The organism is Sporosarcina sp. P29 (assembly GCF_002743265.1).
Taxonomy (GTDB): Bacteria; Bacillota; Bacilli; order Bacillales_A; family Planococcaceae; genus Sporosarcina.
The window spans coordinates 57,672-105,131 of record NZ_PDYX01000010.1 but is presented as its reverse complement, the minus strand read 5'-3'; the positions used below and the strand labels follow the sequence as shown (position 1 = coordinate 105,131).

The following is a 47,460-nucleotide window of genomic DNA, read 5'->3' as shown; positions in this document are numbered from 1 at the left end:
GTTAAGCTCTTCAGCGCCGATGGTAGTTGGGGGTTTCCCCCTGTGAGAGTAGGACGTTGCTAGGCACGCGAAGCCATTCCCTTTGGGGAGTGGCTTTTTTGTGCTTTATTATAGTAATTGATTGAATGTAGGATAGAAGAAATCATAGGTGTTGATAGATTTGCTCAATAAGTCATGCTAGCACTATCGCTCTACTTAACCGCTCAATAAATAGAGCACCCGCCTATCGCTCAATTGCCCCGTGCAGGTGCTCTACCACACTGCTCAAACGCTCCATATCCCAAACCAATCATTCACCACTCCCACTCCAACACCTAAGAAACCATTAAATTTATCTAGAAAATTTCATTTAACCTAATAGTCTAGGGTTTGTTGGGGTATATTGATAGTAAGACACGTACGATAGTAGAGGAGGGGATTCTATGATCATGATGATAATCAAACGCTTCTTTAAAGAACGCTTTTTTGATCAGGCTGCGCAGAACGCTTATTACTTGTTGCTTTCCGTGTTACCCTTTTTACTTGTAGTGCTGTCGATTGTGCAATTTCTACCTGTGCAGGAGGCTAGTATTTTAGCGTTGCTACGTCCATTTGTGCCAGACGAATCTTTTCAGCTGATTGAGCAAAGTGTTCAGTCCGTACTCTATAAAAGTCACGGAAATCTGCTTGCACTAAGTGTATTAGCTGCATTGTGGACGACATCGGTTGCGGTACAATCATTTGCACGTTCATTAGACATGGCGAACCGTAGGCTTCACCAACAGCCACTATGGATTAGTATAATTCGTAATCTTGGTGTAACCATTCTTTTTATGCTGATTGTACCGATGTCTCTATTTTTACCATTAATTGAAAAACTTATGCATACCGTCATTGCGTATTATGATGTACTAGATGCCTGGGAAGGCTGGTTGTATATTTGGCCCAATATAAAATGGGGACTTGGTACGTTCTTTTTATTTTTGTTCTTCTTATTATTTTATCAACTCATGCCAACTGGAAAGATGAAATGGAAGGAAGCGTTGCCGGGGGCTTTGCTTTCGGCCTTTGGCTGGCAGTTCGTTTCATTATTATTCGGTGAGTATGTATCACGGGTTGATTATTCTAGGCTGTATGGACAATTAGCAGGGATTATCATGCTTGTGTTATGGTTTTATCTAACAGCAGTCATTATTATTCTTTCTGGGTTATTGAATGCAGAGTGGAAAAGGAAGGGGAGAACTAAATGAAGATCTTAGTAGTAGATGATGATATACATATTTTAGAGTTGGTTAGTATTCATTTGAGACAAGCAGGCTATACCGTTGTGAAGGCAATGAATGGGCTAGAGGCGCTTGAGGTAGTCGATAGGGAGTGGCCTGATTTAGCCATCGTAGATGTAATGATGCCAGGTATGGATGGCTATACGCTGACGAAGAGGCTTCGTGAGGATACGGAAATACCAGTTTTGTTGCTGACGGCTAAAGGTGAGATGGAAGATAAGGAGCGTGGCTTTTTGGCAGGGTCAGATGATTATCTGGTGAAGCCATTTGAGCCGAAAGAATTATTGTTCCGGATTCATGCTATTTTACGGCGTTATGATAAAGCGATAGACCGAGTGATTCAGGTCGGTCCAATAGTTATCAATCGACAGAGTTATGAAGTAGTGCTTGGTAAGAAGTCATTACTGCTTCCATTAAAGGAGTTTGAATTGTTATCGGTGTTGGCTTCTCGTCAAAGTCAGGTATTTACACGAGAAGTGCTAGTAGAGCGTGTATGGGGCTTTGATTATGAAGGGGATGAGCAGACGTTGAGTGTACATATCAAACGTTTACGCGATAAGCTCGAGAAGCTTACGAACCAGGTGAAAATTGTCACGATACGTGGTGTTGGTTATAAGCTTGAGGTTTCAGAATGAAGTCGCTGTATGGGAAGTTTCTCGTGTTAACGGTAGGAATTATGCTAGCGAGTGCAATAGTGGCGTTTCTCTCCGTCAATACATATTATCACCGGTACTTGAAAGGTGAAAACGATGCGAAGAATGTTCAAGTTGCTGAGCAAATTGCGTTGTTCATTGAAGCGAATGACGGGATGGACTTACCTACATACTTCAATATGCTTGCTAGCACGGGTTATAAGTTGCTCGTCAAATCGCCTGCAGGAGACGCAACCGTATATGGCGAAGCGTTTCGGGATGATAACCTTGAGGATGAAGCGATCGAGAAAGTCTATAGTGGTGAAGTCTATCATGGCATGCGAGATCTAAAGGCAGAGACATTCGTGACGGGTTATTTCTCCAATGAGTCAGCTAATACAATAGGTGTACCATTTATATACGATGGAAAGACGTATGCACTATTTTTACGTCCAGATATTAAAATGCTCTTCACGGAAATTCACTATTTGCTTGGTGGCATGGTCATTGTCATGGCGATTATCAGTATTCTCGCCATGCTTGTCGTTGCGCGCAAGCTGATTGCACCGATTGTCGTGTTGACGAAAGCGACGAAGAAGGTAGGCGAGGAGCAGTTCACGAGTGAGCTGTCAATTGATCGACGCGATGAGATTGGGCAACTTGCAAAAAGTTTTCAGCAGATGATTGATCGTTTAAGTGAGAACGATCAGATTCGAAAGGTATTTGTTAGTGATGTGTCGCATGATTTCCAGTCACCGTTATTGAATATTAAAGGCTATGCAGACTTGTTATCGGATGAAGAGCTACCCGCTAATGAGCGCATACGTTATGCAGGAATCATTCAATCGGAAACAGAACGACTCTCGACGTTGACGAAGCAGCTATTATTGCTGACGTCACTAGATCAACTAATCTCTCCACTGCAGAAAAAAGCATTCCGTGTTGATCAGCAAGTGAAGGAAACAGTTCTAAAATTTCAATGGTTATTGCAAGAAAAAGAGATGTCTATCATGCTTGAAATTGATGAAGTTACATATGAGGGAGACCCTGCATTTCTTGAAAAAGTGTGGGAGAATTTATTGTCGAATGCATTGAAATATTCCCCGGACGGAGAAACGATTGATATCCGACTGACTGAGCAGGCAAATGAAGTCTGTTTCTCTATTGAAGATACAGGAATCGGTATGTCATTTGAAACAAAGAATCGTATATTCGACCGTTTTTATCGTGCAGATGACTCAAGAACACGTGAAGTAGAAGGGACGGGCCTCGGATTATCTATTGTTGAACAAGTGGTACGTCTTCACGACGGTCGAGTAGAAGTCGTCAGTGAGCTAGGTAAAGGTACGACATTCATTGTGTATTTGCCTAAATTGTAACAGGCTGTTCATCTTCCGTTCATCTTGGAGTGTTATGATACATGTAGTAGAAAGATGACAGGAGGAAATATAACATGCAAGAAAAGTGGAGTTTACGATTGATTCGCATTGCAGCGATTTTTGGTTTAATTGGAACGGTACTCGGTTCCCATATGGCGGGGGCAGGTTCGTATGCATTTCGTCCGATTCACGCGCATATTTTACTTGTAGGTTGGTTATCAGTGTTTTCATGGGGTGTGTTCTACAAAATTTACCGAGTCCGCGCTAGAAAGCTATTAACATTGCAAGGCTGGACAGGGATCATCGGTGCGATTGGTTTAACAGCGGGTATGTGGTTGCAGTTCATGCAACCCTTCAATATCAATGAAGTATTCGCGCTTATATTCTATATCGTAGGTGGTACCGTGCTATTAGTTAGCTTTGCTTTATTCGTAGTTGTAACCTTTATGATTGAAAAAACACCTGCTACACGTCAATGAATAGTTACCCAAGATTCCGGTTCACTCCGGGGTCTTGGGTTTTTTATTGTCGAATAACAAAGAAAAGTTTTTAACAATAATCAGTTGTTTCAACAAATATTTCAATCTGCCTATGACATACTTGAGCGACTTAACAGATGAAGGAGCGAATGACTATGACTGCTCGCAATCGGTTTCACCTCATTACAATTTGTTTTACTGTCTTGATTGCTGGGACGTTGTTAATTAAACAAACAGCAAGTTCGGAACAACAAAAGATTGAAACGATAGGAATAGACTATGCCCAGATGAATCAATCCGTGGAAAAAGTATTAAAAGATATGCCTGAAATAGCAGGCGAGCTGGCATCTATTCAATCCGGCATTCATAATAACAAGCTAGGCCAATCGTTCTCAACGAATAAGACAGAGTTCCGTTTACGTGTGAAAAATAATCTAACTGAACAGGAACACTCTTCTCCATTTCTAAGAGGAATCGCGGAGAAACAAACCGATCATTATCAAGAAGCCTTAGATATTGCGGAAGAAGCTTATGGGATTACGGTAACAGAAGATGAAATAGATGCATATATTAAAGAGAATGTCTCGACGATTTGGGATGCAGAAAAAAGAAAGTACGCTAAATCGCTACAATTAACGTTAAATGAACTGGACTATCATTTTGATCGAGATGTCTATGTGATGAATGTTCTATGGGAAAGAGTATTACCTATCGTGATGCAAGAGTTTCCTAGGCAACGAGGCGAAAGTGGACAAGCATATGGGAAGCGATTGAAAGAAGAGTTTTTCAGTGGAACAGAGGATTCTGCATAGAAATGCAGGAGTCAGATCAGCTTTAAAGAATGACTGGGTTTATCTACTCATACCTGTGCCAAATTGTTACTACCGAAGATTATTAGTTATTGTCTTATTATTTCTCGGGGAATATATACGCGAAATAAAAAGTAAGAATGAGTATTACTTGATTAAAATACTACATCCCTCTAGTGCTATGTATAAAAAGGCGAATACATCTTTACTATTTACCGTCTTCCATTTTGAAAGTGTGTATGCTGTATGCTGAATTCTCACCTTAATAAAATCACAGAAATAACAGCGAAAATTCATGCTATATGCTATATTAAAGACTACTTTCTAATGAAATGGAGCGGAAAAAAATGATAGAACTTCAAGGGATGTTGCTCGGTATGGAATTTGGTAATATCCTTACACTGCTCTTATCTATCGTCACAATTCTCAATATCCTGCTATTGGCATGGGTTTTATTTATCGAAAGAAGAGATGTAGGAAATACGTGGGCGTGGATTATGGTTCTAGTGTTCCTTCCTATTGTCGGTTTCTTTATTTATCTGTTCTTTGGACGTAGTTTAAAACAGAAAAACTTCTATAATCTTTCAGTTGCAGAAAGAAAGGCTGAAAAAACGGAAGTAGACAAACAATTATTGCCAGAAAACTTGGCTAGGCTAGAAAGTAATCCGTTATTAAAAGATCATACTGAATTAATTCATATGAATTTGAAATCATCTCATGCATTGCTCTCCAAAGATAATCACATTGAAATCTTTGATGACGGACATAAAAAGTTTGCTGCATTGTTTAAGGATATTAGCTCTGCAACTAAAGAGATCAATATCCAGTATTATATTATCCAGTCTGATTCACTTGGGACTAACTTGCGTGATCTGTTAATCCAAAAGGCAAAAGAGGGAGTAAAAGTCCGGCTCTTGTATGATGAAGTCGGCTCGAAGAAAACACCACCCAGATTCTATAATGAATTACGTGCAGTGGGTGGAGGAGTGGAAGTATTCTTTCCGTCGATGTTCCGGCTCGTGAACTTTCGGGTCAATAATAGAAATCATCGCAAGCTTTGTATCATTGATGGAGAAATTGCGTATATTGGTGGTTTCAATGTCGGAGACGAGTATCTCGGACTCGATAAGAAATTTGGTTATTGGCGCGATACGCACTTTAGAATTAGAGGCGGCGCGGTCAATCATATTCAAGGGAAATTCATTTTAGATTGGCATCAGGCCAGTAAAAAGGAGCCGGGTGACTGGGGAGATTACCTATTCCAGACCGAAAAACATATCGGCACAAGTCCAGTGCAAATTGTCTCGAGTGGTCCGAATTCTGAGACAGAACATCTGAAGAATATGTATATCAAGCTATTATTATCTGCTAAAAAAAGTGTCTACATTCAGACGCCATACTTTATTCCAGATACAAGCTTTATGGATGCCTGCAAAATTGCGTTGTTATCAGGAATTGATGTACAGATTATGATTCCATGTAAGCCTGATCATCCTTTCGTCTACTGGGCTACTTGGTCGTATGTAGGTGATTTGCTGGATTATGGCGCGAAGGTATTATTATATGAGAATGGCTTCTTGCACGCGAAGACGATTGTAGTGGATGAAGAAGTATCGGTAGTAGGTACTATGAATATCGATTCACGTAGTTTTCGGTTAAATTTTGAAGTGACTGCGATTGTTTATGATGAAAAAGTAGCAACACAACTGACAGATCTGTTTAACCAAGACGCGAAACTTAGTTCTGAGCTTACGAAAGAACGTTATGGGGAGAGGTCATTACTGATTAAGTTTAAGCAATCGATTTCTCGGTTGTTGTCTCCCGTACTATAAAGGTGTAAGAACTGTACAATACAAGTCTGTATAATAATCTCATGTAAAAAAGAAGCGGCATTGTGCCGCTTCTTTTTTGTATAAGTATTTCAGTTACATAAAGACCAAGTTCAGCTTGCCTTCTTTTAACTCCAATGCAGCGTCGAACTTCTTTCCATCGGCTGCGGTGAAGCCTTTGATGACGTTTGTTTGTCCTTTCGTACAGAGCAATTTTACTTGAGGTACAGTTAGTTTCTTTTTCAGGAAAAGTCCTGGGAAGGTTTGTTTGCAACCATTTTTATAGTTACTACAACCATAGAATTTAGGGTGTTCAATGATGTTGCCTTTGCCGCATTTTGGGCAAGGTGCAACTTCAGTTCTTGAGTACGATCCCTTTCCTGAAGAAGGCCGAGGGGGTAGCACAATATCAATTGTTTGTTTTTCTAGTTGGACGGGTACGTCTTCGATCAGTTTTTGGATAAACTTTGATACGCTACCGAGAAAGTGTTGGCCAGTGCCTTCACCATTACCTATTTTTTTTAAGTAGGTTTCCCATTTTGCTGTCATGGAAGGGCTAGCAAGTAGGCTACCTTCAATGGTCTGGCATAGTACACGTCCTTTATCAGTGATAGATACTATGTTTTTTGTGACGGATATATAGCCGTGTTTTTTAATCGTCTCGATAATACCGCTTCGTGTAGCTTCGGTTCCAAGACCTTCAATTTCTTTTAAAATATTCGTCTCACTTTGATCTTCCACCAATTTCCCGCATGTTTTCATCATCGCAATTAACTGACCTTCAGTATATGGTTTGGGAGGTTGGGTTGCGCCTTCTTTTATGCCGATTTCACTTTGCACGGTTTCCTCACGCTCAAGTGGTGGCAAGGCCGGTTCTTCGGAATCTTTTGCTTTCTTTGGTGTAGCGAAAAGCTCTTTCCAACCTGTATCACGTTCCGTTTTACCCGTCGTAAAGAACGGCAAACCATTGACGTCCGTAGTGACCTTTGTTTCAGTATACAAATAATCACGGTGGAACATAGCAAGCGTCGTTCGAACGACTTCTTCATATAGATTACGTTCGAGTGGTGACAACTTTGTCAGTGCTGCTTGTGTTGGCAGTTTCTTCGTTGGAATGATCGCATAATGTTCTTGTACTTTTGAGCTGTCTACATAGCGTTTTTTCGGTGAACGCGAGGCTATCTCAAATGGATGTTCGATTAACTTTTGATAATCTTCTATGGCTGCTTCTAAGTATGTGAATTCACTCGGTGTAATATGTCTTGTATCGGTCCTTGGGTAAGAGACGAGCTTTTTTTCATACAGAGTCTGCATCGTTTTTAAGACAGTTGCAGGACTCGCTTTCCAACGTCTATTGGCTGTTGCTTGCAAGGTAGAAAGGGAGTGCAACTGTGGCGGCGGCGTTCGTTTATCAGTATTCGTTAACTCTGTAATGACGCCAGGAGTCCGCTTAGTAATATTACGACTGTTTAGCGCTTCTGCAATTAATTCCCGCTTCGGCTCTTTTAATTTAGCTTTTCCTTTATATATTCCTTTTTCTGCTGTGAAAATAGCTTCTGCTTCGAAAAATGGCTCTGACACGAATGTCTCGATCTCGCGTTGTCGCTGGTAAATCAAATATACGGTTGGTGATTGAACGCGACCGATAGGGAATACTTCTTGAACTCCCTTGGCTTTCAAAAGCAATGTATAGAGCCTTGAACCGTTCATCCCTACGAGCCAGTCGCTAATTTGGCGCGCCTTTGCTTCTTCATAAAGTTGTAGATCTTGTCGATTATCTCGTAGATTCTCGAAGCCTTTACGTACTTCATCGGATTCTAGCGAGTTAATCCATAAGCGCTCAATCTTCTGGTTGCGAGCTCCCGTCATGTAGTAGATGGAGTAAAAGATATTGGATCCTTCGCGGTCTACGTCACATGCGTTAATGACATGATCCGTTGCCCGAATGAGCTTTTTAACGACTTGAAATTGCTTATATTTTCCTGGTGCGACTTGAAATTCGTAGCGCTCTGGCAAAATAGGCAAACTACCGAGCGACCAGCGTTTCCAGGCGGGATTGTATGTATGTGGTTCTTTCAATTCTACTAGATGACCGACGCCCCACGTAATGAAGGCACCTTGAGGAAATGTCTGGCATGGTTGGATTTCTGTATAGCCATCATGTTTACGAGTAGTAAATGCATCTGCATAAGCTTTTGCTTGGCTTGGTTTTTCTGCTAGGATGACCGGTTTCATGGGAACACCTCTTTCAATGATAAGATGGAAACGTTAGTTCTTGTATTATCTCATAAGAAGCAAACAAAGACACTCAGATTTAATTAGAATTCCTAAATGGTGAAAGTTTAATATTCATTTCTATAGTGATGCAATAAGTATGACCTTCTATAAGATGCGAATTCCGATGACGCTATAATTATGAGTAGTAATTCAGTCTAGAACAATAGTAGAAAGCCTTATAGTTATATTGAAATATAGATAAGCAGACGTCATAAACTTTACGTAATCAAATGAATAAATAGTTAAAAAACTGAAAAATAAAATATTGACATAGATGAAATCGTCAGTTACAATTTTCATATTAGTAAGTGAATTCCGCAAACGAAAAAAGAGGTGAGTGTATTGAATTCAAAAGCATTGTCAGTAGTTTTATTATTAGGGACTGGTTTGATAGGTATTATATATTATCTTTCAACTAATGGTCTGAGAAGATTGACGGGTTCAGATTCTGGAGAAATAGGAGCAGATTACTTTCCAAGATTATTGGCAATTATTCTTATAGCCTTAACGATCTTAAGTATAATACAAACACTTTTAGAAAAAGAAAGTGAGAAAATAGATTTAGGAAATTGGAAGATGGTTGTAGCTACAATAATATTAACACCTATATATATATTCTTATGGGTGAATGTTGGTTACTTCTATATTATAACTTTTATATTCCTATTCAGTCTGATTTATTTATACCAAGCGGATAGAAAGTCAAAAAGAATGTTGGTTATAAACGCTATTACTACATCTTCTGTTCTTGTCATTATCTATGTGTTTTTCGGTTTACTTTTAGACGTAACTTTTTAGGGAGGGGGGAATACTTTGAGCTTTTTAGATTTTGACTTCATGACTTTGTTAACGCTTTCAAACTTAATAGCGATCTTTGTAGGAACTATTGTAGGATTAATTATTGGCGCATTACCAGGATTAGGTGCAACAATGGCAGTAATTTTTTTACTACCGTTTACTTATACAATGGAACCAGTAGCGGCTGTTTTATTATTACTAGCAGCTTTCCAAGCAGCTGAATACGGTGGATCTATATCTGCAATTACTTTAGGCATACCGGGGACTCCAGCAGCAGTCGCTACTGCTCAAGATGGTATACCCTTAGCAAGAAATGAATCTCCGGGTAAAGCTTTAGGAATTTCCTTAAATGCGAGTGTAATTGGAGGAATTGTAGGAGCGCTATGTTTAATATTTTTCACAGAACCTTTTGCAAATTTTGCGCTAAGACTATCAGATCCAGAGTTTTTCTTGTTAGGTTTGATGGGATTGATTGCAGTAGCGTCAATCAGTCCGAAAGGTGAAATGACTAAAAGCTTAATTTCAGTTGTACTTGGTTTAATGGTAGGTACGATCGGCATGGACATGTTTACCGGTCAACCTCGTTTTATTATGGGGCAATTGGAACTGATGGAAGGCTTGGGAATTGTCGCTTTATTAATCGGTATATTTGCAATACCGGAAATTTTAAAAGTAGTAAAGGATGATCTGCACACTCAATTTGCATCTCAAGCGAGTAATCTTTCTACAAAGTTAACTAGGAAGGATATGAAAAGGATTGCTAAACCAATTGGCGTAGGTTCATCAATTGGAACAATATCAGGTTTGTTACCTGGATTAGGAACTGTTGCGGCTGCGTGGTTCTCTTATATTGCTGCAAAGAAGTTATCCAAAAGTCCAGAAACATTTGGAAAAGGAAATCCAGAAGGTATTGCTGCACCTGAATCAGCGAATAACGCTTCAGTTGGTGGTGCGCTTATCCCTTTATTTGCATTAGGCATTCCGGGCTCAGTAGGGATAGCAGTAGTGATGAGTGCATTTATCGTCCACGGTATTCAGCCCGGACCACGAATCTTTACAAAAGATCCTACATTAACATACGGCATACTATATGGTTTCCTACTAACTACACTCGCATTATACATAATTGGAAGACTTCTTACTCCTTTATTTGCAAGAGTGTTAGTAGTACCGAATTCTTTTCTTATGCCAATTGTTTATGTTATCGCCATAATTGGTGGATTTTCAGCGACTAACAGATATTTTGATATATGGCTATCACTAATCTTAGGACTTATTTCACTTCTCTTTGTTCTATCCCGCTTCTCAATTGCCGCTTTTGTTATGGCCTTTGTATTGAGTCCGGTCATTGAAGTCGGCCTGAGACGGTCTTTATTAATTTCGGGAGGTGGTTACTCTATTTTCCTTACAAGACCAATTTCATTACTATTATTAATAATCATTATTTTAATGTTAATGACACCGGTTTTCAGGAAGTTTGGTGAACGTCGAAAAAGAAAGAAACTAGAGAGTAATTCAAGATGATGAATTTTAGAAATAGATGTACTAAATAATAAGGGGGATACAACATTGAAAAAAATTACAGGAATTATCTTGTCAGCATTATTGCTTTTGATCATCACAGCATGCTCAGGTAAAGGAGATGCCAATTCAAAAGATACAGGATCAGGAAAAGCAGATTTTCCTGAAAAACCAATAACAGTGCTAGTTCCTTATGCTCCAGGGTCGTTTCCTGATAATAGTGCACGTAAACTAACACAACTAGCTGAAAGTAATTTACCAAATGATCAATCCTTTAATATTGAAAATGTTGAAGGTGGCGGCGGAATTATTGCTATGACTCAATTAATGAATGCTAAGCCAGACGGTTATACGATCGCTTACGGCTCAGTTTCTCATGTTAGTGTGCTACCACATATGGGTGACGCATCATTCTCCCATGATAGTTTTCAACCTATTATGAAAGATTTTGCACCTATTCCTTTGCTTATGGTGCGTACTGATGCTCCGTATAATAACTTTGAGGAATGGAAGGAATACGCAGAAGCTAATCCTGGTAAATTCTCATATGCAACAACTGGGCCGGGTAGTATTTCGAATCTAAACATGGTTGCTTTAGCAAAAGAACTTAATCTCGATGTTAAAAACATAACATATGAAGGTGGTTCACAAGGGATTACAGCGTTATTAGGTAAGAATATCGATGGTGCTGTTGTTATGCCAAGCGATGCATTAGAACATATTGAAGCTGGAACACTTAAACCAATATTTGAATTTGGTCAAGATACAGAATATGAAGACGCAGAATCACTTGGAAACTTAGGCCTACATGAAGGCATTCAGGCATTCAGTATGTTATTTGCACCAAAAGAAATTCCGGAAGCGGAGCTAGAAGTATTACATGATGCATTTAAGAAAGCACATGAAAGTGATGAATACAAAGAATACACTGAAAGCATAAATGCGAAGCAATTTTACTTGAATCCTGAAGATTCACAAAAGAATGTCACAGAAACATATGATTTAGTAGGAAAACTTTTGAAAGAACTAGGACTCATCGAGTAAATAGATTGAAATATAGTTAATAAAATTTAAGTAGATGTTGGAAGAATTTTATTCTTACCGACATCTACTTAAATTTTATGTTTTGTATCTTGAATAAAACGTTAGAGTTACTGAAAAGCTTAACTTTAAGTTAATTGAAACAAACTATTATATGTAGTTTGAATTGCATAAGGAGGGGTCTACTCATGGCAAAATATATGAAGTTCGATGAAGACGCACGTAAACTTATGTTACAAGGAGTCGAAAAGGTAGCTAATGTAGTTAAAGTAACACTTGGTCCCAAAGGTAGGAATGTCGTTCTTCAACAAGAAGTCGGTCCACCTTTAATTGTAAATGATGGAGCAACAATAACTAAGGATCTCAAGCTTGAAAATCCTTTTGAGAACATAGGCGCACAGTTACTTATCCAAGTAGCGACAAAAACGAATGTTGTTGCGGGTGATGGAACGACGACATCAATTGTATTGGCTGAAGCGATGATTAAAGAAGGATTGAAAAACATTACTGCGGGAGCAAATCCTGTATATGTTCGAAAAGGAATTGAAAGGGCTTTAACTGTTGCCACTACAAAATTGCAAAAGCTATCAAGAGAAGTCCAAGGTAAAGCATTAATAGCTCAGATTGCCACAATTTCTTCGGGAAACAGTGAAATTGGGGAGATTATTGCTGAGGCAATGGAGCATGTTGGAAAAGACGGTGTAATTACACTTGAAAAATCACATGGATTTACGACTGAGCTTAAAGTGACGGAAGGAACACAGGTTAATACAGGTTATAGTTCTACACGCATGGTAACTGATGAGAGAAAAATGGAAGCGATTTTGAAAAATCCATACATCTTAATTACTGATTATAGTATCGATGAGCTACAAGAGGTTCTGCCAGTAATTGAATATACAAATGAAAAAAATAAGCCGCTTTTAATTATTGCAAAAAGTATTTCAGAAAAAGCTGTTGGGAGTATTATTTTTAATAAAATTAAAGGGAACCTCGATGTTACAACAATTAAAGCTCCTGGCTTTGGTCAAAGACAAAAGGCTATGTTAGAGGATTTAGCGATCCTAACTGGCGGTCAAGTCATTACAAATGATATCGGGCTAGATTTAAAGTCAATGTCTATGGAAAGTCTAGGCCATGCTGAGAAAATTGTGGTTTCTAAGAATAATACTGTGATTATTGGTAGTGGTGGAAAGAAAAGTGACATTGAATCGCATGTGAATTCTATCTATGAGCAACATAATAATTCATCTATGAATCCAGAAGATCAAAAATACTTAAGGGAACGTTTGAGTAAATTGGCTAACGGTATAGCAACTATTCAAGTAGGGGCATATACAGACGCAGCACTACAGGACCAAATGCTTCGTATTCAAGATGCATTAAGTTCAACTCACGCCGCTGTTGAAGAAGGAATTGTACCTGGCGGAGGAGTCGCATACTTAAATGTTTATAAAAAAGTAATCAAGCTTTTAGATACAACTTCTGGAGATGAGCAAGTCGGGGTGAAGCTATTTTTACGTGCACTAGAGGAACCAGTCCGCCAAATCTCTTTAAATGCAGGGTACTATAATTCATCGGTAATTGTAGAGCATTTGAAAACGGAAGTAGATGGAGTAGGGTTTGATGCGCTAAATGGTGAATGGGTAGATATGTGGGAACAAGGAATTGTTGATCCTGCTAAAGTGACACGTACCGCACTTCAAAATGCGGCCTCTGTTGCAGCGATGTTTATTACAACAGAGGCAAGTATTGTAATCAAGCCAGGCGATGAGGATATGTATTCTGATGACTTGAGTGATATGATTCATCATCATTAAAATCAACATATATCTTATTATCAATTATTAATGGACGACTTCATAACAAAAAGCTGTTGCAGATAGAAATTATCTAATTCACTATACGGATTTCCTTGTCAGACTATTTGCGCTTTTGTATTGACTAAACAGTAGAATAAGTTTACAATTTAATTAACACAAAAGATATTTAATTCCACATAGGGAATTATCGTGAAAGCGCAAACATTTAATTAAACTATTTACAAAAATAAATTTAATAGAGAAAGGGAGATACAAATGATTAAAGTTGAAAATGAAGTAAAGTTAACAATTGCCGAGGATGAAACAAATCCATTTTTACTAGGACACTTTGAATCTGTTGGAAAAGAGTACACAGCGACGACTGAAAGTTTAGAAGTCATTGGAGAGATTCCTAAAGACCTAAACGGTGTTTATGTTCGTAACGGACATAACCAAGTTCACGCTCCGATGGGTGTTTATCATCCTTTTGATGGGGATGGTATGCTTCACGCGGTACATTTTGAAGAGGGGAAAGCTACTTATCGTAATCGCTTCGTTCGTACCACTGGATTTTTAGCGGAAGAAGCCGCTCAGAAGTCACTGTGGTCTGGTATTTTAGAACCTCATTTAACGACACGTCAAGGTTGGGGAAGCATGGGGACAATGAAAGATAACGCGGGTACAGATGTTATTGCGCATGGCGGTAAATTATTAGCGTCGATGTCACAATGTAGTGAAATAAATCGTATGGATCCAGTTACGTTAGAAATGCTTGAACCGGATGCATGGAATAACACTGTTGCTCCACAAGGAATTTGTTCACACTTTAAAGTAGATAACGATACTGGAGAATTAATGTTCTTTAACTTCAGCGAAACATACCCATATATGAATTATGGCGTTGTAGGACCTGATAGCAAATTGAAGCATTATGTTCCAATCGACTTACCCGGTATACGTTGGCCACATGATCTTGGAGTCACGAAAAACTATTCAATTCTTCACGACTTGCCATTTATATTTGATCCGAAGTTATTTGAAAAAGGAGAACGTAAAGTAACATTCTTTGATGATATGCCTGCTAGATTTGGTATCATTCCACGTCACGGAACGAACGAAGACATTAAGTGGTTTGAAGCAAAATCTTGTTTTATTTTACATTTATCAAACTGTTACGAAGATGGCGATAATGTGATAATGGAAGGCTGCGTAACATTTAATCCGGGAAAACCTGAAGTAGGTAAACAGGGTAGCAATGCAACTGACAAAATTAAGCAAGCAATGAACAAGACAGCTACACAATATAGAATGTATCGCTGGACATTCAACTTAAAGACAGGGAAAACGAAGGAAGATTTCCTGGATGAGGAAGCTACAGAATTCCCAGTGGTTAGTAATGATTACGTCGGTAAAAAGTATCGTTACAGCTATAACTCAACATTGAACTCGGATATAAATAAACCTTGGTATCTAACAGGGCTTATAAAATATGATTTAAAAGAAGGTACAAGCCAAAAGTATGAATATGGTGAAGATCGTTTAGGAAGTGAACCACATATCGCAAGACGTACAAATGCAATTGAAGAAGACGACGGCTATTTAATTACACTAGTCACGGACTTAAAAAAAAATCAATCTGAATGTCTAATTCTTAATGCAAGTGATTTAACGTTGGGGCCAGTAGCAAGAATTATTCTACCACACAGAATCCCAACTGGAGCACACGGGGCATGGGTTGAAGGCGCACGAATTAAGGGAGAATTAGTTAAATAAAAACACATCAGCCCTCACTTTTATAAAAAAAGTGGGGGTCAAATATAAATGGGGATTACTTTATTCGTCTAACTAGAGAAGGAGTTACAAATATGCCTAAATATGCGGAAAACCTAGTCTTAATTCCTGGTTTAAATAACACAAAGCAAACGTGGGATGGTGTATTAGAAGCGCTACCGAAAACAATTAATGCTTTCCCGGTAGATGTTCCTGCAATCCCAAACATTGATGACATAGCGAAAGATTTGTTGAAAGATTTACCGGAAAAATTCCACTTAGTTGGTCACTCATTTGGTGGTTTTGTAGCTTTAGCCATTCTTGCAAATGCACCGGAAAGAGTATCTGCGCTCTCATTAATAGGAACAAATGCGGAAGCAGATAGTGAAACTGGAAAAGAGTTTCGTAAAAAAGCGATTGCTAGAGTAGAAGCTGGTGAATATGAAGACATGGTGAATGCTGCAGCCCACCGAACATTCCACCCGGATAATTTGGATAATGCTGAACTACAAGAAATTCGCGAACAAATGTTAATAGATTATGGTCCAGATCGCTACATTGCACACGCGAAAGCAATAATGAATAAACCAGATCGAGGATCTTTATTAGCTAATACAGATATTCCATATTTATTCATAGCAAGTAAGGACGATTTAGTTATTCCATTAGAAAGCACAAAAGCCATGTTGGAGTATGCTCCTAACGCTGTATTTAAAACCATTGAAAAAACGGGTCACTTAGCGCCACTTGAACAACCAGAGGCACTTACAGAGATCCTGTTACCGTGGTTAGAGATATAAACAGTACACTTTTACGTCATTACTATAAAGAATAGTTTGTAGCAAGCGGTCATTATTCTAATGAGTTGCCTACAGTTATAATATTAGTGCCGTTAAATATATTTCATTTTGTACGTTATTTGTAAAGTATATCAATATAATTATTGGGGAGCTGTTTTGAATGGAAAAACTAATTATTACTGTTGCACCTACAGGAACCGGTACGACAAGAGAAGACACACCATATCTTCCTCTTACACCAAAGGAAATTGCAGAAGAAGTACATTTAGCTTACAAAGCAGGAGCGGCAATTGCACATATGCACGTTCGTGATGAGGACGGAAAACCTTCAATGGATAAAGAGATCTATCGTGATTTAGTAGAGCGAGTGAAAGAAAAATGCGGCGAGGAACTTATTATTAGTTTAACTTCTGCAGGTAAACATGGAATTACAGACGAAGAACGCTTAGAGTTTTGTGACCTATCACCTGATTTTGGTTCGCTAGACGCAGGTTCACTCAACTTAAAAAACTTTGTGTTTATGAACTCACCTCAGTTTTTAGAAAAGCTTGCTAAAAAAATGCAGGAAAATAATGTTAAGCCGGAAATTGAAGTATTTCACCCCGGCATGATTTCCAATGCTCAAAAATTAATCGATGCAGGTTTAATTACGGGTTCATTACACTACTCGATCGTTTTGGGTGCTGATGGCGGCATGCCGGCAACACCAAAAAGTTTACTATACTTTTTAGATTCACTACCTGAAGGGTCAAGTTGGGGAGTTGTAGCTTTTAAAAACCAATTAGCAATGAATACATTAGCGATAAGCCTTGGAGGACATGTTCGTGTAGGAATGGAAGATTACGCTTATATTAGACCAGGTGTTTTAGCGAAGACAAATGCGGAGTTTGTTGAACAAATTAAAAAAATTGCTCATGAATTTGGACGGGAAATTGCTACACCGGTTGAAGCAAGAGAAATGTTACTTGGAAGCAATAACTAAAGACTCGTTCGTATAGAGTAGGAAGTACTAATAGGAGGGAAACAATGTATATAAATGGAGAATGGTTAAAAACAGAATCTGAATTAGAAATAAAAAATCCTGCAACGGGTGAAATTGTTGATACTGTCTATTTAGTAGGTAAAACGGAAACTAAACGGGCTATTGACGCTGCCAAAGAGGCATTTCCTTTATGGTCAGGACTGACGTCAGAAGAACGTAGCAACCATATCCATAACGTTGTTGCAAAACTGGAAGAGAAAAAAGAACATCTTGCTCAAGTCATTACTAAAGAAATGGGCAAATCAATTCATAATGCAAGATATGAGGTCGGCAGTACAATATCATTCTTTAAATGGTATGCAGAAGAAGCACGTCGTGTCTATGGTGACGTAATGCCAATATCCACAAAAAATAAACGGGCACATGTCATTAAACAACCAGTGGGTGTAGTTGCAGCAATTACTCCCTGGAATTTCCCTTTATCTATGGGTGCTAGAAAGCTTGGCCCTGCATTAGCGGTTGGCTGTACTGTTGTATTAAAACCATCATCTGAGGCACCGTTATCATCACTTGAGCTATTTAAAATATTCGATGAAGCTGGTCTGCCAAAAGGCGTGGTGAACTTAGTAATTGGGAAATCTGAAGAAATTGCTCAAGTAATTATGGATAGTAAAGATGTACGAAAAATAACATTCACTGGATCAACTGAAGTTGGAAAGCATCTAATTCGTCAATCAGCTGATACTGTAAAGCAAGTTTCAATGGAACTAGGTGGTCATGCACCATTTATAGTTTTTGATGATGCAGATCTTGATTTGGCTGTTCAAGGCGTTATAGGTAGTAAATTCGCTTCTAGTGGCCAACAATGTGTATGTACAAATCGGGTGTATGTTCAAGAAGCTGTTTACGAAGAATTTGCAGAGAAATTTAAAACAGCAGTCGGTAAGATGAAAGTTGGAAATGGCTTAGATGAAACAAATCAAATGGGCTCGCTTGTAAATGAAAAAGCAGTGAATAGTGTACATAGCCAAGTAGTCGATGCGGTTGATAAAGGGGCAAAGGTACTGGTTGGCGGAAAAAAACTTAAAGGAAATGAATATTCAAAAGGATACTTTTATGCGCCTACAGTCTTAGGGAATGTAACTGAAGATATGGATATTACTAAGGTAGAAACATTTGGACCTGTAGCACCATTAATTTCATTTGTTACAGAAGCGGAAGCGGTACAAAAGGCAAATGACATTGAATATGGTTTGGCCTCTTATTTTTATACAAATGATTTATCTCGCGTGCACCGTGTCTCAGAGAAACTAGAATACGGTATGGTCGGTGTTAATGATTCTGCACCATTCTCAATGCAAGCACCTTTTGGGGGTATAAAGGAAAGCGGGTTAGGGCGTGAAAGCGGTAAGTATGGATTAGAGGATTATCTAACAACAAAAGCAGTATCTGTTATGTTCAATACAGAAGAAGGGTAATTGCCAATTGGAAGGATGATATAATTAATGTTTGATGTTCATTCACACTTTATTCCAGATAAAGTCCTTCAATGGTTAGAACTAAATAAAGATAAAGTGCATTCTCGCCAGGTTAGCAGGGGAGAAAATCAACCTAAATTGATGATAATTAATGACAAGTGGGCCTTTACTTTATCAGAAGCCTTTATTAATGAGGAATTACATCGATCCGAGCAAATAAGAGCTGGCATTCGACATACACTTATATCACCATTGCCACAACTTTTTTTATATGATTTACCATCTGAGATTACAGCAGAACTATCGTCAATATATAACAGTGAAATTATTGAATTGGTAAAGCGAAATAAAGATGTATATTCTGGACTAGCAACTATTCCACTTAATAATCCCAAACTAGCTGCAGAAGAATTAAGAATGGCAATGGAAGCTGGTTTAAAGGGAGCAATTATCGGTACAGGAATATCAGATTTACTTTTAACAGACAGTTCCTTTTTGCCGGTATGGGAAGAAGCGGATCGATTGGGTGCTATACTCTTTATTCACCCATTACTTAGTGAAGATAGTCGTCTTGAAAAAAGGAGAATGTCTACGCTAAGTGGTGTGCTTTGGGAGACGACTATTTGTAGTACTGACATTTTATTAAGTGATTATTTGGATAAGTATAGAAATGTAAAAATCGTTTTGGCACATGGCGGTGGTTTCTTGCCATATCAAATTGGACGTCTGAACAGGGGTTATGAACAATGGACTGACGTTTCTGAGGTTTTAAAAGCTCCACCAATTGATTATCTAAAACGGTTTTGGTTTGATTCCGTTCTATGGAATAAGGAAGCACATGATTACTTAGTATCTATTGTCGGTATAGATCGAGTACTACCAGGATCTGATTTTCCGTTTGAAATTAGTGAATTTCCGCCTAATCACTTAGATGAAACCGCATGGAAAAAACTGTTTATGTAAAGTTCTCAATGGAAGACTCATTCACTAAGTGAGCAAAATACACGAAGTGAGATTAGAAAATGAGGATTTACTATTTCTTAAATTAGTAAATCCTCATTTGAACGACTTCTTATTTAATTCAATATACTATTTCAACAATAACATATTGGTGTAAATAAGAAATAATTCTAGTTAGTTAGTATTGTAGTAGTTCTTGGTTATTACTGTAAAAATTAAAAGTTGTTACTGAATAGTGGTTCAGAATTATGATAATATATGATACACTAACTAATAATAAAATACTAAAAGTGGAGGGCATGAATTTGAAAATTCTAGAAAGTGAAAGTAAACCAAGTCAAGTACCTGCACTAGATTCTTCAATAAAGATCCTTGAATTATTGGCTACACAAGGTTATCAGCATGCGAAGTTAACTGAGATTTCAGAAGCAACTGGTATTAATGTTAGTACATGCCTAAGAATTTTAAGAACACTTGAGAAAAAAAGTTATGTTGTGTTTTCGAGTAATTCAAAAGAATATTCATTAGGTACACCATTAATTGCATTAGGTAATCGCGCTAGAGAAGTTAATGACTATATCGAAGTAGCTAGTGCGTATTTGAAAGAACTTGCTAAAACAGGTTCAACTTTTGTTTTAGTGAAAAGAGTCCGGAAATCTCATCTTATGTATGTAGCAAAGGAAGAACCTGATTTGAAAGTACGATTAACAGTATCGGCAGGCGATTCATTCCCGATTACTGCTGGCGCACTTGGCAAATGCTTTTATGCATATTTAGACAAAGAAGATGCTGAAAATGTATTAAATGATGTTATGTTGAATGAACATTTAAAAAAGTATACGGAGAAATCGGTTATAACAAAGCAAGATTTAGATGCCCAACGATTAAAGATTCTTGAAGAAGGAATTGCTGAAAGTCACGAAGAATATTCATTAGGTATCTCAGCGTATGCTTGTCCGATATTTGACGGCGATGGTAATATTATTTTAGGTTTAGGTACGTATATACCTACTTCATTAATCAACCAAATTGGTATAGATGAGATTAAGGAAGTAATGAAGTCTTCTGCAGAAAAAATTACACATGCGATCAGAACATTAGTTTAGAACAGAATATATAGTATCAAAGGAAATTGGAAAATACACCCTCGAGTTTAACATTTGGTTAAATTCGAGGGTGTATTTTATTGAAATTTATGATGTTTGTTTATTAGTATTTAAATTTTCTTCTATTGTATTCAAATGTTTTTTAAACCATTCAATGGCTTCACTACTATATGCATCGAATTTTTCTGTATAAGGTGTGAAATGGTGTCCATCAATTACAAGCAGTTTTTTAGGTTCTTTTGCGTCTTCGAAAGCGGTAACTGCTAAATCTGTTGGTGTAACAGTATCATCTCCTGCAACTAGTAGCAATAGTGGCGTAGGTGAAATCAAAGAAATAAAATTACCAGGATTATATGAACGTGAGAGTTCTATAGAGCGAATAGTCACTTCATTTTTCCAATTTGGAGAAAGAGCACCTCCCGATAAATACCAGTCTACTGAATCTTTATCCATATATATACCTTCATCACCCTCAAATTCAGGAACGATCTTACGGCGTGTTGGCTCTCCGCCTTGCATACGTACTTTTCGGTCTTCATAAAAACTATCTAATAATGCAGGTACATCATTAGGTACCACTCTTCTAGCAGATGATTGAGAACCACTAATAGTAGGTACTTGCGAAACGATACAACGTACTCGTTTGTCCATAGCTCCGACCATTAAGACATGTCCACCACTATAACTAGAACCCCAAATACCAATTCTTGAACTATCCACTTCTTCTAACGAACTCATAAAAGTAATGGCATGTTGGTAATCAAGCACTTGTTCATAAGGATTGATTTCTTGTCTTGGATAACCGTCACTATCCCCAAAGTTTCGGTGATCATATAAAAGAACAGCAAATCCATTGACCGCAAATATTTCAGCAAAATTATCTACGTACATTTCTTTTAATGAACCATATCCATGTGCCATTATAATACCAGGAAAACTTGAATCCACATTGTTAGGCAAGTAGAGCCAACCCCTTAGTGTAATACCTTCTGCATTAAATTCTACAGACTTTTTACTGAATGAATGAACGATTTTACTCAAATTATTTTCACCCCATACCGTATAATGTAAGTTTCTCTTATCTATATTTATACACTATAATTCCGCGACTGTAAACAGTTTTCGTATATAAACATATATAAGCATAGTAAATAAACTATATTCTAGCTAACGTTTCCTTATTTAAAAGTATTAAACTTACATGGGACTACTAACAGCTTCTCGAATGTACTATAGAAAATGTATTGGCAATTCGATAGAGCCATAAGGTTGGCTTGTAAAACCAAAAATTACCGTAACCTTTTCAACTCCCATACGAACTACTATATAGAACCTATAGTAAGGAGCGGAAATTTTATGAGATTGAATAAGATTGCATCATTTGCATTGTCGGCATTGCTTATTGGCAGCGTAGCGGTACCTGCAACAGTTAGTGCGAAAGAGGATGTGAAGATCGAAGTGACATCTGATGAAAAAGCTTTTGTTAAAGTAGAGGGAACAATCGATGGTATGGAAAAGAATGATGGGTTAACACTTTACACAATTAAATGGAAAGAAGAGTCTTTTGTATTGGCTATTACAAAAGACACGCTAATTTTCGATAATACGGGTAAGAAGGTAAAAATGAAAAAAGGTGACAAAGTGTCTGCCTATACTCATGCAGAAAAGCCAATGATTATGATTTACCCACCCCAATATACTCCAGATGTTGTTATTGTTGAAAATGATGAAGCAAACACAGCAATAGTTGGTATATTTGATGATGAATTGGTGGACCCGTATTTGAAGCTTCAATTAAATGTAGATGACGGTGCAGACATTTCCAGTGCTTCCGGAGATAAAGTGAAGGCTAACGACTTAAAAGGTAAAGACTTACTAGTATTCTACAAAGAAGCAACTCGAAGTATTCCAGCCCAGACAACGCCGGAGAAAGTAGTAATACTAGACGTAAATGCGGTAGATGAAGATGCCACCATAGAACAGATGATAGAAGACGATCATTATATGGTCGAGGGTGTGAAGATGGTACCACTTCGTTTGCTTGCTGAGAAACTTGGATATGTCGTGGATTCGACTGGTGTGGGGGCGGTCGTTTCAAAAGGTGCTCCATCTTACACGATTACTCGTGGACAGAAGGAATATGGCTATAATAAATCATTGTTGAAATTTGAAGCAGCACCGGAGTTGCTCGAACCGAAGAAGACCTATGTACCCGTAGAGTTTATTGAAGAAATGATGAAGTGATCAAATTATAAAAAAGGCAGGAGTCCACGGACTCTTGCCTTTTTTGCCATTTACATCAAGACTTATTTTTCTTTTGTTTTTTTTCTGTCGGATAGAGGTTTGTAAAGTAATCGTTCGTAATGTCCCGTACTTGTCCGCTTAAGAATAGTACCGCAATCACGTTAGGAATCACTACAATTGCGAGTAATAGATCAAGGAATTTCCAGACGAACTGCAATCCACCAAGTGCCCCGATTATAATAGCCGTGATATATGCGACACGCAGAACGATAGAGAAATTAGGCCCGAATAAGAACTCCGCTTGCTTTTCTCCATAATAAATGATCACTACAATTGTGGTAATAACGAACAAGAATAATACGATGGATATGATAATCCCACCAAGGGAAGCACCAAATACCGTAGCATATGCTTCGGTCACCATGTTCGCTGCGTTATCTGCATCAATGACTTCCCAGACGCCTGTTGTTAGTATGACAAGGGCAGTCATGGTACAAACAATCAATGTGTCCACAACGACTTCAAAGACGCCCCAGAAACCTTGTTTGGCGGGATGACTATTCACTGCAGCTGCATGGGCAATCGGTGCAGTACCGATACCGGCTTCATTGGAATATAATCCACGAGCGAGTCCCCAACGTATGGCCGCGGCAACACCGGCACCTGCGAATCCACCGGCTGCTGAAATTGGTTGGAATGCATGTGTGAAAATCAAGCCAAATGCTGCAGGCACTGCATCCACATGAAAGCCAATAATAATGAGAGCAGTTAACATATAAATCACGACCATAGACGGAATTAGACGTTCCGTTACGCGCCCAATTGCTTTAATTCCACCAAATGAAATGAGGGCAACTAGTAAAGCGACGAAAATACCCGTTATGATTGGAGATAAACCAAATGAACCTTCCAAGGTCGTAGCGATGGAGTTAGATTGCACCATAGTACTCGCCATAACTTCTAACATGAGAGCGAATGCAAAGATATACGCAACCTTTTTCCAACCAAGTCCTTTTTTTATGTAATACATCGGACCACCGACGTAATCGCCGGCAGCATTCTTTTCACGATATTTGATACCGAGCACGACTTCGGAATATTTCGTGCCGATTCCGATCAGTGCGACCACCCACATCCAGAAGATTGCGCCTGGCCCACCTAATGCTATGGCTACAGGAACTCCCACAATGTTTGCTGCACCCATTGTGGAAGCAAGTGCTGAGGTTGTTGCTTGGAAAGGGGTTAGCGTACCGTCCCCAGAGCCTTTAGACATGATTTTTCCAAAAGTTTGACGAAAAATGTGTGGCATATAGCGAAACTGGAAGAACTTGAGACGAATTGTGAGGAATAGTCCGCCTCCTATTAGTAAAATGATGATGGGTAATCCCCATAAAAAATCCGAGACAATTTCTACCCATTTCGTAAACGCATTCATTGGCACCGACTCCTTTTGTAGTTTGAGACTACTCAAACATCTAGTTGTTTTGTTTCGGTTTACGAATTAGTTGTCTACTATACTAGTGAATCGATGGAAGAAATGTCAAATGAAAATAGAAATGTATGGGTTTTTGGTACTTGAGTCATTGCTGACAGATACACATCGAAAAGCATATTTAGAAAATATTGATAAGACGCTTGCTCACCATGTATAGTATATAGAATTATTTGAAAACTATTGACAAAGAGCTTAACACCATGTAGTATTACGTTCAATATTACATTGCAGACTAAGAATGGAACTAGTAAAAATGTTTTGTGTCTTTATAGAGAGCTGATGGTTGGTGAAAATCAGCAGACGCACATTTTGAACTCATCCATGAGTCACTCCCTGAAAGTTCTACAGTAAGGGGCGTCGGTTTCCTCCGTTAACGGGATAGACAGTGATAGCTGTCGATAAGTGGATTGGCCAAGTATGGCGAATCAATTAGAGTGGTACCGCGAGTTTAACCTCGTCTCTATATTTCAATATAGAGACGGGGTTTTTTGTATTTATTTTTTTAAAAAAAGGAGTGCAAAGAGTTGAGCAGAAAAATTTGGGTTTTTGATACAACATTACGTGATGGAGAACAGGTACCTGGTGCTAAATTAAATCTTTATGAAAAAGTAGAGATTGCACAGCAATTAAAGAAGCTTGGTGTCGATATTATCGAAGCTGGTTTTCCTGCTTCATCCCAAGGTGATTTTGAGGCAGTGAAGGCTGTTGCGCAGAAGGTAGGCAATACAAATGACATCATAATCACAGCATTGGCACGCGCGGTGCAGGCAGATATCGATTCGGTTTATCAAGCAGTGAAGTATGCAGAAAATCCAATGATTCATATGGTGCTGGGAACTTCTGATATTCACGTGGAGAAAAAATTCAATAAATCAAAGGACCAAATCCTTCAAATAGGTGTAGATGCGGTGAAATATGCAAAAACATTAATGCCACAAGTACAGTATTCAACAGAAGATGCTTCACGCTCGGAGTTCGAGTATTTATGGCATACAATCGAATCCGTCATGAAGGCGGGTGCAACAATGATCAACGTACCTGATACAGTAGGCTTTGCAGAGCCTGAGGAATTCGGTGCGATGATCTATAAATTAAACGACCGCATGAAAAATCTGGATCCAGATGTCTTATTAAGTGTTCACTGTCATAATGATCTAGGAATGGCGACAGCAAACACATTAGCGGCAGTCAAGAATGGTGCGGATAAAGTAGAGTGTACAATTAACGGGATTGGGGAACGTGCAGGAAATGCTGCGCTTGAAGAAGTGGTCATGGCATTGAAAACGAGAAGCTCGATTTATAATGTCAGCACACAAATCAATACAAAAGAAATTATGAAAACTTCACGTCTTGTATCTAGCTTCATGGGATTGGATGTGCAGGTGAACAAGGCGATTACGGGAGATAATGCATTTGCACATTCTTCAGGAATACACCAAGATGGCTTATTAAAATCTCGCGATGCATATGAAATTGTTCATCCAGAAGACGTCGGACTGGACGATATGGAATTGATTTTGACGGCGAGATCAGGACGCCACGCGGTGAGAAATGCACTTGAAAAACTAGGGTTTACCCATATGAAGCCTGAAGAATTCGAAGGGATATTTGCAGGGTTCCTAACATTGGCAGATATGAAGAAGGAGGTATACGATCATGATCTATATGTAATTGTTGAAAACTATCATGAAAAGCATGATAAAGAGAACGTGACCAATTATAGTGATCATTTCTTTGAATTCGAAGATCTGCAAGTCGTCAGCAACTCTAGTTTCCCTTCAGCTAGCGTCAAGATTCGTAAAGGGGAAGAAGTCTTCAAGTCGAGTGCTGTTGGAACGGGGCCAATCGATGCATTGTATTCAGCAATTGCTGAAATTACAAAGATTCAAGTGAAATTAATTGGCTATGATATTAGTAGCGTATCACGCGGCAAAGACGCGTTAGGAAAAGTGAAAATCACCATTGCATACGAAGGAGAAAATTATATCGCGAAAGCCGCAGACACAGATATTTTGAAAGCAAGTGCATTGGCTTACATGAATGCGATCAATAGTGTAATCGTAGCAAAGATAAAGGGAACATCTGCACAAAAACTAACTGTAAATATTTAAAGTGAAATGAAAAAGGCAACTATCCTTTCAAGGATAGTTGCCTTTTTTCATGCGTAAATATGAAATAAATATTCCTGGCCATTCTTAACGGGGTCTTGTGCAAATTTGTAACCGTGAGCAATCGCTTCCTCGGGTACATTGCGGAAAGAGCCCGGGCAGTCGGTGATGACTTGTAGCATTTCTCCCTTATTCATACCTTCAAGTGTTTCCAATGTGTAAATAACAGGGTAGGGACACGACTCACCGCGAAGGTCGAGTGTGAAATCCGCTTCCAATTTAGCTTGCATGTATATTCATTCCTCTCTTAATTGCTAATTTACGGTGGTAGCGTTTTTCTCCATATACCGTTAATGCATAAAGTCCTCCAAGCATTAGCAGTGTGGCAGAAATTGCACCAATCGGTCCGAATGTATCGAGTAGATTGATTTTTGCTCCACCCTTGACCAGTACATTATAGACGCCGAGATGATCCCAAGCATAGGCAAGGAACGTAGCACCGATGATATTGCCCGCAAAGACGGGTAAAAAAAGCAACTGGCCTTCCATCAAGCGATACATCATTCCTGTTTCACAGCCTGACGCCATCACGATACCTAGTCCGAATAATGCACCACCTACAAACGTACTAAGTGCTGCGATTTGTGTGACCGGCGTTAAATCATAGATTGAAATGACAATGATCGTCAAAATAGAACTGACAGCCATTCCTACAATAATTGCTTTCGCCATAATGCTTCGTCCGACAAGAAATAAATCACGGAATGCAGAAGTGAAACAAATTTGTCCACGTTCAATTAGAATACCGAAGGCGAGTCCAAACAGTGCGCCTAAACCAAGCAGTTTTTGTCCCGACGTGAAGAAGTACATAGTGAGCCCGATGTAAAGTACGGCAATCACTACACCAATATACGGCTGGATTATACGTTTTTTTAGTTGTGTCGGCTTTGCATTCCCTCGAATTAATGAAGGTTTACCTTTCCACCAGCGTGTTTTCGTTAATTTGGCTCCAAAGAAAGTACCAATACCTGTTGCTACTATAAAAATCCAAGAGTGAAAAGAGAATTGCGGAACACCTGTGAAGAATGCGGCTAAGTTACAGCCGAGTGCTAGACGCGCCCCGAATCCCGCGATGATTCCACCAATTAAACCTTGTACGTAGCGCCGCTTTTGCTGTGGCAGACGGATTTTGAAGCTATTACTAAGCAACACCATAATGAGTGCGCCTGCGAACATTCCCCAGACAATCCAGCCATCTGGTCTGTTCCATGTGGCTCCTTGTAGATGTACCATATCAAAGTATTGCCAGCCCGAGATATCGACTCCGAATACTAACAGGAGGTCGCCTCCAAGTCTTGTGAATTCACCAGTTACTGCCCAGACAGTAGAAGTTAATCCGAAATACAAAGCACTAAGAATACCTGCTAGTAATAATACGAGGTAGGGGTTCCAATAGTGTTGGAAAATAGGTTGAATGATTCTTTTCATATGTAGTTGCCCCTTATAAAAGTTCTTTTTCTAGTGTATTCTTAATTGTGCAGAAATCAAGTGATTATTTACATTGAGTGATAGAAAAAGCACGATTACCTGCTCCCATTAAGGAAATTGGTAATCGCGCAGTTCATTCATCAATAACAGTCAGTACATTACGTATATCCATACGATCCTCTGGTTTAGGCACATGTTTTGGATAGCCGATCATTAACGTTCCGACAATCTTTTCGTCTGACTTCACACCGATAGCATCTTTAAATACCGGATCATGTGTCCAGTCATTCGTGCGCCAAATCATGCCAATACCGCGTTCCCATGCAGCCAATTGAAAGTTCTGTATCATCGTAGAAATCGCAGCATAGTCTTCATCCCAACGTTTTTTACGTGTATCTTCTGGCATAATGACGACTAAATGCAAAGGGATTTTGCGGAAGTACGCCGCTTTTACCTGTGCTTTATCAGGTATGTTCCCATCACTTTCTTGGGACGTCAAAAATGCGCCTATAAATTTCTCTTTGCCTTCATCAACATATAACTGAAAACGCCAAGGCTCAGTTAATTTATGATTGGGTGCCCATTTTGCGACGTTGAGTAATTCGATTAGTTCATCTATATCGATCGGGTCTGTTTTAAACTTCTTAATGGAACGTCTACCCATGATCGACTTCTCTACAGCATTCTTTGCTTCATAACCCATAAATAAAAACTCCTTTTGATAGATAGAATCATTCTAAATGAAAACCATTATCAACTACTATACTATCATAAAAAACCCCGTAAGAGCAAAGGATGCACTTAGGGGGTAGTGGTTGTCTTATTTTAAGTAATAAATAGGGGAGCCGGGTCCAAGATCGATCCCTAGCAACATCCAAATAATTAACGTTACGCTCCAGAATAGTAAGAAGAACATGGAATAGGGGAACATAACGGAAACGAGCGTCCCGATTCCCATCTTCTTATCGTACTTCTGTGCAAAGGCGATGATGATCGCAAAATAGGTCATGAGCGGTGAGATGATATTAGTTGAAGAATCCGCCACTCGATACGCCATTTGCGTCAATTCAGGAGAATAGCCTAGCTGCATCATAATCGGTACGAACACCGGTGCCATCATAGCCCATTTCGCAGATGCGCTACCGATGAACAAGTTGATGAACGCCGCAATAAGGATGAACATCAGTAACAAAGGAATCCCTGTTAAACTAATACTGTCAAGGAAGTTTGCGCCGTAAACACCTAGCACCAAGCCCATATTGGACTCGGAGAAGAATGCGACGAACTGACTTGCTGTGAATGACAGGACGATAAACATACCCATTGCTGACATTGTTGTCGACATCATGGCAGCTACGTCTTTGTCATTACGAATTAATTTCGTTACTCTACCGTATACAAGACCCGGCACAAAGAACATAAAGGCAATGATCGGCACGAGCGATTTCATGAAAGGTGATTTGATGATCGGCATATCTGCTTCATCCCCACGCAACGGAGCACCAGGGAATACAACAAGAAGTGCAACCAATGCTCCTGCAACAACGACAGAAACACCTGCTAAAATCAAACCTTTCTTTTCAAGACGAGTTAGCTTTTCTACTTTTTCACGGAATTCACCGTTATATTCGCCAAGACGTGGTTCTACGATTTTTTCTGTGACCCATGCACCGACGAATGTCAAAACGATAACAGAAAATGCGATGAAGTAGTAGTTCATGGCAATATTCATACCTTCTGCATATTCGGGATTGATAATCGCTGCGGACATGATCGTCAATTCACCAAGTAATGCATCGGTACCCGATAGTAGCAAGTTGGCACTGAATCCACCCGAGACCCCGGCAAAGGCAGCTGCTAGACCCGCAAGAGGGTGTCTTCCGAGTGCTGCGAACAATACCGCACCTAGTGGCGGCAAGACAACGTAGCCTGCGTCAGACGCTACACTCGACATAACCCCTGCAAATACTAATCCTAGCGTGATCATGCGTTTTGGAACAGACATTACAAAGCCGCGAAGTAAAGCACTGATTAATCCTGAACCTTCTGCGACACCAATACCAAGCATCGTGATGAGCACGACGCCAAGCGGTGCGAAACCGATAAAGTTATCGGTCATATTCGTAATGATGTAATGAATACCTTCACTACTCAATAAGTTATTTACTTCAATCATTTCGCCTTCTTTACCTGGATGCTCTGCACTAACACCGAAGTAAGAGACGACTGCCGAGATGACGATTACCAATAAAGCCAAAACAGCGAATAATGTAACCGGATGTGGCAATCGGTTACCGGTTTTCTCAATCATATCCAAAAACTTTTGGAAAAATCCTTTTTTCTGTTTATCCATGATAATCTCCTCCCACTAGAAAAATACTATTCAATCCATCACGAAAAGGTATAAATTTTTCAGATATTATCAAGTATATAGAAGAACTCCGTTGAGTGAAATGCTTTATTGAAATAATTAAATTGGAAGATAGTTGCGACTCTTGGGAGGAGTGCGAATAGTATAAAATCACGATGAAAAACCCACCACATTTTGGGTGGGAAGGTGTGTGCAAATAATACGTTCTTACTTCACTTAGGTAAATTTCTCGCTAATTGAAAAGCTTTGGCAATCAGATGGAATGACTGTTCTCTCGCTTGTGTATCCGGAATCATATTTAAAATCATGATTTCATCGACCATCGCTTCTTCTGCAAGTGACTCGAGCTGTTCTTTTACTTGGGAGGGAGTACCAATGACAAAGCGTCCATCATTTTCTTTCGTGACGGCATCTTCTGCAGTTGAGAAAGAATGTGAAATGGCATCTTCGAGGGACGGTGGTGGCAATTTGTAATTTCCGGTTCCCCAACGTGCCCATTGTAACTGTGCAGGAAGTGCGAGTTGACGTGCACGTTCTTCTGTATCGGCACAAACTACGATCAAAGCTAGAATTCCCTTTGGTTTACTCAAGAATTGTGATGGCTTAAATCGTTCCCGGTATGTTCGCAGCATAGGGATGGCTAACTTCGGGTTAATATGTGCAGCGAATGCAAAGCCAAGTCCATATTCAGCGGCAAACTGCATACCTCCGTCACTTGATCCGAGCATGAACAAATCAGGTATGGATTCTTCTGCTGTGGCACTGATTTTGCTAAACGGGTGCTCGTCGGGGAAGTTATTCGTGAAAAATGCCAATAACTCTGCGAACTGTTCAGGGAAGTCATATGTTGTCACGGCTTCTCGTGAGCGTCTTAATGCCAAAGCAGTCATACCATCAGTTCCTGGGGCACGTCCAATGCCAAGGTCGATGCGCCCCGGATGCAATGATTCCAGCAATGAAAAGTTTTCCACAACTTTCAATGGACTATGATTGGGTAGCATGACTCCACCTGAACCCACGCGAATGCGATTCGTGTGAGCTGCAGCGTGTGCTGCCAGCAAGTCGGGAGAAGAACTTACTTGGAATTTTGTATTGTGATGTTCCGCAAACCAATAGCGTGTATAACCGAGTCGATCTGCTAATTGAACCAAGTCAGTGGAATGTTTCAATGTTTGTCTAGCCGTTTCATTATTATAAATTGTCGCTAAATCAAGAATAGATAATTGTATAGGCGGTCGTTTGTCCATAGATTTTGACAAAGTAACTACCTCCTTTACTTGTAATGGTATAGGAGGTAGTTCAAGATGTTAAGGGAAATGAACTAGTAGAAATTATAATTTATTTTGGTCGTCTTTCCTTAAATCCGCGCTTGAAAATTTCTTGTACATTATTGATGGTAACGTATGCATCTTCGTCTACCCGCTCCAAAATACGTCTTAACTGTACGATTTCTGTTTGGTTAATAATAATGTACAATATGGCTTGTTTCTCGAGCGTATAACCGCCGCGTCCATCAAGAATGGTTACGCCTCTGCCCATGGTTGTGAGTAATTCTTGTCGAATATCCTCTTGATGTTTCGAAATAATCATTACGGCTTTTCGGTCATCTGCACCGTCTACGATTTTATCAATTACTTTAGCCCCCACGTACACAGCAACGAGCGTAAACATCGCTTTTTCCTTCCCGATAACAAAGGCAGACAACAAAATGACGGAAATATCAATGACGAGCATCGCTTTTCCAACACTCCAGCCAAGCCACTGCTGAAGCATCCGAGCCACAGTAGTTGCACCCCCGGAAGTACCGCCAACACGGAAGATCATTCCGAGACCACCACCAACAAATAAACCTGCAAATAATGCGGCAAGTAATGTATCACTACCTAACTGTTCTCCCCAATTCTTCGTTAGCTCAAGGAAAATGGACGAGAATATGATGGTGATGACGGTATAGATAATCGTTCGTTTACTGAAGAATTTGTACCCAATCGCGACCAGTGCTAAGTTGATTATGAAACTGACAAGTCCAGGTGACCATTCGAATAAATAGTATGTAATGATAGTAATCCCGATAACGCCGCCTTCAGATAGCATATTCGGAATGGCAAAGTAGTTAATTCCGATTGCAAATATGAATGATCCAAATATTAAAGCGGCATAATCTATTATTTTTCGTTGCATTCAATCCCCTCTTTCCGAAAAAGCGACATACAATCGTATGTCGCTTCTGTCCTTTTTGCGGCTCTTTCTCTGTAAATGTACTATACCTCTAGGATCTATTGTCAAAGCGTGTAAATTTACCGGTTCTGGTTGATTCTTTCAGTTTTCAGTCCGCATCAATGAAAATCCCTTTAATAACAGGTACATCCCCATCGTCTTTCCCGTCATACGTACCGTAAACGGAAACGTCGAAGCCTTCCAAAATATCTGTACGTTCTCCAAGTCGAATATCTTTGACGTATATGACTTCATCCTTGGATTGTTCCGCTTTGCTTTGGACAGTTAAAGTTCCTTCATTTACTCCTGTCACGGTTCCGATAAACTTCACTTTGGAATTAACAGGAACCTTGTCCTCAGCAAATGCGACATACTCATGTTCTACCGTATCTGCTTTTAGACCTTCTTCCAATCCGTCACTTGCTGGTTCTACCGGTGCAGTCTCTTCCACGGGCTCCGTTGATTCAATCGGTTCTTTCGGTTCATCATTGCTACAAGCAGCTAATAGAGCAGCAGTTATCATCATGGCAAATAGTTTTTTCATTTAAAATCGCCTCCATTAGTAATCATAAGGAATTTTTGCCAAAAAGAAAACCTTTGTCTTTGAGTAGAGTCATAAAAAAGATTGAGAGAATAGACTAGATTTAAATGATTAACCCAATTAGAAAGGATGGAGGAGTGAACAAGCTATTTACAAAATCTACCGTCGCGTTGGCAGTTTTAGTTTTGATTTGGGGCGTTAGTTGGCCAATTTACAAACTATCGATCGTGTATGCACCGCCACTATTATTCTCGGGAATGCGTGCGTTGCTTGGCGGTTGTTTGATTGTATTGCTGATTATCAAGCTACGTGACAGATTGCAATGGCGTCAGCATTGGCGGAAGTATTGTATTTCAGCTTTGTTCAACACCGTCCTGTTTTTCGGCTTGCATACAATTGGGCTACACTATTTGCCAGGCGGGCTATTTTCTGTACTTGTATATTTCCAGCCAGTCCTTCTTGGATTATTTGCTTGGATGTGGTTGGGCGAAAGTATGACGGTGATTAAAGTAACTGGCCTGCTGATTGGATTCATCGGAATTAGTGTAGTTAGTGTGGATCATTTCACTACCCAGATTTCTATAATGGGCGTGATATTAGGTATATTAACAGCATTCTTTTGGGCAATTGGTGTTGCATATGTGAAAAAGGTAAGTGAAGAAATTGATGCGTATTGGATGGTCGCGATGCAGTTTACTATAGGGGGTATAGTGCTACTTGTACTCAGTGCCATTACAGAGAGCTGGTCATCAATCGAATGGCATCCTATGTATATGTTTGGACTTGGTTTCGGTGCAACGATGGGTATCCCTGTTGCCTATATCATTTACTATTCGCTCATTCGTGCGGGAGAGGCAAGTAAGGTGGCTGTTTTCACTTTTTTAGTGCCCGTAATTTCTGTGTTTATTAGTACGGTATTTGTTGGAGAGCCCATGACACATACGTTGTGGGTAGGCTTATTGCTAGTCGTTGTCAGTATTTGCTTTGTCAATTATCGCAAGAAGGTTCCTATAACACTGTTGGATCACAAGAATAAGGAATGATGAAGGGGAAGTATAGTACAATATGATACAAAATATGTCTTCAATAACAGTTCAATAAGGGAGATGGCTGTCATATCTACGGAAAAGGAAACTATAATTATGGATGAACTAATGGAACAAATTGTTTCAAAGACATTCACATATGGGGAAAGATTACCTTCTGAAAACATTCTGGCAAAAAAACACAATGTACCAAGAATGACTGTAAGGAAGGCATTAACAAAGTTAGAAGAGCGGGGTTTTATTTATTCTAAACAAGGCAAAGGGCGATTCTTAAAAGAACAGGCGATACAAATTCAGCTTTCTCTCACGGCAGGGACGAGTTTTACTGAAAAGATGAAGGCATTAGGTTATGAATTGGAAACACGCACGATAGCTTGCGAACAAATAACATACGATGAACATATGTTTCAAGCATTAGAAACGAGGAGAACAGACGATATCTACAAAATTGGAAGATTACGTTTGATTGACGGTGAGCCAATCGCTATTCATTATTCATTTGTCAGTGCGAAGACCATTCCGAGCATTACAGAAGATTGCTTTGAAATTCAATCGATGTTTGCCTATTATAGGAAACTCGGATACAGCCAATTTGACAGCCGCAAATCGCTGCTAAGCATCACTTTTCCAACTGCAGGCGAGCAACAATTGTTATCTTGCAACAGTATGGTCCCGCTCATTATGGTTGAAAGTGACTGTGTAGACCAGAAAACCGCTAAGGTACTTGAATATACTAAAGTGTTATATCGCAGTGATAAGTTCAAGTATGATATTACAATGAATTCATAAGAGGCTGGGACATAAGTAGAAAATCTAGCTTACTAAACAAAAAGGTCAGAATAAAAACCGCGTGAAACCAAGGTTCTTAGAACTTGGTTTCACGCGTTTTTTTTCATTTTATAGGGTTTTGTCCCAGCCTCTTTTTTATGTCCAATTGTAAAGGATGTTTACAATAAGCTAACCGTATCTTAAAACACATGAACTTGGCGACAAGTTACTATTAATTTATAGAGAAGGAGGGAGCACATATGAAAAGAAGAAAAAGAACTGAAATTCTTATTCAAGAAAAAGGTCATCTTGCTAAAACTCTTGCAGAAACTATCACGGCTGTATATGGGTGTCGTGAAATTACAGCACCACAATATGGAATGACAATGATCAAAATGCGTGAAACAGCTAAGAATTCCTTATTCTATATGGGTGAAGTCCTGGTTACGGAAGCAAAAGTGGAGATTGCTAATCACATCGGCATTGGTATTGTCGCCGGTATGGATGAGGAGCTCGCTAAGCATTTGGCTATCATTGATGCGGCGTATAAAGCGGACTTGCCGGAAACTTTTTTATGGGAATCTCAGTTAATCACTGCTGAAGATGAAATTAGGAAAGAGAAGGTCAGACGACAAGCAGAATTAATCGGTACAAAAGTCAATTTTGAAACGATGGAAATATAATTACTTACTAGAAAAAAGTAGACAGGAGAGAGAGTATGGCGATTGATCAAGTACATGATTTGCAATATGTGTATCGTAAATTACTGCATAGTATGTCACGGCCAGGTACGATTTCATCCATTACAGAACCAGTGAAACGAATGGATTATTCTATTCCTTGCAGTGAAGCTTTACTTTTAACAGCCATGGCATTATTAGACGGAGAAGTTACTTTCCATATTATCTCCAATGAACACCAAGGGCTAATAGAAAAGATATCGGAATATACGTCTGCCAAATATGCATCCATTCATGAAGCGGACTTTGTCATAGTCCCTCGCGGAGACAATGAGCAAGCGATACAGCATGCAATGGAACATTGTAAAATTGGATCTCTCATCGATCCACAGCAATCTTCTACTTGGCTCGTTGAAAGTCCTATTTTACAAAATGATGGTCAAATAGTTTTAAAAGGTCCGGGGATTCAAACGGAAATACCCCTGCAAACAAGATTTTCAGAAGTGATTTGGCGAGCTCGAAATCAGCGAACAAATGAATTTCCAATGGGAATCGACTTAATTTTTATAGATCAAGCTTCACAAATTGCTTGCGTACCCAGAACAACGGCGGTTGCACATAAGGAGGTGGGATAAGTGGGTTATGTTCCTGTAAAAGGAGGCACTGAGGCGATAGATGCTTCTATTAAACGTGTAAAGTTCGAACGACTCAAAGGGCAAGAAATCCTTGAAATTGAAACCATTTTGTCGACGATGAGAGCTTTGGTTGATCAAGTCATGTCGGAGAGTAGCTTATATTCTCCGCAATTGGCGGCATTGGCTATCAAGCAGGCAGAGGGAAGTATGGAAGAAGCAGTATTCCTTATGAGAGCTCACCGATCCACCTTGCCGAGATTGTATTACAGCGAGTCAGTTGAAACGGAAGCGATGTTTGTAGAACGAAGAATTTCTGCGAGCTTTAAAGATATACCAGGCGGTCAATTACTGGGTGCTACGTATGACTACACACATCGGCTTCTGGATTTTGATTTGATCAATGAGGATAAAGCCGGTAATACACATTGGTTGCAAAGCTATGCCGAAGAATTTCATGAGTTGAAGGTGGAAGAAACGATTGAGCGCTATCCGAAAGTTGTAGAGTACCTTCGTAAAGAAGGATTGTTTGAACGATATGAACTGGACAATACAGAACCTGAAGATATTACGAAACAGAGTTTGGAGTTTCCGGCTAGCCGCAGTGCAAGATTGCAAGTTCTAACCCGCGGGCAAACAGGTGCACTCACTTCGTTAGCATATGCTTCGTTGCGCGGATATGGAGAAGTCCATCCTACTGTAGGTGAAGTACGTGTAGGTTCGCTGCCGATTTATGTTAAGCATCCGAATGAAGAAGACGGTTCAGAGGACGAAGATTTTTACATCGGTGACATTCAAGTAACCGAAGTAGAATCATTTGTGCCTGTCAATGTGAAGAATGAAAACAATGAGGATGAACTGGAATTTGAGATTGGATATGGGATTTGTTATGGACAAAATGAAACCAAAACGATTGCTATGAGTATTCTCGATCAGTGCCTAGAACATCGAAATGATGAATTTCCAACACATGATGAAGAATTTGTACTGCTACACATTGATTCAGTGGAATCCAGCGGGTTTATTTCCCACTTGAAGCTACCGCATTACGTGACGTTCCAATCTAAATTGGACAGTATCCGGCAAGTGAAGAAAGGAGTGCAGATCAATGAAAGCTAACACGCATTTTGCTTTTTTCGATGAAGGTTCAAAAAAGGAAATTCGTCGCGCTACTCTAAAAGCTGTAGCCATCCCAGGTTATCAAGTGCCATTTGCTTCTAGGGAAATGCCCATTGCAAGAGGTTGGGGAACAGGTGGTTTGCAGCTTACACTTTCTCTAATTGGACAAACAGATGTCTTAAAAGTGATCGACCAAGGCTCCGATGAATCGGTCAATGCAGTGAGTATTAAAAAACTAGTTCAAGATACAACAGGTGTTCAGCTGACGGAGTGTACAGAGGAAGCAGACATTATTCAATCAAGGCATAGGATTCCTGAATGTTCATTGACGAAAGAACAAATTCTGGTGTTACAAGTCCCGATACCAGAACCATTGCGTGCCATTGAAGCTAGGGAGTATGTGACAAAAAATATGCATGCGGAAGATGACTATAGTGGTGCTTGGCTGATGTTGTTCGAGCAAATTATGAAGTTTGGAAAAACAGCGACAACCGCTGATCATCCTGTGTCCGTTCACGACCGTTATGTAATGGCACCAAGCCCAATTCCAAGATTCGATAATCCAAAAATGGATCATTCTGAAGCATTGATCCTTCTCGGAGCAGGAAGGGAAAAGAAAATTTATGCTGTACCGCCCTATACATCCGTCAAATCGTTAGCTTTTGATGATTATCCATTTACTGTTGAATCATTTGTAGGGGCTCATTGTCATTTGTGTGGAGCAAGAGATGTTTTCCTGGATGAACTCATAGATCACGAAAAGAGTGAAACGATTTATCAGTGCAACGATTCAGCTTATTGTATAGAACAATTAAACAAACAAGAGAAAGTCGAGGTGGAAAGCACATATGCATGAAAAACCGATTTTACGGGTTGAGAATTTACGCAAACAGTATGGTACGGGCTGTCAAGAATGCCAAGATAAAGAACGAAATAGTGTAGAGAAAAATTACTGCAGAGCTTGTGGAACGGTCTTTGCCGTGCGAGACGTCTCTTTAGATCTTTATCGTGGAGAAATTTTGGGTATTGTTGGAGAAAGCGGAAGCGGCAAATCGACGATGATGCAGTGCTTATATTTTGATACGGACATCACATCTGGAGCTGCGTACATTAACCGACTGGGGAAAGAAAATGAAAATGTTTTCGAATTGTCTTCTCAGCAAAAGCGTATGATTCGTAATCATGATTATGGCATGGTGTATCAAAATCCAGTTCACGGACTAAAAATGAACTTTTCATCGATTGGCAACATAGCGGAAAAGTTAATTGCGGCAGGAAATCGAAATGTGTCGGATATGGAGGCAACAGGTAAAAGCTTGCTTACAAATGTTCATATTCCGTTGCATCGTATGAAAGAGGAACCTGAAAAGTTTTCGGGTGGAATGCAGCAACGCGTGCAAATTGCGAAAGCGTTATCGAATAACCCACCTATTTTATTTTTGGATGAAGTAACGACTGGGCTAGACTTGTCTGTACAAGCAAACGTACTAGATTTAATCAAAAAAATCCAAAGAGAACTACAAATCAGCATGATTGTAGTGTCACATGACTTGGCAGTGATTCGGATGTTAGCGGACCGTACAATTGTCATGTTAAATGGCGAAATAATTGAAGAAGGATTGACGGACCAAGTATTAGAAGATCCACAACATGCGTATACACAGCAATTAGTGTACTCATTACTATAGGAGGAACAGCTGACATGTATGTAATCCACAATGGGAACATCATAACAGAAAACGAAATACTTGAAGGCTTTGCGGTTGTTGTAGAAGGAGAATTCATTCAAGATATCATCCCGCAGGAAGACGTAATGAAATTTCCAGAAGCTAACCGGATTGATGCGGGAGGTGGACTTATTTCTCCCGGATTTATTGACATTCACTCTGATTATATTGAAACAATTGCATCGCCAAGACCTTCTTGCATGATGGATTTCGACATAAGTTTGCGAGAGGCTGAAAAAGTATTGATCAGTCACGGGATTACCACTATGTTTCACTCACTGTCCTTTTACGGGGAAGATGTCTTTACACAGAAAACAATGCATCATCCAAAAAATATCCAGCGTATGATCGATGCCATCCACTCAACACATGGGAATTTACACTTGATTCGTCATCGCCTACATGCGCGATTTGAGATTGACAATATGGGTGGCGTAACAAGTCTTGTGCAGAATATAGAAGATGACAAAGTCCATTTGCTTTCATTTATGGACCATACGCCGGGACAAGGCCAGTACCGTAATTTAGAAGTGTATCGTGAAACATTGAAAGGGTACCGGGATCTATCAGATTCAGACATTAATGTGCTAATCGCAGAAAGACAAACTACAGAGTTTCTAACGACTGAAAACATTAAGGAAATTGCAGAGATTGCTGCAAAGAAAGGCATTGCCATTGCCTCTCATGACGATGACAATGTTCAGAAGCTAGAATTAGTGAAAACCTTTGGTACAACCATTAGCGAATTCCCGATTACGTTGGACGTTGCAAAGAAAGCGAAAGAACTTGGCTTGCATACGATCGCGGGTGCTCCCAATGTGTTACTCGGTGGTTCGCATTCGGGCAATCTATCCGCAGCAGAAGCTATTCATCATAACTGTATAGATATTTTATGCAGCGACTATTATCCAGCCGGTCTCTTGCATGCGGTCTTTGCACTACATGAGCAATATGGCAACGATCTGCACAAAATGTTCATGATGGTTACGTTGAATCCAGCGAAAGCAGTTCGAATAGATGATGAATTGGGGTCCATTAAAATTGGAAAGAAAGCCGATCTGCTCATCATTGAAAGAATGGATGACGGCTATCCTATGTTGACGACGACAATGGTAAACGGAATGCTAATTACGAAAACTAATTACCGCACAAACTAATGTAATTGGAGAGGAGCATCATTTTGATGTCCATACTGAAAATTGTTGGATTCGGCAAACGTTTCACTATTCATCATTTAGATAAAACCATGCCAGCTACAGAAAATATTCATTTTTCCATAGGGGAGGGTGAGTTCATAGGTATTGTAGGAAAAAGCGGAAGTGGGAAATCAACTATCTTAAAAAGTATTTACCGTACGTATTTGCCGGATGAAGGGAAGATTCTATACGACTCGCAGCGCTTTGGACTTGTAGATTTGTCAAAAGTAAGCGATCGACAAATGCTGTACTTGCGTAAATATGAAATGGGATACGTATCCCAATTTTTAAATGTTATGCCAAGAACAACATGTCGACAGTTAGTGACCAATGCGTTGCTGGAGATGGGGGAATCTGAAATAACAGCCAATGTTGAAGCTGAAAAAACGTTAACTCATTTCGAACTGGATCCTAAACTGTGGGACAGTTATCCAAATACCTTCTCTGGCGGCGAAAAACTACGCTTGAACATTGCCATGGCTACAGTGAAAAAACCTAGACTATTATTGCTTGATGAGCCAACTGCTAGTTTAGATCAGCAATCAAAAGTAAAAGTTCGTGAAATGATAGAAAAACTAAAGAACAATGGAACTACGCTTGTTGGGATTTTTCACGATATTGAGTTCATGGAAGGATTATGTGACAAAGTATTCGATATGAAGACAAAAAAACTCGTGCTCGACAATAAGGTGGGTGTTGGTTCTGAAAGCTGATCTACATGTTCATAGTCATTATTCAGATGGCTCGGATTCTGTTAATACTGTTTTCCAAAAGGCTGCAGAGGCCGGCTTAACACATATTAGCTTTGTCGATCATGACACGGTAGCCGGCTGGGAAGAAATCCGAACTGTAAGTGAAGAATTTGGCATCACAGCACTACCCGGAATTGAGATATCAGCATATGACTTCCAGCGGCAACGGAAAGTACATGTGCTTGGCTACAACTATGATTCCGATGCAGTACATATCCAATCGATTTGCCAACCATTGCTAGGAAGAAGGCATGCTCATTCACTTTGGCAAATAGAGCAAATAGTAAAGGCCGGTTATTTGCTTGATAAGGAAAGAATCTTTGAATTTGCGAAATTCTCAGGAACGGTTTACAAACAACATATTATGAAAGAGCTGACGGAGGATCCTTATGCTTCAGATGCCTATCAACGATTGTATAAAGAGTTATTTAAAGGACAGGGCGTTGCATCAGGGGATATAGAATACATCGATGTCTTCGATGCGGTGGGTGCGATTAAAGCTGACGGTGGATTGGCTGTTGTTGCGCATCCAGGACAGTTGGATTCATATGATTTGATCGCTGACTTAGTAGAAGTTGGGCTTGACGGTATTGAACGCAATCACTTTGATCATACAGCGAAAGATAGTAGACAAGTTGAAGAACTGGCAGAACAGTATCATCTGTTGATGACAGGAGGCACAGATTTCCACGGTGTATTTGGGAAAGAAATTGAAGTTGGCGATATTGTGAGTCCTTCTGATTTTTAATGGATGGATAAAAGGGGGGTAAAGAGTCTGTGAAGATCCTGTAAATACTCACATTGCGTTATCTTTCTATGTTTCAATAAAGTTGATTATCCAGTTGAAGAGGAGTGAACTTGATGAAGAAACTGAATTCAGTCTTCGCAATACTTGCATCAGCCACCTTACTAATGTCTGCATGTTCAAGTAGCCAAGCGGAAGCGGAAAAAACAGAAGTCGATGACGTCATCAGTATTGTCTGGTATCCCAATGAATCGGGTAATGACATGAAAACTTCACGAGATGAAATTGGAAAAGCCATCGAGGAAACAACCGGGAAATCGGTAGAGCACAAGTTGACGACTGATTATGCAATCGCAATTGAAACGATGGTGAATAATAACGCAGACCTTGCCTACATGGGTGCGCAAGGCTATGTCCAAGCTAATAAAGGAAATGAAGCGAATATGCCGTTAGTAGTTTCCACTGGCCCGTCAGGTACATTGGATGATGCCTTATATTATAGTTGGCTTGCAGTAGACGTAGAGGATCAAGAAACCTTTAAAGTAAACGGTGAATTCTCTTTAGACACATTAGGGAAGAAAAGTATTTCGTTTGTTTCAAATAGCTCAACTTCGGGGTTTGTGATTCCTTCCTCAACGATCATTGATCATTTTGCAAACAATAAGAAATATGGAGAATTGAATTCCGAAGATCTAATGGAGGGCGGCCCCCTATTTTCACAAGTTTTATTCGGTAACTCCCATCAAGGTTCAGCAGTGAATGTATTGAATGGCAGTACAGACGTGGCGGCTTTTTGTGATACGTGTGTCGAATCTTATGTAGACGTAGTAGAAGGCGAAGAGAATGAAGTGGGATCCGTATATAAAGTGAAAAAAGATGCAGCGGAACCATTTAATCGTGTAGCCGGCAAGGAATTCATTCTAATGGAAGTAACGCCTGTACTAAACGCTCCATTTGTTGCGAATACGAATGTCCTTGGTCAAGAAGACTTTGATAAATTACAAACGCTATTCACTTCAGATGAATTTGCCAATAACGAAGAAATTTTCGTCCCGAAAGATTCTAATGCAGCAGGCTTATTCTTTAAAACGGAAGAAGAGCGTTTTGTGCCAGTTGAAGACGCTTGGTTTACCCCGGTCCGAAATCTTTTTAATGAATAAGTGAATCCAATCAGAGCGTGCATAGTATTGTACGCTTTGATTGTATATATATTCGAATAAAAGAGGAGCGAGAAGACATGTCTTTATTAACAGTAGAACAACTTGGAAAATCATATAACAATCAAACGAAAGTGTTGCAAAATGTAAACTTTGAAGTGGAAGCTGGTGAATTCATTTCGATCATCGGTCCTTCAGGCGCGGGAAAGTCCACCTTGCTTCGGTGCATCAATCGAATGGTCGACATTGATGAAGGCGCAGTAATCTTTGACGGAGCAGATGTAGGGACGTTGAATAAAAAGGAATTACGAAAGTTGCGAACAGATATAGGCATGGTTTTTCAGCATTATAATTTGGTGCCCAGATTGTCTGTCATTGAAAATGTTTTACACGGTCGATTTGGATATAAAACGACACTACAAGGAATTATGGGCAGATTTACAGAGGAAGAAAAAGAGCGAGCATTTTTCTTGTTAGAAAAACTGGGGATTGCTGATCATGCCTATAAGCGCTGTGACCAACTAAGTGGAGGACAGCAACAGCGAGTGGGAATTGCACGTGCATTGATTCAAGAACCTAAAATTGTTTTATGTGATGAGCCTATCGCTTCTCTTGATCCGAATGCTTCCAAAATCATCATGGATCATTTGAAGTCCATTACCGTGGAACTTGGGATTACATGCATCGTGAACCTGCATCAAGTTGAAGTGGCGCGTGATTATTCAGATCGTATTATAGGGCTTAGGCAGGGCCAAGTCGTCTTTGACGAGATGAGTCATCGATTGACTATGGAACGAACGGATGTCATTTACGGTACTAAGACAAAGACTGTGCCAGTAGTAAGAGAACTAGCAACGGTATGAGGAGCTAACTATTGTGAATGTAAATAAAATACGATACAAGAAAAACCAACAGATGATAGTAGTTGTCTTTCTTCTGGCTTTATTAACGTATCTTTCATCCGTGATCACAGACTTTAATATTTTACATGGATTCGCGACATTACCTGAAGCTTTTATATGGATATTTTCCAACTTGGTAGTCACTGAGGAATCACTTGAACGTATGCCGACCATTTTAGACAAATTAGTTGAAACTATCCTCATGTCTATTACAGCAACGACAACAGCTACTGTTGTATCGCTTCTCTTGGGAGTGATGGGATCAAAAGCCGTGGGGACGAGCAAGTTACTTGGTGTTTTGGCAAGGTTTATAGCATCGCTATCAAGGAATATTCCCGTGGTAGCCTGGGCATTGATTTTACTTCTATCGTTCGGGCAGAACTCTTTAACAGGATATCTCGCTTTATTCGTTGGGTCGTTCGGTTTTCTAACTCGGGCCTTCATTGAGGTCATTGACGAGTCGAGCCAAAGTGCGGTAGAAGCGTTACAAGCAACAGGTGCAACATATATTCAAATTATTATGAAAGCGGTCATTCCCGAGTGCTTGCCGCAAATGATTAGTTGGGTACTGTTTATGATTGAAACAAACATACGCAATGCTACGCTAGTAGGAATCTTGACAGGAACCGGGATCGGCTACACATTTGACTTGTATTATAAAACACTCAACTATCATGGAGTGGCGTTAGTAACTGTCAGTATCGTCTTGGCTGTCATCCTCATAGAACTACTTTCAAACCATGTACGGAAGGTGATTCTCTAATGCAAGCGACAACACATATGAAGCGACGAAGTGATGGTCGTATTAGCATAAAGTCGGGCAATCAAGTACAGCTAATACTGCAGTTAACAATCCTCATTCTAACCGTACTAACCGTCATAGCTTTCCTGTTCTTTGAATATACAGGGCTCGACATTCAACGAGCTATCCAAGAAACAGCCTATAATTTGCAGGTTATGTTTTTAGAACCCGCTATCAGTCATTTCAGTTGGGGAGAAGCCATCTATCAAGTGGGTATTACACTTGGACTTGCCTTTTTATCTACAATTCTAGGAGCCGTTCTTTCGTTCTTTCTAGCATTGACTGCAGCGACTAATTTGACCAATGAATGGATCACCAAAATAGTTCGCATTTTCTTGGCCTTTATCCGTGCTGTCCCGACGGTTTTATGGGTTTTGATCTTTGCTATTGCGGCTGGATTAGGGAGTGAAGCTGCGGTGCTTGGCATGCTTTTTCATTCAATTGCATATTTAGTAAAAGCTTTTTCTGAAGCGTTTGAGGAAGTAGACAAAGGAATTATTGAAGCATTAAGGGCTACGGGTGCGGGTTGGTGGCACATTGTAGTACACGCGATACTTCCTTCGACATTTACATATCTTATGTCTTGGACTTTTCTGCGGTTTGAAATTAACTTTGCGGTGGCGGTTGCAATGGGAGCGGCAGCCGGAGCAGGTGGTATCGGTTTCGAACTGTTTATGGCTTCAAGCTTCTACTTTGACTTGCGTGAAGTAGGGATGATTACATATATGATCCTAGTACTGGCGATCGTATTGGAGGTCATATCTACATTGCTGAAAAACCGTTATTTTCCTGCAAGTATGAAAAATTGAGTTCGCTACTTCTCCTTCCAACTGGAAGCAAAGTAGTAGTTAGAACGGTATGTATACTGAGGGCCAACTCATAGGGAGTTGGCCTTCAGTGTTTTTTGCTTTCTGGTTGTACGTGTTAGGAATTAGACAGAAAAACCTGAACGGTGAATACCGTACAGGCCACTGACTTTAGAGTGCATTAATCGCATCTTTAATCGGTGTAGAGCCACCAATTACTTGGAACTCTTTGCCGATCGTTGAGTCGTTTTCTAAACAAGCGAAGATAACTTCGGCAATATCATCACGTGGCACTTCGTTTGGTTCGACAGTAGCCGCGGCTTTTACTTTGCCTGTTCCATTGTCGTTTGTTAAAGCACCTGGATGAATCATCGTATAGTCTAGATCAGTCGAGCGTAACCATTCATCTGCATAGTGTTTTGCTACAACATATGGAGCAAATGATTCCGGTGCTTCCTGGATCGCTTTACGTGTTGTGTCGTATGAACTAATCATGATGAAACGTTTAACGTCAGCTTTCTGCGCTGCTTGGATAGTTTTAATAGCGCCGTCAAGGTCGATCATCATAGTTTTATCTGGCCCCGTTTTTGGGCCGGAGCCTGCTGTGAAGACGATCGCATCTACGCCGTCTGCTGCTTTTACGATGTCGTCCACTTCGCCTTCAAGATCTACAAGCACGGTTTCCGCACCGATTTTCTCAAAATGTTCCGCTTGCTCTTGCTTGCGGATCATGGCTTTTGCTTCCAGTGTATTGCTGTCTTGAATCAATGAAACTAACTGTTTCCCGATCTGACCGTTTGCACCTACAACTAAAACTTTCATGTATTATCATCCTTTCGATATATAAATATAATAAATGTACCTTCTTACAGTACCCGTAATATCCAAGTCCAAAACTGTACAATGTTTTTCTGGTTGCTATAATACGTGTACGATTACTTATTTATTAGGAGCAGAATGATGAATATAAAATTAATGTGGCGCCATATATATCAATCGGAAGCGGCTAGAATTGCCTTTATTGCGATCTTGACAGCTCTGACCGGCGAGTTGAAAGTGATGCCGTTTGACGACGAGATGTTCCGTTTTGCGCTGGGCGGTATAGTATTCTTTTTATTGATTCTTATTTATCCACCTGTTTCTATCTTGCGCACAGGATTCGTTACAGCCGTTACGGTAGTAGTATTTCGCGTAACGAAGGAACTATGGCTTGGTGTTGATTTGCTTGAGAGTTTACAAATGCATGTACCTGTCTTTTTGTTTTACTTTATCGTGGCGGTCGGCTGGCATTTCGTCGGTCTTGAAAAGTATAAATCTTTACCACTTCGACTGGGTGCATTGGCTTTCGTATTTGAAGTAGTGAGCAACACATCAGAGCATGCACTGCGTAACTGGTGGTTACATAGTTCACTGCTTAATGGTAAGGAGTGGGGGATTCTAGTGGGGGTCGCATTATTGCGAAGTTTCTTCACGGTGGGATTATATAGTTCTGTGGCAATATCAAAAGAGAAGCAGCGTGTAGAGGAAATGCTTGGAGTAGGTTCTGAGCTATACGCGGAAGCATTGTATTTACAAAAGTCCATGAACCATATAGAACAAATCACTGCATCGAGTCATGATTTATACCGCAAGCTAAAAAAAGAGAATCAACCGGAACTTAGCACCCAAGCGTTACACATTGCGCAGGAAATCCATGAAGTGAAAAAGGATTCTCAGCGAATTCTGGCAGGGTTATCAAA

Annotated in this window: 44 protein-coding genes and 1 other annotated feature (1 of these 45 cut by a window edge); of the genes, 33 read left to right on the top strand and 11 right to left on the bottom strand. The window is 39.7% G+C overall.

Annotated features, from left to right (window positions below):
• Positions 1–422: 422 nt before the first annotated feature.
• The 6 genes from CSV68_RS10515 (at position 423) to cls (ending at position 6,393) form a co-directional block, all read left to right on the top strand.
• A complete protein-coding gene (locus CSV68_RS10515; RefSeq protein ID WP_099634304.1) occupies positions 423–1,229 on the top strand; it encodes a YihY/virulence factor BrkB family protein in 807 nt (268 codons plus the stop codon).
• Complete coding sequence (locus CSV68_RS10510; RefSeq protein WP_099662090.1) at positions 1,226–1,897, top strand: response regulator transcription factor; 672 nt, start codon at positions 1,226–1,228, stop codon at positions 1,895–1,897. The genes CSV68_RS10515 and CSV68_RS10510 overlap by 4 nt, the downstream gene beginning before the upstream one ends.
• Entirely contained in the window at positions 1,894–3,273 is a 1,380-nt protein-coding gene (locus CSV68_RS10505; RefSeq protein WP_099662089.1) for a sensor histidine kinase, read from the top strand. The genes CSV68_RS10510 and CSV68_RS10505 overlap by 4 nt, the downstream gene beginning before the upstream one ends.
• A gap of 74 nt (positions 3,274–3,347) precedes the next feature.
• Entirely contained in the window at positions 3,348–3,752 is a 405-nt protein-coding gene (locus CSV68_RS10500; protein ID WP_099634301.1) for a hypothetical protein, read from the top strand.
• Positions 3,753–3,907: 155 nt separating this feature from the next.
• Positions 3,908–4,564, top strand: a complete 657-nt coding sequence (locus tag CSV68_RS10495) for a hypothetical protein (protein ID WP_099634300.1) — start codon at positions 3,908–3,910, stop codon at positions 4,562–4,564.
• A 374-nt stretch (positions 4,565–4,938) separates the two neighbouring features.
• Positions 4,939–6,393, top strand: coding sequence for a cardiolipin synthase (gene cls, locus CSV68_RS10490; protein ID WP_099662095.1), 1,455 nt, complete (start codon positions 4,939–4,941; stop codon positions 6,391–6,393).
• A gap of 93 nt (positions 6,394–6,486) precedes the next feature.
• Here cls and CSV68_RS10485 read toward each other — a convergent pair whose 3' ends face one another.
• Positions 6,487–8,625 (bottom strand): type IA DNA topoisomerase, encoded by a 2,139-nt coding sequence (locus CSV68_RS10485; protein ID WP_099662088.1) that lies wholly within the window; start codon positions 8,623–8,625, stop codon positions 6,487–6,489.
• A 384-nt stretch (positions 8,626–9,009) separates the two neighbouring features.
• Here CSV68_RS10485 and CSV68_RS10480 point away from each other — a divergent pair, with 384 nt between their 5' ends.
• The 10 genes from CSV68_RS10480 to CSV68_RS10435 all read left to right on the top strand — a co-directional run bounded on the left by CSV68_RS10480 (position 9,010) and on the right by CSV68_RS10435 (position 20,925).
• A complete protein-coding gene (locus CSV68_RS10480; protein ID WP_158233028.1) occupies positions 9,010–9,465 on the top strand; it encodes a tripartite tricarboxylate transporter TctB family protein in 456 nt (151 codons plus the stop codon).
• Between the two features lie 15 nt (positions 9,466–9,480).
• Positions 9,481–10,989 carry a tripartite tricarboxylate transporter permease gene (locus CSV68_RS10475; RefSeq protein ID WP_099634297.1) on the top strand — a complete coding sequence of 503 codons (1,509 nt, stop codon included), beginning with the start codon at positions 9,481–9,483 and terminating at the stop codon, positions 10,987–10,989.
• A 45-nt stretch (positions 10,990–11,034) separates the two neighbouring features.
• Complete coding sequence (locus CSV68_RS10470; RefSeq protein ID WP_158233027.1) at positions 11,035–12,030, top strand: Bug family tripartite tricarboxylate transporter substrate binding protein; 996 nt, start codon at positions 11,035–11,037, stop codon at positions 12,028–12,030.
• 185 nt (positions 12,031–12,215) lie between these two features.
• The gene (gene groL, locus CSV68_RS10465) at positions 12,216–13,847 is read left to right on the top strand and encodes a chaperonin GroEL (protein ID WP_099662087.1); all 1,632 of its coding nucleotides are present in this window, start codon (positions 12,216–12,218) and stop codon (positions 13,845–13,847) included.
• 258 nt (positions 13,848–14,105) lie between these two features.
• Positions 14,106–15,602 carry a carotenoid oxygenase family protein gene (locus CSV68_RS10460; RefSeq protein ID WP_099634294.1) on the top strand — a complete coding sequence of 499 codons (1,497 nt, stop codon included), beginning with the start codon at positions 14,106–14,108 and terminating at the stop codon, positions 15,600–15,602.
• 92 nt (positions 15,603–15,694) lie between these two features.
• A complete protein-coding gene (locus CSV68_RS10455; protein WP_099662086.1) occupies positions 15,695–16,399 on the top strand; it encodes an alpha/beta fold hydrolase in 705 nt (234 codons plus the stop codon).
• A gap of 160 nt (positions 16,400–16,559) precedes the next feature.
• Positions 16,560–17,381, top strand: coding sequence for a beta-keto acid cleavage family enzyme (locus tag CSV68_RS10450; RefSeq protein WP_099634292.1), 822 nt, complete (start codon positions 16,560–16,562; stop codon positions 17,379–17,381).
• A 44-nt stretch (positions 17,382–17,425) separates the two neighbouring features.
• Positions 17,426–18,859 (top strand): NAD-dependent succinate-semialdehyde dehydrogenase, encoded by a 1,434-nt coding sequence (locus CSV68_RS10445; RefSeq protein ID WP_099662085.1) that lies wholly within the window; start codon positions 17,426–17,428, stop codon positions 18,857–18,859.
• A gap of 27 nt (positions 18,860–18,886) precedes the next feature.
• On the top strand, positions 18,887–19,822 hold the full coding sequence (locus CSV68_RS10440; protein ID WP_099634290.1) for an amidohydrolase family protein: 936 nt from the start codon (positions 18,887–18,889) through the stop codon (positions 19,820–19,822).
• A 302-nt stretch (positions 19,823–20,124) separates the two neighbouring features.
• Positions 20,125–20,925, top strand: a complete 801-nt coding sequence (locus tag CSV68_RS10435) for an IclR family transcriptional regulator (RefSeq protein WP_158233026.1) — start codon at positions 20,125–20,127, stop codon at positions 20,923–20,925.
• Between the two features lie 87 nt (positions 20,926–21,012).
• Here the strand turns inward: CSV68_RS10435 and CSV68_RS10430 are convergent, their stop codons facing one another.
• Positions 21,013–21,966, bottom strand: a complete 954-nt coding sequence (locus tag CSV68_RS10430) for an alpha/beta hydrolase (RefSeq protein ID WP_199168483.1) — start codon at positions 21,964–21,966, stop codon at positions 21,013–21,015.
• 315 nt (positions 21,967–22,281) lie between these two features.
• On the opposite strand from CSV68_RS10430, the gene CSV68_RS10425 reads away from it, so the two are divergent.
• Positions 22,282–23,169 carry a stalk domain-containing protein gene (locus tag CSV68_RS10425; protein ID WP_099634288.1) on the top strand — a complete coding sequence of 296 codons (888 nt, stop codon included), beginning with the start codon at positions 22,282–22,284 and terminating at the stop codon, positions 23,167–23,169.
• 55 nt (positions 23,170–23,224) lie between these two features.
• On the opposite strand, the gene CSV68_RS10420 is transcribed toward CSV68_RS10425, so the two are convergent.
• Positions 23,225–24,604 (bottom strand): alanine/glycine:cation symporter family protein, encoded by a 1,380-nt coding sequence (locus tag CSV68_RS10420; protein ID WP_099634287.1) that lies wholly within the window; start codon positions 24,602–24,604, stop codon positions 23,225–23,227.
• 285 nt (positions 24,605–24,889) lie between these two features.
• Positions 24,890–25,129: a binding site (T-box leader), on the top strand.
• A 59-nt stretch (positions 25,130–25,188) separates the two neighbouring features.
• On the opposite strand from CSV68_RS10420, the gene CSV68_RS10415 reads away from it, so the two are divergent.
• Positions 25,189–26,775 (top strand): 2-isopropylmalate synthase, encoded by a 1,587-nt coding sequence (locus CSV68_RS10415; protein WP_099662084.1) that lies wholly within the window; start codon positions 25,189–25,191, stop codon positions 26,773–26,775.
• A 47-nt stretch (positions 26,776–26,822) separates the two neighbouring features.
• On the opposite strand, the gene yedF is transcribed toward CSV68_RS10415, so the two are convergent.
• The 7 genes from yedF to CSV68_RS10380 all read right to left on the bottom strand — a co-directional run bounded on the left by yedF (position 26,823) and on the right by CSV68_RS10380 (position 33,392).
• Entirely contained in the window at positions 26,823–27,062 is a 240-nt protein-coding gene (yedF, locus tag CSV68_RS10410; RefSeq protein WP_199168481.1) for a sulfurtransferase-like selenium metabolism protein YedF, read from the bottom strand.
• Positions 27,052–28,260: a selenium metabolism membrane protein YedE/FdhT gene (gene yedE, locus CSV68_RS10405; protein ID WP_099634285.1), complete on the bottom strand. Its 1,209-nt coding sequence runs from the start codon at positions 28,258–28,260 to the stop codon at positions 27,052–27,054. The genes yedF and yedE overlap by 11 nt, the downstream gene beginning before the upstream one ends.
• 133 nt (positions 28,261–28,393) lie before the next feature.
• Complete coding sequence (locus CSV68_RS10400; RefSeq protein WP_099634284.1) at positions 28,394–28,963, bottom strand: nitroreductase family protein; 570 nt, start codon at positions 28,961–28,963, stop codon at positions 28,394–28,396.
• Positions 28,964–29,080: 117 nt separating this feature from the next.
• A complete protein-coding gene (locus CSV68_RS10395) occupies positions 29,081–30,613 on the bottom strand; it encodes an AbgT family transporter (protein ID WP_099634283.1) in 1,533 nt (510 codons plus the stop codon).
• Positions 30,614–30,843: 230 nt separating this feature from the next.
• Positions 30,844–31,890: an LLM class flavin-dependent oxidoreductase gene (locus tag CSV68_RS10390; protein WP_233192902.1), complete on the bottom strand. Its 1,047-nt coding sequence runs from the start codon at positions 31,888–31,890 to the stop codon at positions 30,844–30,846.
• A 79-nt stretch (positions 31,891–31,969) separates the two neighbouring features.
• Positions 31,970–32,812 carry a YitT family protein gene (locus CSV68_RS10385; protein WP_099634282.1) on the bottom strand — a complete coding sequence of 281 codons (843 nt, stop codon included), beginning with the start codon at positions 32,810–32,812 and terminating at the stop codon, positions 31,970–31,972.
• A 145-nt stretch (positions 32,813–32,957) separates the two neighbouring features.
• Positions 32,958–33,392, bottom strand: a complete 435-nt coding sequence (locus CSV68_RS10380; protein ID WP_099662083.1) for a putative periplasmic lipoprotein — start codon at positions 33,390–33,392, stop codon at positions 32,958–32,960.
• A gap of 134 nt (positions 33,393–33,526) precedes the next feature.
• Between CSV68_RS10380 and CSV68_RS10375 the strand changes: the two genes are divergently transcribed.
• The 14 genes from CSV68_RS10375 to CSV68_RS10310 all read left to right on the top strand — a co-directional run bounded on the left by CSV68_RS10375 (position 33,527) and on the right by CSV68_RS10310 (position 45,724).
• Positions 33,527–34,432 (top strand): DMT family transporter, encoded by a 906-nt coding sequence (locus CSV68_RS10375; protein ID WP_099662082.1) that lies wholly within the window; start codon positions 33,527–33,529, stop codon positions 34,430–34,432.
• A gap of 99 nt (positions 34,433–34,531) precedes the next feature.
• Positions 34,532–35,224 carry a GntR family transcriptional regulator gene (locus tag CSV68_RS10370; protein WP_099662081.1) on the top strand — a complete coding sequence of 231 codons (693 nt, stop codon included), beginning with the start codon at positions 34,532–34,534 and terminating at the stop codon, positions 35,222–35,224.
• Between the two features lie 239 nt (positions 35,225–35,463).
• Complete coding sequence (gene phnG, locus CSV68_RS10365; RefSeq protein ID WP_099662080.1) at positions 35,464–35,886, top strand: phosphonate C-P lyase system protein PhnG; 423 nt, start codon at positions 35,464–35,466, stop codon at positions 35,884–35,886.
• Between the two features lie 35 nt (positions 35,887–35,921).
• Positions 35,922–36,518, top strand: coding sequence for a phosphonate C-P lyase system protein PhnH (phnH, locus tag CSV68_RS10360; protein WP_099662079.1), 597 nt, complete (start codon positions 35,922–35,924; stop codon positions 36,516–36,518).
• Positions 36,519–37,634 (top strand): carbon-phosphorus lyase complex subunit PhnI, encoded by a 1,116-nt coding sequence (locus CSV68_RS10355; RefSeq protein ID WP_099662078.1) that lies wholly within the window; start codon positions 36,519–36,521, stop codon positions 37,632–37,634.
• Positions 37,624–38,490 carry an alpha-D-ribose 1-methylphosphonate 5-phosphate C-P-lyase PhnJ gene (locus CSV68_RS10350; RefSeq protein WP_099662077.1) on the top strand — a complete coding sequence of 289 codons (867 nt, stop codon included), beginning with the start codon at positions 37,624–37,626 and terminating at the stop codon, positions 38,488–38,490. The genes CSV68_RS10355 and CSV68_RS10350 overlap by 11 nt, the downstream gene beginning before the upstream one ends.
• Positions 38,483–39,322: an ATP-binding cassette domain-containing protein gene (locus tag CSV68_RS10345; RefSeq protein WP_099662076.1), complete on the top strand. Its 840-nt coding sequence runs from the start codon at positions 38,483–38,485 to the stop codon at positions 39,320–39,322. The genes CSV68_RS10350 and CSV68_RS10345 overlap by 8 nt, the downstream gene beginning before the upstream one ends.
• 14 nt (positions 39,323–39,336) lie before the next feature.
• On the top strand, positions 39,337–40,518 hold the full coding sequence (phnM, locus tag CSV68_RS10340; protein WP_099662075.1) for a phosphonate metabolism protein PhnM: 1,182 nt from the start codon (positions 39,337–39,339) through the stop codon (positions 40,516–40,518).
• Positions 40,519–40,544: 26 nt separating this feature from the next.
• Entirely contained in the window at positions 40,545–41,270 is a 726-nt protein-coding gene (locus tag CSV68_RS10335; RefSeq protein WP_099662074.1) for a phosphonate C-P lyase system protein PhnL, read from the top strand.
• On the top strand, positions 41,260–42,057 hold the full coding sequence (locus CSV68_RS10330; protein ID WP_099662093.1) for a PHP domain-containing protein: 798 nt from the start codon (positions 41,260–41,262) through the stop codon (positions 42,055–42,057). The genes CSV68_RS10335 and CSV68_RS10330 overlap by 11 nt, the downstream gene beginning before the upstream one ends.
• A gap of 113 nt (positions 42,058–42,170) precedes the next feature.
• Entirely contained in the window at positions 42,171–43,214 is a 1,044-nt protein-coding gene (locus tag CSV68_RS10325) for a PhnD/SsuA/transferrin family substrate-binding protein (RefSeq protein ID WP_099662073.1), read from the top strand.
• Between the two features lie 77 nt (positions 43,215–43,291).
• Complete coding sequence (gene phnC, locus CSV68_RS10320) at positions 43,292–44,074, top strand: phosphonate ABC transporter ATP-binding protein (protein WP_099662072.1); 783 nt, start codon at positions 43,292–43,294, stop codon at positions 44,072–44,074.
• Positions 44,075–44,087: 13 nt separating this feature from the next.
• Positions 44,088–44,876, top strand: coding sequence for a PhnE/PtxC family ABC transporter permease (locus tag CSV68_RS10315; protein WP_483315677.1), 789 nt, complete (start codon positions 44,088–44,090; stop codon positions 44,874–44,876).
• Entirely contained in the window at positions 44,876–45,724 is an 849-nt protein-coding gene (locus CSV68_RS10310) for an ABC transporter permease subunit (protein ID WP_099662071.1), read from the top strand. Before CSV68_RS10315 ends, CSV68_RS10310 begins: the two co-directional genes overlap by 1 nt.
• Before the next feature lie 168 nt (positions 45,725–45,892).
• Here CSV68_RS10310 and CSV68_RS10305 read toward each other — a convergent pair whose 3' ends face one another.
• Positions 45,893–46,543 (bottom strand): SDR family oxidoreductase, encoded by a 651-nt coding sequence (locus CSV68_RS10305; RefSeq protein ID WP_099662070.1) that lies wholly within the window; start codon positions 46,541–46,543, stop codon positions 45,893–45,895.
• Positions 46,544–46,681: 138 nt separating this feature from the next.
• Between CSV68_RS10305 and CSV68_RS10300 the strand changes: the two genes are divergently transcribed.
• Positions 46,682–47,460, top strand: the 5' portion of a protein-coding gene (locus CSV68_RS10300) for a sensor histidine kinase (RefSeq protein WP_233192901.1). 496 nt of this gene lie beyond the right edge of the window; the window shows 779 of its 1,275 coding nt (coding positions 1–779); its start codon is at positions 46,682–46,684; its stop codon lies off the right edge, out of view.

Excerpts from the sequence above, each read along its gene's own strand:
- CSV68_RS10495 (WP_099634300.1), top strand. The coding sequence starts at position 3,908 with ATGACTGCTCGCAATCGGTTTCACCTCATTACAATTTGTTTTACTGTC.
- phnH (WP_099662079.1), top strand. The coding sequence starts at position 35,922 with ATGGCGATTGATCAAGTACATGATTTGCAATATGTGTATCGTAAATTA.
- CSV68_RS10380 (WP_099662083.1), bottom strand. The coding sequence starts at position 33,392 with ATGAAAAAACTATTTGCCATGATGATAACTGCTGCTCTATTAGCTGCT.
- CSV68_RS10455 (WP_099662086.1), top strand. The coding sequence starts at position 15,695 with ATGCCTAAATATGCGGAAAACCTAGTCTTAATTCCTGGTTTAAATAAC.
- CSV68_RS10420 (WP_099634287.1), bottom strand. The coding sequence starts at position 24,604 with ATGAATGCGTTTACGAAATGGGTAGAAATTGTCTCGGATTTTTTATGG.
- CSV68_RS10325 (WP_099662073.1), top strand. The coding sequence starts at position 42,171 with ATGAAGAAACTGAATTCAGTCTTCGCAATACTTGCATCAGCCACCTTA.
- phnM (WP_099662075.1), top strand. The coding sequence starts at position 39,337 with ATGTATGTAATCCACAATGGGAACATCATAACAGAAAACGAAATACTT.
- CSV68_RS10510 (WP_099662090.1), top strand. The coding sequence starts at position 1,226 with ATGAAGATCTTAGTAGTAGATGATGATATACATATTTTAGAGTTGGTT.
- yedF (WP_199168481.1), bottom strand. The coding sequence starts at position 27,062 with ATGCAAGCTAAATTGGAAGCGGATTTCACACTCGACCTTCGCGGTGAG.
- CSV68_RS10350 (WP_099662077.1), top strand. The coding sequence starts at position 37,624 with ATGAAAGCTAACACGCATTTTGCTTTTTTCGATGAAGGTTCAAAAAAG.
- groL (WP_099662087.1), top strand. The coding sequence starts at position 12,216 with ATGGCAAAATATATGAAGTTCGATGAAGACGCACGTAAACTTATGTTA.
- CSV68_RS10500 (WP_099634301.1), top strand. The coding sequence starts at position 3,348 with ATGCAAGAAAAGTGGAGTTTACGATTGATTCGCATTGCAGCGATTTTT.
- CSV68_RS10335 (WP_099662074.1), top strand. The coding sequence starts at position 40,545 with ATGTCCATACTGAAAATTGTTGGATTCGGCAAACGTTTCACTATTCAT.
- CSV68_RS10485 (WP_099662088.1), bottom strand. The coding sequence starts at position 8,625 with ATGAAACCGGTCATCCTAGCAGAAAAACCAAGCCAAGCAAAAGCTTAT.
- CSV68_RS10515 (WP_099634304.1), top strand. The coding sequence starts at position 423 with ATGATCATGATGATAATCAAACGCTTCTTTAAAGAACGCTTTTTTGAT.
- CSV68_RS10445 (WP_099662085.1), top strand. The coding sequence starts at position 17,426 with ATGTATATAAATGGAGAATGGTTAAAAACAGAATCTGAATTAGAAATA.
- CSV68_RS10400 (WP_099634284.1), bottom strand. The coding sequence starts at position 28,963 with ATGGGTTATGAAGCAAAGAATGCTGTAGAGAAGTCGATCATGGGTAGA.
- CSV68_RS10305 (WP_099662070.1), bottom strand. The coding sequence starts at position 46,543 with ATGAAAGTTTTAGTTGTAGGTGCAAACGGTCAGATCGGGAAACAGTTA.
- CSV68_RS10505 (WP_099662089.1), top strand. The coding sequence starts at position 1,894 with ATGAAGTCGCTGTATGGGAAGTTTCTCGTGTTAACGGTAGGAATTATG.
- phnG (WP_099662080.1), top strand. The coding sequence starts at position 35,464 with ATGAAAAGAAGAAAAAGAACTGAAATTCTTATTCAAGAAAAAGGTCAT.
- CSV68_RS10440 (WP_099634290.1), top strand. The coding sequence starts at position 18,887 with ATGTTTGATGTTCATTCACACTTTATTCCAGATAAAGTCCTTCAATGG.
- cls (WP_099662095.1), top strand. The coding sequence starts at position 4,939 with ATGGAATTTGGTAATATCCTTACACTGCTCTTATCTATCGTCACAATT.
- CSV68_RS10395 (WP_099634283.1), bottom strand. The coding sequence starts at position 30,613 with ATGGATAAACAGAAAAAAGGATTTTTCCAAAAGTTTTTGGATATGATT.
- CSV68_RS10450 (WP_099634292.1), top strand. The coding sequence starts at position 16,560 with ATGGAAAAACTAATTATTACTGTTGCACCTACAGGAACCGGTACGACA.
- CSV68_RS10385 (WP_099634282.1), bottom strand. The coding sequence starts at position 32,812 with ATGCAACGAAAAATAATAGATTATGCCGCTTTAATATTTGGATCATTC.
- CSV68_RS10310 (WP_099662071.1), top strand. The coding sequence starts at position 44,876 with ATGCAAGCGACAACACATATGAAGCGACGAAGTGATGGTCGTATTAGC.
- CSV68_RS10370 (WP_099662081.1), top strand. The coding sequence starts at position 34,532 with ATGGATGAACTAATGGAACAAATTGTTTCAAAGACATTCACATATGGG.
- CSV68_RS10345 (WP_099662076.1), top strand. The coding sequence starts at position 38,483 with ATGCATGAAAAACCGATTTTACGGGTTGAGAATTTACGCAAACAGTAT.
- CSV68_RS10425 (WP_099634288.1), top strand. The coding sequence starts at position 22,282 with ATGAGATTGAATAAGATTGCATCATTTGCATTGTCGGCATTGCTTATT.
- CSV68_RS10460 (WP_099634294.1), top strand. The coding sequence starts at position 14,106 with ATGATTAAAGTTGAAAATGAAGTAAAGTTAACAATTGCCGAGGATGAA.
- phnC (WP_099662072.1), top strand. The coding sequence starts at position 43,292 with ATGTCTTTATTAACAGTAGAACAACTTGGAAAATCATATAACAATCAA.
- yedE (WP_099634285.1), bottom strand. The coding sequence starts at position 28,260 with ATGAAAAGAATCATTCAACCTATTTTCCAACACTATTGGAACCCCTAC.